Consider the following 57,671-nt stretch of genomic DNA (forward strand, 5'->3'; position numbering starts at 1 on the left):
CGATCAGCGAAGTGTCGTATAAAATTATTTCTATCTACATCCTCAAGGTTGGATGGTGGTTGTGGAATAAAAGCTCCACGTTTTTCTATAACATGGGCAGAAACAATATTTAGTTCTGCAAGTTTATTTACTAAATAAAAATGTCTAGGATGTGAACCCGTCAACAAAAGCACTTTCATTTAAGTAACTCCCTTTCTTCATAGAAAGGACCATCAAGTAATTGATGTTCTTTCAAGGCTTCGATTGATACTTCATAATCTTCAATTTTATAATTTAATGTTTTTGAGAGGTCAGTTAAATTATGTTTGCCGTCCGAATAATTTAATAATGTCAAAATCTGATTCAACTGTTGGCGATTATCTAATTTATTATTTGTTGAGCGCCCTCTCTCAGCGGGTGCATTGATATCTGGATATAAATCATATTTACCCAGTTTTGGTTCCCCAAATGGTTTAAGGTTGATATAAAAGCCATTTAACTCTTGCAGTTTTAGTAACCTTTCAATTTCATTCACACTATCTAACAATGCCTCTATAGACATAACCTCTTTAGTATCTAAGGAATTATGATATCCAGCATATTTTCCATAAACCATCTTAGAAAATTGACCTACTGGTAAATTAAAGCCAGGTGAACAATATTGACGTTCATCCGATCCATATAAAGGAGTAAATGGACGAACTGGCATATTATAGTCCTCGCGTTGATTTAAAAATTGAATTAGTTGATTTAATGGAGAGTTCTCATTTCTCGACATTTTATAGCTTAACTGATGTTCTTTACCACCTAGACAAGTTAAGACTGCACCAGAATATAAGTGCTCTTTTAAGTGTTTACCATATTTATATAGATACGTAATAGAACCTATTGTCTCAGGTACAAATACAAATCGATATGTTAACTCACGATTTGTCCAATTTTTTAAACGGTTATAAAGGAAAGCAGCCACAATAGGTCCACTTAGTTCATTATTTGCCATCGAGGGATGACAAATATATGTACTAATAAGAACCTCCTTTTTGGATTTACCAGGTAGGACAACATGAGCATAATTGAGTTCGCCATCTATTTTTTCACTGTCAATATATACATGATAATTACCTTCTGGCAAAGAATCTAAATGATTTTGACTCATACAGAAGCCCCAACGTTCCTTATAATAGGAAATGACGTAAGGAACAGCTTCTGGCTTTCTTGGAATTGTATGGATATGCTGCTTTAATTCATCTAACGATAGCCACAAATCCACTGGTTCGCTGTAATTGACGACATGCAAATTTAAATCGCTAATATTTATAATTTCATGTCCATATTCATCCTTAATCCATGCTTCACGTATTACCCATTCTTTTGGGATTTCCCAATCAAACACCTCTGTACCTGTTGCTACACCTTCCATATTGATTGGAATATATTCTTGTAAGATACGAATTGTTTCCCGAACACCTTCACCTGTAATGCTCCTCATGATAGGAAAGAGACGATCAAAGAGTGAATCCATTTCTTTTAACTCATTGCTCACAATAATAGCTCCCAACTTAACGGTGTTCCTTTGGTTACATCCTTTTTAATCGCTTTTCCTAATACCAAATCATAGTATTTAGTCGAAAGCCCTAGCCCAGGTCGAACATCCCTTACATTGTCTTTGGTAATTATGTCTCCAGCTTTCATATCATGAGCAATATATAAGGAACGGCGATGTTCCAAAGAAGGGACCTCCACTTCAGTGGGACCATAATTTACCTGACCAATACTTTGCCATGCTCGTTCTGTCTCTTCAACTAACATTTTTAACTCATGTGGCTCCAGAGAAAATGCGGAATCAACGCCACCTTCAGCCCGAGAAGTAGTAAAGTGCTTTTCAATTACAGTTGCCCCCAGAGTAACAGCAGCAACGGATACACCCACACCCATAGTGTGATCTGATAGTCCAACCTCGGTTCCAAATAACACACTCATATGAGGGATTGTAGCAATGTTTGAGTTGGTTGGTGTTGCCGGATAGGTACTTGTACATTTTAATAGGACGATTTGTTCATTGCCTTCTGAACGCGCTGCACGAACCGCTTCATCCAACTCGGCGGCTGTTGCCATACCAGTTGAAATGATAATTGGTTTTCCAGTTTTCGCGACTTTTCGAATTAATGGGATCGATACATTTTCAAAAGAAGCAATTTTATAAGCTGGGACATCTAATGTTTCTAAAAAATCAACAGCTGTTTCATCAAAAGGTGAACTAAAAGCAAGTAAACCATGTTCTTTTGCACGATTGAAGATTGCTTCATGCCATTCCCAAGGGGTATAAGCTTCCTTATATAAATTATAAAGGGATTGCCCTTTCCAAAGATTCTCATCATTTGAAATAAAAAACTCACCCGTATGTACATCCAGGGTAATCGTATCCGGTGTGTATGTTTGTATTTTCAAAGCATCGACACCCGCTTCGGAAGCCAAATCAACTAAAAGTAATGCACGCTCGAGAGACTGGTTATGGTTCCCTGACATTTCAGCAATTATGAAAGGTTTTGTGTGTCGACCAATTTCTTTATGTCCAATTTTTATCATATTAACAACTCCAATATTTCTTCTATCCATGGGTTTGGGGAAACAGTTTTTGTTAAGCTTAGTCCAATTTTACTTAATTGATTCAAGTCAACCTCACCATTTTTCAATTTTAAAAGTAAGTCTACATACATTTCCACTGTAACTTTTTCGTGCCAACCTAAATTTACAACAGCACCTAAATCATCTGCGTGAATCGTCGTGAATGCTTGGTTTTCAGCAACAATGGTACTTGACGAAGGAAGTCCTACATAACATCTTTCCCATGTAGTTGAACCTCCTGCTCCGATTGAGAAGTCGGCCCTTTGCATTAATCTGGCCATATAATTAATTTGACAATGATACTCATATCCTTGCTTCAGACAAATGTGTTTAATTTCTTCTTTATGGATATTTCCATTTCCAACCACAATATCAATATGTTCAAAACTACTTTTAGATTTTGAAAGTGCCTTCAAAATTTTTATTGTTTCTTCGGTTGGATCGCTTCCACCCATAAAAACAAGTATCCTTTCGGCTTGGTTATTTCTCTCTTTCAGGTTTAGCCTTGCTTCAATAAATTCATCACGCATTATCAAGTACTTGGGACCAAGTAGTCGGATACAATGTTGAGGGACCAATCCATCGTAACGAGATTCAAAATTAGGCAAAGAATTTTGATCCAAAATTAAATCACAATCGTGTGGTCGGTTTGCCAAGTCATCGATTACAACAATTTTATTAGTAAATAGTCGATGGGCTTTTTCCCACTCTTCATCAATATTATAATGATCGATTAAATACAAATCTGCCTTTTCGGCACTATTAATCGTTTCAAAACCCTCATGTTCAACAAAATTGATTAAATGTCCTGGTAATTCTTTCATCCAAAATTTCACATTTATATTTTGCTTTTGCAAGTTTTTCGCAATTGTTAGACAGCGCATGACATGGCCACTACCAATATTAGTTGAAGCATCTGTACGTATAATCACTTTTTTCAGTTAAATCACCGGCTTTTGTTCAATATGTGCATTAATTTTTGCGATTTCAGGATGTTCTTTCAAAAAATCGATTACATTAATACTCGAAATTAGTGGGTTATCGAAATGCTCTGCCACTCTTCTGAGCAGTTCATAATCTTCATCTGTATCTAAAGTAATCCGAAGTTCTGGAGCAAGACGGTTTTTAGGAACTACATATGTAGCATTGGTAAATTCACTCAAAAATTCGTATGCATAATAGGTAACATGTTCTCGGTGTCGTGTTTCTTGACCAACTTCATGTATATGGAGTAATGCTTTATATGAAATAAGCTCTACTGCAAGTCCCCTTGGAAGTTCCCCCTCTAATAACAAAATGTCCTTCTTTTCTCTTTGCATTAAAGTAACAATCTCGCCAGCCATCTCAAAGTCAACAAATGGACAATCCGATGTTACACGCATAACGTAATCTGGATTGTACAGCTTTGCACATTGCACAAAACGGTCTAATACATCATCTTCTGAACCTCTGAAATACTTGATTTCATGTTCTTCACACCACTCTGCAATAGCATCGTCCTGAGGCAGCGTGGAAGTAGCTACAATGACTTCACTAACCCCATTAATTTGTTTACATCGCTCCACATCGTATGTGAGTACATCAACATTTCCAAGCGGCTTTAAGATTTTGCCTGGTAACCGGGAGGAACCCATCCGTGCTTGAATGATACAGATTATATTCATATCTCTCTTCCTTTGATTAAATAATTACTACTTCTCTAGTAAATGATTTCAAAAAACTCTGACCGTCCCATACGCCATCAAAATTCAATGCTTGTCCAATCGGAACAATGCGGTCTAGACCCCTGGTGGATATAGAATCTACAAGTACTTGTAACGTTGAGTGTTCAAATCCAAAGTATGCCAATGTTTGATCTTTATCTATAATCACCTTTGATAGATCACTTAAATGCTCAACATCATACTCGAAAAATAAGCCTCCACCACAGTGACGTTCGCGTGCTTCTATCGGTACATCCACAACATGTACTCGAGAGAAATACTTTCCGTTTTCAATGTCTCTAACATCAGTTTCTGTTGACAACCATAGACTTGTTGTATATTTCAAAACTTGTGTAGCAGCCATTAATTCATATCGTTTATTTTTGACCTTATTTTCAAATGCCGACCAGAAACGTACTTTCGCCTTTTCATGTTGCTTTCCACACCAAGCAATAAGTCTTGGTGAAGAGCATGCCATTTGATCAAACCAAAAAACATCATTATAAAACTTATCAAGCAATTCATTTAACTCATTTTCACCGAGGTTTAAAACAGCTTCCGCCGAAATGGCAGCTAATGAAAAGCGGTCGGGAAATGCCAGTTCATTTGCCATAGGATTTAACTGGATTTGACGAATTGTTTGAACTGTATCATTACCACCCCAGATAACACGTGTATGGCAAATTTCACTAATCATTTCACCAAACTTTTCATCATAATTATATGTACATATTATCGTCTGTTTTGCGATTTTTTCAAACTCTGGTTTTGCGAGTTCAGTTAAAATTAAATCTAATAGTACATTCGAGTGCCCTTTGCCGGAAACACGGATAATGTTTCTATTCCCAGCTAGCAATGATAACATCCAAGAATATACAAAGATTGTATCTACATTAGAGGGTGCAATATGGAAAACGGTTCCACGAGGTTTTATGAATCTCTCTTTATTTTGTTCTTCCCATTTAACCTTCATTTCCTGGATATTTGCCTTTCTCAACCAGTAGCCTAACGCAACCACTTCAGGCATTTGACGCATTCTAACAAGCGTTTTTGATAATGCTTGCGTGAATAGAAGAACTTCTTTATCAAAAGGGGTAAAAGTGCTATTCATATTTATCTCTTCAATTGCCTGCTCAAAACCCATTTCGATTGGCCAGAAAAGTTTCATGCCCTTGCACCTCCTTGAAACGTGTCACTGCATCCGCGAAGTTCCGCTTTCGGAATACGCCCGGCAACCGTAAAGTACTTCCCTTTCCATCCACACGGGCAATCATCTTCCCCGATTATCGTTCCAAGATCTTCAGTTAGAAGTGAGTGCCCGGGATAGCTTTTCGGTAGTTCACTAAGTACCTGTATTAACCCTTGCCGCCCATGTGAAAGGGGTTCAAAAGTCAAGGTATCACGAATAATCACATCTGCAAACTGAGGTGTATGTAGATGCCCTTTTGAACACTCGACAAAAATGGAGCCAACCTGTTCCACCATTCCATAGTAGTTATGCACTTCACGAATACCAAGTTGATCATGGAGAAGTTGATTGAATACGGACGAATCAACAGCTTCATCCTTTAATTTTTTCCAGCCACCGCCGTGAATTAAAATACTATCTCCAAAATCAAGCTTAATTCCTTGCTTAATAGACTCTTTAAAAACGTATTGCCAAATCATAAAGGTAAATCCAAACAAAAGAATACGTTCACCTTTATACTCTTCCAAATAGGTTTTCAATCCTTCAACATCTAAACTCATATCATCATTTAGTGCGTAAAAGTGCTTGCGACCGAAATTTGAAAAACCCAAAATCCCCGCTCCCCTTGCACTAAAGGATTTTCTATCTTTCAATATCGATTTTGTATCCAAAATAATCATCGGAAGGCGTTTAGCACCTAGCAGGGGCTTCATAACCTCGACGAGTGTTCTAGTCTGGGCAATCGATGTCTCTTTATCTAAATAAATTTTTGAAACCTGTTGCCCCGTTGTACCACTTGAAGTTAAAACTTTTATGACTTCTTCTTTTGGAACAGAGACTAAATCCAATAATTTGAATAATTGAACAGGTAAAAATGGAACTTCCTCTAAAGAATTGGCAGTGATTTGAAAGCCACCTTTTTCAATCATCGAACGATACTCTGTACTTTGTGACACATGAAACTTGGTTAATACATTTAATTTTTCAAGCAATAAAGGAGTTTTTTCGGCTTTTGTTAAGTGATAAGGATTTGTCATAAACATTGCTCCTTTAATGTAACGTAATCAATCTTCCCGTTAGCAAAACGCGGGATCAAATCAATAACTATAACTTTATACGCAGATTTATGCAGTTTATAGTATTGTTCGACAGAAGTCTGTACATTAGTTATATGTTGATCGTTTTCTATAGCAATCACTAATTTATCATCATTACCGGTACATGCTACAGAAGCTTGAACTTCCGACTCCAATTTTTTCTCAACCTCATCTAAATTAATCCGTAAACCAAATAATTTAATGATTCTTTTCATTCGGCCAGTAATAATAAAATAATTATCCTGATCTATTGTTGCTGTATCACCAGTATGAAGTATTCCGTTCAATTCATCGCCTTTTTCCAAGTCCTCCAAACATCTTGCATACCCCATCATGACGTTTGACCCCTTATAAATTAACTCACCAGTCTCGGGGTCTACAGACAACTCTCCACCAGGTATTGCGATTCCTATAGTACCAGCCTTTTCCAATACTCTATCTGATGGGATATACGATATCCGCGGGGATGCTTCCGTTTGACCATACATAACGAAAAATTTCTTATCTTGTTCTTTAGCATATTGTGCAAAAACTTTCACTAGCTTTTCGTTTAATCGACCACCAGCTTGTGTTAATGTTTTTAAATGCGGCAAATCCATTTTCAAAAAACCTAGTCGGTGCAACATTTGATAAGTAAATGGGACACCAGCCAATGAAGTTGCTTGCTGTTCCTGTACAAATTGCCAAAATGTTTTAGACATGACACTTTCTTCAGTTAAAAGGATACTAGCTTTTGCCTGCAAGTGACTATTTATAATTGAAAGACCGTATGAATAAGACATTGGTAAATTCATAATGGCTCTTTCATTTCCATCAATGTTTAAATATTCTACGATTGCTTCAGCATTCGATTGTATATTTTCATAAGATAATCGTACAAATTTCTGGCTTCCTGTTGTTCCGGAAGTACTAAGCAATATTGCTAAATCTTTATGAATGGCAATATTCGAAGCACTAACTCTTTCTTGAATTAAACCTTCTTGTCGATAACCATCAAATAAATCTGTTCCAATAATCCAATAAGGCTTATATTCATTCACAATCGAGTTAAGGAGCTCTGCATTTGTATCTGCACTCATTAGCATTACCGCATGATGATTATTTAAAGCTGAAAGATAGGCACTTAACGTTTCAATAGTATTCTTACAAAGTAATAACACTAACTTTTTATCATCATTCAAGAAATTGAATTGTAGTCCCATTTCATTTAACTCTCTATATGTATATTGTTTTCCCTCAGTAATAACTGCAGTTTTATCTGATACTGCAATATTATGAAAACTCATCTAATTACACCTCTCAATGGAAAAAGGTATGGTATAAATACCACACCCTTTCATTAAAATTGAACATCATATTTTGCTAAAATTTCTTTCGCTTTAGCAAATGAACTCATCTCTAAAACATCTTCTGTATCCAACATTGTATCAAATTGATCGTCAATCTCGGAAATCAATGCCATATGTGCGATTGAATCCCACTCAGGAATTGAATTATATGTCAAATTTTCTGTTATCTTTGCTTCTTCAATTCCTAGGCTTTCCGCAAAAATTGTACGTAATTTTTGTTCATTCATAAATTATCCCTACCTAACTAGTCTGTTACTATTATTATCGGACGGAAATACAAATTATTCAATGTTTATAAAAGAAACTCTTCTCTATGCTTATGAAATTTCTTGCATTCATTTTCCCATGTCGAAGAGAGCAATTCAAAATATTCTACATTATAGAACTTCCCATTTTTTAAAATATGTTCTTTAAACGTTGCAGCATGTGTAAAACCATAGTGCAAATGCATTTTCATCATACCATCATTGCCTTCCATTACTTCTGCATATAGTTTATTTAATTGAAGGTCTTTAAACACATAATTGTACAAATAGGGTTGAATACGGCCTGCAATGATAGAATAGCTCATATCCCCAATATAATAACCAAATGTAGCTTTACGATGAAGTCGGTCAATTTGATTTAAAGAGATTAACCCAATCGATTTTCCTTTATACTGAATGATCCAATAATATTGGGTATCATCTTTTGATATTTTCTCAAACCATTTTTTCTGACGGTCCGGATTCTTTTCGATATCTGTATACATAAATTGTGTAACATGTTCGCTGGTGCGCCATTCCAATACTTGTTCTAAATGGGATTCATCAAGTTTTTTAAACGTAATCATTTCCTTTTCCCCCTTCAAGTAAGAAAGGCATGGTTTTAGATAACCATGCCTCCATCTACACCTATAACTTGTCCGGTAACATATGACGATAAATCGGAAGCCAAAAACAAAATTGTATTTGCTACTTCTTCTGCTTTACCAATTCGGCCCATTTTAATCTCTGATAAACGTTGAGCAAACTTTTCCTCTGAAAGCTGCTTTGTCATATCTGTTTCAATAAATCCTGGAGCAACCGCATTCACACGAATATTGTAAGGAGCCAGCTCCTTAGCAGCTGAGTACGTTGCACCAATTACTGCTGCTTTACTTGCACCATACACGGTTTGCCCAGCATTGCCTGTTCGTCCGATGATTGAACTGACATTAACTATTGAGCCGAATTTTTGCTTCATCATTAAACGGGAAGCATATTGCATATGATAAATAACTGCTTCTATGTTAATGGCTATCGTATTTGACACTTGTTTTTGATTAATCATTCCGAGCAGAGCATCATCTAATACACCAGCGTTATTTACTAGAACATCGAGGTGTCCTATGTTTTTTTTGATCCATACAAAAGCATTCTTAATTGAATTATTATCTGTAACATCATAAATTAAAGTATGTACATCTACATCGTAAGAAGATACCAATTCTTGCTTTACTTCATTTAATCGTTCTTCTTCTCGTCCATTAATTATTACAGTCCACCCTTGTTTGGCCGCTTGAATAGCAGTTGCATATCCAATACCACGGGTTGCACCGGTGATAAAAATCGACTTATTACTCACTATTCTCACTTACTTTCATAAATTGATTCTATCGTACAGCTATATAAAGGTTCTCTGAAGGAAATGGTGTTATTGGCGAAACTTGTATTTTTTTTAACTACATGCCAATCTCCATATGTGTAATCTAAATAGCCTTTATAATCCTTCGGTACTCTTATTTGAGTTCCTTCAAAAGGTAATTCATCATAGCCTTCAAAAAACTTTGCTGGAGTATCATTTAACTCTTGCTTGACCATATCTTCTATTTTATACATACAATCAAAGTTTACCATAAATAACTTTCGACCATTCTCTATACAATCAATTGTTATTGATGCTGGTTTGCCATTTGAATATATTCGTAAAAATACTTGAAGATCAAATAATTTTTCGAGATTTTGAATCGAATCCAATAGCACTTCCTGTACTTTCTGTATATCAGAACCAAAAATGGCGATATCAATGTCATCATCCCATGGAATTAGTCTACCATCTCTGGCAATTCCTAATAATGTGCCAAAAGTATAGAAATGTGGAATTCTGTTAAGCGACTTCGATATCTCGGTGATTAACTGATTGGTCTTTTCTAGGGTTGCCGGGTTTTCAAATGGCAATTCATCAACCTTCATGGAATTTTTGGAAGCAAATTCTATTCTTTGTTCTGGGATTCCCAATTCAGCTAACTGCTTCGAAATCGAATCTACATACATGCTGGTAACAATGATTTTGTCAAAGTTATAATTATGAATAGAATCAGGACTAATTATTTTTATATTACTCAGTAATTTTCCGTGTTTTTGTTCATCGTTATCTATGATGGCTAAAAATTTATAATCATTTATATGGTTTTTAATAAAATTATGTCCACCTAAACTTGCTCCAAATAATAAAATATTATCCATAATAATCAATCCCAACAATTATTTAAATATAGATATAAAATCTTTTCCCTCTTGTAGACCGGATTTTGAACACAGTTCTCTAATAGCTTTTAACCCTTTGCCTGTAACTGTAATGATTATTCCTTTTTCAACAATTGGCTTTTCTATTTTATAATTCAGAAACTCCTTACCTTGTTTAAAAGTATCGGCATCCATCAATCGGTTGATTGCTATATTGTTTCCCTTCAACCATGAAACAATAATTTGACCGGATAGTCCTGCTCCCCATACACTCAAATCATTTTTATTATGATTTAAGAAATTCTTAATAGCCTCTTCGTCAATAATATGGAACGATTCATCATTATCCCAATGTTTCTTCTCTTGACTCATTGCTAAATGAATTGCCTTTGCTGCTCTTTCATTCGCTAGGCTATCTTGATATGTGTAAAGCTCATTTAGCAATTCTAAATAAGGTATATCCATGTCAAGAGCAGTTATCAACGTAGGAAGCAATTCAGATGGATCCTTTACATGTGGTAAAATATCTCTAATTTGAATATCAAGGCTTATATTTGTTACGTCTACATTGTTATATAACGAAATATTGGCCATTTTATCTAAGTTCACTGAACCTGTATCAAGAATATTCTCATCAATAATATCTAGTAGGACGATTGGTTTCTTAAATAACATAGCATCAAAAATAGCACCACTATAATCACTTAATATGATATCGGCAAATTGCAAAAGATCAAATAAATTAGTAAATTCATCATATAAATAAAGAGTGTCTATATTTTTTAAAGCTTCCCATTTTTCATTATTACCCGATAGTACATTACCATGGTGAAGTTTTACAATAACATTGAATTCTTTTGTTAACGAAACAACATTTTCTACGAAAATATCCAATGAAGATAAATCTGCCCATGTTGGACAATAAACTAGGGTCTTGCGATCTGTTAGTTTTTCTATAGACAACTCATTGCCATTGATATCAATTACTGTTTTTAGATAATTTCCTGTCAATCTTGGATGACCTATATCTGCAACTTCCGCAAAAGCAGTTAATCTTTTAGTAGCATATGGACCATAGCTTAAAACTAAATCAAACCCTTTATTCCATTCTGCATAGTTCCATGAATCTTTAGCATAGCCATATAGCCCCCTGATTTTAATTAAATCCTTATCTAGCAATTGAAAACCAGGCATATAATATGGCGCCAGTAAAGCATCAAATTCCACAGTCTTATCAAATAATTGTTCAAATCCACAGTAAGTTATATTATTTTGTTCAAATACTTCAATTAGGCGTTCTACTCGTTCATTAATATGGTAAGGGGTATAAATAATATATTCAACTTGGTAGCCCATTTTTTCTAGTTCTTTAGCTATGCCAGAAAAATGCACATAGTGAAATACTGTTGTACAAGTAAGCCCTATTCTTTTCTTCATATCTTCAAATCATCCTTAATCATAGTTGTGGAGATATTACGTGTTCTTTCAAGATAAACAACTTCACAATACTCCTTCAAAAAATCAAAATGACCTTCCCAGTCATCGCCCATTACAAAGATATCTATTTCTTCTCTTAGGATATCAGTAATTTTTTGATCCCAAGAAGTCTCAGGGATTACTTTATCGACATACTTAATCGCTTCCAAAATATACTTTCGATGCTCGTAAGAATGGTATGATTCTTTATGCTTTAAATGATTGAATTCATCAGTTGAAAGTACCACTGTAAGATGATCCCCTAGTCCTTTGGCTCTTTCTAAGATCCTAATATGTCCCCAATGCAACAAGTCGAATGTACCATATGTAATAATTTTCTTCATTTTTATCACCCTAGTTGCTTTTAATAATTTCAATATATTTTGAAGCACCTTTATGATTACCATTTGATTCAGTAATACACTCTTTAAAGTAATATTCTGACTCCTTTAAATTCCCTAAAAAAAACTGACTTAATCCCATATAATATAATGCAGATAAGAGATAATTTTTTTTAATTGTTAGTTCATCATTATTTTGATGATTATCTCTTGACTCATATAAATCTAAGTACTCTTTTAAATATTCTATACATCCATTAATATCTTTCAGTTCAAAGAAAGACCTACCTGCGAAAAAAAAGTAATCCATTTTATTTATCGGAAATTTATCCTTAAAGTTCAGTATTAATTCGTATTCCTTTTTATTAAATAGAACATCTAAGACATTAGAAAAATTATAGTGATTAAGTGTTGCTCCTCTTCTTAACAAATTAATAAATTGATTTAAGCTAATTATTCCTTGTTCTGTTGATTCAATTGTTTTGAGTTTTTGATACTCAGTATCAATTAAACTAATAATGTTGTCACTATAAACATCTTTTGTACTATTATTTTTGTATGTTCGTTGGATACTAAGAGAAGAACTAATAATTTTTCTTAAATCATGCTTATCTTCTGCAAAAAATATATATTCATCTGGAATTCCTGAGTTTTTAATTATATTGCCTTTATAGTGAATAAAAATAGTTGGAACTCCAAATTCATATGCTTCAAAAGCTGTTGATGAATAAGGGGTTATATTTACAAAAGTGTTACTAAAAAGTGAAAGTAAACTATTATTATTGGCTTCCTCAAAGGAAATATTATGAATGTTTGCTTCATTAACTTTTTTTATAAAGCTGTTTCTCTCTTCCTCTTCCATAATAGGATGAAATCTTATATAAAATTTATATATGTCTGCTGTTTCTTTAATAAATTCTAGAAACCAGTTAGGAATATTTCCATTCCATTCTGGAGTCGCTCTGATAGGTTGCAAAGTCACTAATATATTTTCTTTATTATTAGTTTTGCTATTTGATAATTCGTATTCTCTATTCTTTTTATAGTTTTCTACCCAAAGATTTCCCGTCATTATAGCTTTATGTTTAACTGTCTTATTTGCCCATTGATTAATACTATTTGTAGTAAATTCATTCCATGTTAAATATATATTTGGGAAGATAGTGAATCCATTATTTCGATTCTTTAGATTCCATCCATACCATAGAGTATCTTTTAATATACCATGTTGCACCTCAATACTTGGGATGCCTACATTATGTGCAGCTAATGTTGCAGCTAAACAAACTTTATGATAATAGATTTCAACAAATATTCTTTTGATTTTTTTTTGAACTAAAATCTTCTCAAAAACTTTTGAAAGAGCATAAATTTCTGAAGCCAATTTATATATTTCATTCATAGATGGGAAATTAAGAATGCCTACATTCTCTTCAAAATATTCTTTTACATCTTCGTATTCCTCTAGTTGAATATAAGGTGCTAAATATAAATATTGAGCTATGTATTTTTTTTCATCTAAAAAGTATGAACTACTATTTCTAATAATCTTATCCGTTGGATATACTGAATATTGAATATTCACATAAGATTCTTTGTTACTATTAATTAAGTTCATATATGGTCCTAATATTCGATTCTCTAAACCGTCTTCACCTTCTATAAGTCTAATTGGATCAAATAGAAAAAGATTATCATACTCATCACTATTAGAAATTAGATTGTCAATTGAGTTAAATTCTTTTGGATTGATTTTTGTGAAATTTCCCCCAACTATTTCCTTTTCTATTTGTTTACGAAATAAAGGCCATAGTTCAATACCAAAATACTTCCATTTTTTTACAACAAATAATTTTTCTATATTATTAAAAACTGATAATAGATTATTCATCGGTTCTCCTTACTAACTTTTAATTAATAAATAATCTTAAAACTAATAACATCAAATCTTATTACCACTACTAAAATATGAATATTTGAAGAACCTTAGCAAGTCTTACCTTTATACCAATTTTTTGATTAACTTAGCTGGCACTCCAGCAACAACAGAAAAGTCCGGAACATCCTTAGTAACAACCGCACCTGCTGCAACAACAGAATTTTTACCAACTGTCACTCCAGGCAATATAATAGCATTTGCTCCTATCCAACTTCCCTCTTTGATTTTAATTGCTTTGGGTTCTTGATGCCCTTGGTAATATATAGGTATACTAGAATCTTTAAACTCGTGATTAGAAACATATAGGTGAACTCCTGATCCTAATAAGACATTATCCTCTATAGATATTTCTACATCGAGATTACCTATTAGTACGGAGTTAGGTCTTATTACTACATTATCCCCAATATTTATATTAGAACAACATACAATTATAGCCCCAGGTCGTATTTCGGAATTTTCCCCCAAACTTTTCAATTTTTTTTTACAATATTGATTATAAAGATTTGGTGCATAAGATAATATTTGACTATAAATTATATCTGGTCCTATACGATCAGTTGATTTAGACCAATTCCACCTTTTAATAATTTCCCTAATAAAACTGATTACCAAGCACTTAGTCCTCCATCAATTAAAATATTTTGTCCTGTTACATAACTTGATGCATCAGATGCTAAGTAGATTAAAGCCCCAACCATCTCTTCAGCTTTTGCCATTCTACCCATAGGAATACGATTACCATATCTCTCTTTGAAAGTGGCATTTTGTCCACTTTCAACTCCACCAGGGGTAATAGTATTTACTCGAATCCCATCTTTCGCCCAATAAGTAGCTAAATATTTTGTTAGAGCTACTACTCCTCCTTTAGAAGCAGAATAAATAGCGGGTGTATTAATTTCCCTATTCAGATAATAAGAGCCTTCGTAAATACGGTTATCAGGTCCCATCACGCCATAAATGGACGCGGTTTGAATAATTGATCCGCCTTTTCCTTGTTCTTTCATAATCTTACCAACATGTTTAGCCATTAAAAACATACTATCAAGATTTGTAGACATTATTTCTTTCCATTGTTCTAAGCTGTATTCCTCAAATGGAGCAAAAAATGCTTCTAAATCACTTGATTTTCCAGCAGCATTATTATGTAGAATATGTAACTCATTAAAAGTACTCTTTACTTGGTCAATCATCTCTATTACGGAATGCTCAGAGGTTAAATCGCAATAAAATGCTTTACTTAGCACTCCATATTCATTATGAATATCTAAAGCAGTTTGTCTCGCTTGATCTATATTTATATCAACAATAGCAACATTAGCACCTGCATTTGCTAGACCTTTTGCAAAGTGGCTTCCTAATATTCCTGCACCACCAGTAATTATGGCATTTTTACCAATAAGTGAGAATTTTTCAAAGTAATTCATCCTAGTGTACCTCTCTTCTCTGCGAGTAATTTCACAATCTCAAAATCTAACTCTGAATCAATATCTTGTGATCTTTCCTCGGGCATTTCATACAATAACGTTTTATTTGTGAAGACACTCTCACAATTAAAAAATTCATTTCTTCTCCATGCATATATAGAGGCATTCATATCATATGTTTTTGGAGCATCTTGACGTCTTATTATGGACTTGGTTGTTAATGATTTAGACAATTCAACATAACCATTTTCAAGTTTTTCCACCATATTAAAATATGGACTTCTTCTTGCTGGAGCTGCTGTTATTATATTAGTTGCCTCATGATGCAATTCTAGTAATTCGATACAGTTCTTAATATCACTAATATCTCTTAAAGGCGATGTTGCATCCAAATCTGTGATGATGTCAAATTTCAAACCAGATAGTTTTTCAACTTCACTTACACAATGTTGCATTACTGGTATTTTAGCAGCTGTATCCGTTGCAAGCTCATTAGGCCGCTTTATCACGTAGTCTACTCCATAAAATTTAGCAATTTTTAAAATTTCTTCACTATCGCTACTAACAGCTATAACATCGAATAAATTGCTGTTCTTAGCTTGTATAATACTATGAGCAATTAATGGTATACCAAGTAACTCTCGAATATTTTTATTTTTCACGCCTTTTGAACCACCACGGGCACAGATCGTACAAATTCTATTCATTAGTAACCCACTCTTTTCTCTCCGCTGATAACTCAATAGCATCAATCATTTTTACAACTTCCAATCCTTCTTCGAAAGTACAAGCTTGCCCTTCATTATTTAATATCGACTTATGTTGTTCAATATAGGTATAATTCCTATGGATCTTTGGTAATATTATTATCTCGTTATTTATTTTAATTTCATTTGCTATAAAGTCAGCTCTAATTGTTTTAGTATTTGTTTGTATTATTAAATACCTCTGAGTTATACGATCCAAATAATTCAATTCTAATGATATTGGAATATTTAACTTAGATTTAAAAATAATTTGACAATAATCCTCAGATTCTATTTTCAAGTCACTTCTCTTACCCTTTTGAGCACACAATTCTACCCAATTTCCAAATAAATATATTAAATAATCTAATTCATGACTTAAATCTCTTATTACTCCACCACCTTCACTTACACTAGCAGAGTATGACTTGGAATAATCAGTTTCAGGTCTCCAAGTAGGTAAATATTGTCCTACATAACTATTTACATTAATTACTTGTTCATCTTTTATTAAAAGTTTTAATTCCTGAATCATTGGGTGAAATCTTAGATTATATCCAACATATGTAATTACTTTGTTATTGATTGTCTCAAAATTTGAAACCAGAGGCTTTTCAGACATAACAATACCGTTATAATTCATTTCATTCAGTTTATCTATAATATTTTTATGTAACTTTGTTTCATTGGCAATAATAATATAATCAAACTTTTCACACGATAGAGCAATTTCTAATGATATAAAACTATTTGGTAATTTTATATGCCTAGATACAATAAACACTTTATACCCAAGATCCTGTAACACTTCAACATGTCTTTTACCTATAGAGCCGTATCCTATTACTAATACTTTCATATTTAATAACCTCTAAAAATATTCTCATATTCTACATCAGCCTTCTCAAAATCATCTAGCTGTCCTATATCTAACCAATATTCTCTAATAGGAAAAACTGTTGCAGTTTTCTGCTCTTTGATTAACCGTTCAAATAGGGAAGGCATATCATAAAATTCGTCTTTTGGAATACAACTTAATGTTTCTGGATCTAGAACATAGATTCCAGCATTTACATAACTTTTATTTACAGGTTTTTCTTGAATTTCTAAAAGATCTGAACCGATTGTTTTGATAACACCATAAGGAATTTGATATTGATATTCTCTTACACACATAGTGCCAAAAGATTGGTGTTCTTCGTGAAATTGCATTAATTGCTCAAAGTTTACTTGAGTTAGCAAATCACCATTCATTACAAATATAGGCTTTGTGGGTTTTTCCGGAAGCAATGATAGTGCACCCGCTGTTCCCATTCTTTTGGTTTCTTCTACATATGTAATAGATACACCAAAAGCCTCCCCATTTTGGAAATAATTCTGTATTACTTCTTTTTTATAATTGACTGAAAAGATAAAATTCGTATAACCATATTGCTTAAATCCATCAACTATTGTTTCAAGAATTGGTTTTCCACCTACTCTTAACATGGGTTTAGGAATTTGGTCTGTCAAAGGACGCAATCGAGTGCCAAGACCCCCAACCATTAATATTACTAGATTTTCTTTTTCCTCTTTATAATCTTTAAATAGTATATCTTGTAAAATAAACTGTTCGTCTACAATTGGTAATTGTTTCAGTCCTTTTTTACGCATAAAGTTATAAAAGGAATTACATGAATGATTTAGCTTTGCAACAATTGGATTACTGTTCATAACCTCTTTAATTGCTATTTGTAGTTCTTTTCCTTTTAATAAAGCACGTCTAATATCCCCGTCAGTTACTGTACCTAATAATTTCCCAGCCTCATTTGTAACCACAGCAAATTGCAATGAAGACTTATCAATAATTTCCATCACTTCAATTAGAGTCTTATTCGGAGGAACTACAATGCTTCTCCAAGATTTCATTATTTCACTTCCTTTGCAGGTACACCGTAAGCCTTTTGATAGTCATTTAAACTTCCTAGTACAACTGATCCCGCTCCAACTAAACAATAATCACCAATTTTAATCCCTTGTATGACAGTAGTTCCGGTACCAATATGTGAACCCTTACCAACATAAACACTTCCTGATAACATACATCCTGGAGCAATATGAACATGTTCACATATATAACAATCATGATCTACTAGTGCACTAGTATTAACAATCGTGTTGTCAGCAATGGAGACATTACTCTGTAGGACAGTGCCCGCCATAATTTGAACACCCTCTCCTAGTTTTACAGACGGTGCAATTATAGTAGAAGGATGTACAACATTCGTAAATTTATATCCCTTGTTTTTAAAGAACGAAAAAATATTTGCCCGAATGTTACTAACATTAACAGTCCCTATCCCTAAAACTAGTTCAGTACTATTTGGTTCGAAATTTAATATACACTGATCTAAACCTAAATACTTCAGTCCAAATTGATTTTCTTCTTCACTAAGAGCTGTAAATCCTAAAATCTCACGATTAGTTGCAATTAATATTTCTGTTAAAACAGAGGCATGTCCACCATTGCCAATTATTATTACTGGATTATTCGTCAATCAAATCATCCTCTGCATAATTCTTTTCTGCTTTTTTGCCAAGATATGTCCAATAATTCTCTGGTGAAATACCACTTCCCGGACGTTTAATTGTTAGATTAGCAGTTGTAAATTCATCTCCTTTTTTTATAACCATTCCAGCCACTAAACTTTTTCTTGCTGGAATACGGTTTTGAATTTCAACATTTGTAGGTTTCTTAATGCCCGTACCCAAAGAAATTTCTACTTGACGAATCTGCTGAACCATCCCCTTTAGTTCAATGGGGTCAAGGGAAGCAATATGATCTGGACCTTCTAACGACTTATCTAAAGTAAAGTGCTTTTCAATTAATACAGCTCCAAGTGCAACAGCTGCTGTCGGAACTGAGATACCTTGAGAATGATCAGACAATCCAACGTTCAAGCAAAATTCTTCTTTCAATTGTTGTATTACATTTAGATTTACCGATTCATATGGTGCTGGATATTCCGTTGTACAGTGAAGAATTGTTACATATTTTTGTAATAAATTTTTGGCCTTTTTTGTATGATAAAAAGAATTTACATCTTCAATAGTTATGTCAACATTTTCTGCTAATCCATACGCTATAAATGAGAGCGCTTTATGAATTTCTTCAATTGTTGCCATTCCTGTAGAAAGAATAATATGTTTTTTCTTTTTCGCAATATAATAAATAAATGGTGCATTTGTTAATTCACCTGAAGAAATTTTTACTCTATCCATTTGTAATGTATCAAGTAAAAAATCGACACTTACATAATCAAAAGGTGTCGATAAGAATTCTATTTTTTGTTCTTCACAATATTTTTTTATTTCAACGAACTCTTCAAAAGATAATTCTAGATTTTTCAGCATTTCATATTGAGTAGTAACTTTTCCTAAGTTATCAACCTGATATGCCGCTTGAATCGCCGATTTAGTTACCAAATTTTCAGCTTTAAATGTTTGAAATTTTATTGCATCCGCTCCTGCATTTTTTGCTACTAATACAAGTTCTTTAGCCATTTCAAGTGATCCGTTATGATTCACACCTGCTTCTGCAATTATATATGAACTCATAAATCATAAAACCTCTTTTCTACTTTATAGCTAGTGATATTCTTCAAAATTTCTATTATTTTATTTGAAGTATTTCCATCACCAAAAATTCGATTGAATTCACCCTTGTAATTTATAGCATTAAGAATCGCTTCAGAAATTTTATTTTCTTCAATATCAACATCTAAAACACAACTTGGTCTTTCTCTACCTGCTTGACGGTATCCGATGTTAACAGATGGCGTTTTTAAGTATGGCACTTCAATCAAAGCACTTGATGAATTTCCAACTACTGCTTTAGCATATTTGACAGCACTTAAATAGCGAACTTGTCCTAAAGAATTAAAAAGATAAGCATTATCATTTTGATCAACATATTTCTGTATTAGTTCATTTATATAGCGGCCACCATTATCAGCATTTGCTTTAGTAAAAACTAAATTATAATCGGTATATTTTCTTAGTGCATTTAAAACCTCATTAACACGTGTAGTTTTACTATTTGTTTCAGGATGATATGTGATTAAAAGCAATTGATACTTAGGATTTAAGCCAAGTTGTTTATATAATTCAGTTTGATTTAATAATGGTATTTTCAAAGTATTTTCAATACCAATGGCTCCTACATTCCAAACTCTATTTGGGTCTTCACCCATTTGTATAACACGTTTTTTATGTGTTTCAGTACTAGTAAAATGCCATGTCGCCATTTTAGTTATAGCGTGTCTAATAGAATCATCATATGCACCATACGTATTCTCTCCGCCATGAATATGAGCAATTGGAATCTGCATAATAAGGGCAACTTGAGCAACTGCTAACATTTCAAAACGGTCTCCCAATATTATGATTAAATCTGGCTGTAATCGATTTAACACTTCAGTAAACCCAATTGTTGTCATTCCCATTGATTTAGTAACACCACTTGTAGTATCTGATGAAAGTAAGGATTCTACTTTATCGTTTATTACGAAACCATCTTCTTCAATTTTTAAATATGTAGACCCAAACTCTGGAGCAAGGTGCGTACCTGTAACAATGATTTGTAATTCAAAGTCAGCTTCAACATTTATTTTTTTCATTAAAGGATTAAGCAATCCATATTCAGCTCTTGTAGCTGTTACTACACATATTTTTCTCATTATTTCACCTCAACAGGTGTACTTGGTATGTTAATAATTCTCATATTTAAACTTTCTGTTATTATCAATTCCATTCTTGGACATTCTTTATACATCTCTAACATATGCATTGGTTTCCATATTGGGCGACTAATTATTCCGTTATGGTTAAGAAATGTAAGTATTTCATCTCGATTTAACGCTTCGTCCAAGACTAAAGTTTGTAACCAATAATTACTTTTACTATTACTAGGTTCAGTAAACAGCCGTACATTACTTAAATTATTTACTAAATTAGTATAAACATTAGTAAGTTGTCGTTTTTGATAAATAAAATTACTCATTTTATCTAACTGTGCACAACCTAAAGCCGCATTTATATTTGGCATTCTATAGTTATATCCTATTTCATCATGTATATATTCCCATTTATGTGGTACCTTAGAAGTAGTTGTTAGATGCTTTGCATAACTTGCCAACTCTAAATCATTAGTTAAAATTGCACCACCACCACCAGTTGTTACAATTTTATTTCCATTAAAGCTTATAGCGCTAACCTTCCCGTAACTGCCTGTATGTTTCCCCTTATAATAACTACCTAAAGATTCAGCTGCATCTTCTACGAGTGTTAAATTAAACTTTTCACATATCCTCATAATCTCTTCCAACTCACATGGATGACCGAATGTATGCATTGGGAGAATTGCTTTAATTCTTCGATTTGTTTCTTTATTAAAAATCTCCCCATTACGAAATTCAGTAATAGCTTCTAAATAATTTTCAAGTCGTAGTGGATCAATCCCTAAAGTTTCTTCATTTACATCAATAAAATGAGGGACTGCGTTTAGATAGCTAACTGCGTTAGCTGTTGCAATAAAAGTTAGTGATGGCATTAATACCTCATCGTTAGCTTCAACCCCTACTATCTTTAATGCAATATGTAAAGCTGCGGTTCCATTTACAACTGCGATAGCATAATTGACTCCAACAAACTTGGCTAAGCTTTCTTCAAACTGTGTAACATAACTACCTACAGATGAAACCCAGCCAGTTTTAATACAATCCGTAACGTATTCAATTTCTTTTTCATTAAAAGTTGGTTCATGTAGAGGGACTACTTCTTTCCCATAAAGTGACTTAATTCTGTCTTTGAATTCTATCCATTCTTTATTCATATATTATATACATCTGCCTTGTATTGTGATAAATTATTTGGGTTAGTAAACCACTCGATTGTTTCCTTAAGACCCTTGCGGAAACCTTCTTTACCACCGTACTGTGGACACCAACCTAACAAATCTTTTGCCTTTTTATTCTCTGCCCACAGACGCTCAACTTCGCTCTTTTTTGGTCGTAATCGTTGTTCATCAGTCACAATCTGAAGTTTAACCCCCATTATATCTGCAATCATTTCTGCTGTTTCACCAATAGACACTTCATAATTTGAGCCAATATTAATCACTTCGCCTATTGATTTTTCTGACTCCATTACTGATATAAAGCCATTTACAGTATCTTTTATAAAATTAAAATCTCTTGTTGGACTTATAGCTCCGAGCTTAATAGATTGATTACCACTAGCAAGTTGACTAATTATCGTTGGTATAACTGCACGTGCTGATTGTCGAGGACCGTATGTATTAAATGGTCGTATGACAGAAACAGGTGTTGCAAATGAACGATGGAAAGAAAGCGCCATTTGATCAGCTGCAATTTTTGATGCAGAATACGGTGATTGTCCCTGTAATGGGTGATTTTCATCTATCGGTACATATAAAGCTGTCCCGTAAACTTCGCTAGTGGAAGTATGTACTACTTTCTCTACTTCTAGTTCATTTGCAGCTTGTACTATGTTTAGTGTTCCATTTATATTAGTATCTACATAAGTAGCTGGAGAGTGATAAGAATAGGGAATAGCAATTAAGGAAGCTAAATGTAGTACATGCGTACATCCTTTCATCGCTTTCTTTACACCATAAGGGTCACGAATATCGCCTGAAAAGATCTCTAACGATGACTTAATTTCTTTGTCAGAATGGTCAAGCCAACCGTATGAATTAAACGAATTATAATAAACAAAAGCCCGAACATCATATCCTTGTCTTACAAGTTCTTCTGTTAAATGGGAGCCAATGAAACCATCTGCCCCAGTTATTAATATTTTTTTACTCAAATTTTCCACCTCGATAACTGTCAAAAAACTTCTTAGGGTCCCCCAATAAATCTAATCTTTCTTTAATAGTTTCATTATCCCAATCCCACCATTTAACTTTCAATAAGATTTCTATTTCTTCATCCCTAAATCTTTTTCTTAAAGGTCTCGCAGGAACCCCGACAACTACAGTGTATGGGGCAACATTTTTAGTAACAATAGCTCCAGCACCAATCACTGCTCCATCCCCAATCTTTACATTGGGAAGAATAACAGCATTTGCTCCTATCCACACATCATTTCCAATTATTACTGAACCATTATTCTCGGATGGTGTTTCCATCAACCGATTATTAGAAATTCCTGATATATTTTCGACACCAACCATGTCGTTGGTAGCCATATAGAGAATTGGATGAGTTGTTATTAGATCTAAAGGATGATTTCCGTCTCCAATTCTTGCCGAACCATTAATAGAACAAAAAGAACCTATTGATTTCAAAACATTACTTCTATGACAATGTGATTCATACCCATACGTAAATTTTCCGATTTCTTTACCATTAACGATACTTTTTTTTGTATAGTCTCTTACTGGTTCATTAAATTTCAAAGTATCAATAAAATCTACATTCGGTTTATATCCCATAAGTTGTAACTGTACAGAAATTTCATCATAAGAATCACTCGCTACCAAGATAAAAGGCTTGACTTGGCAATCATCTAAATAGGTAGGTTTATAAACCGGCAACTTATAGAAGGTATCCTTTTTGGGATAATTATCAAGGAAACAAATTACTTTGTGAAAAAAGTTCCCTAAAATATTGACCGTTCTATGTGCTCCATTTCCAGTGCCAAATACAATAAACTGTCTATCGATATTTTCTTCTATATAATTGTATATTTTCTCTATTAACCGGTTGCTATTTTTCATTTTTTTCTCCATTGTAGATAAGTTAAAAATTAATAAACTAGAGATTTGAGTTGATCAATACTTAACCATTCTGTATTATTTTCGCTAGTATACGCAAATCCTTTTGGTAGTTTACTTCCACCTTCAGCAAACTTTGGTGACCAGAATGGGAATTCAGGTTGTATAATATAGTGATTTTCAAATTCTATTGTATGACGTGCATCATCTTCCATAATCATTGCCTCGTGAAGTTTTTCCCCTGGTCGTATCCCAATAATTTCAATTTTGCACTCTGGACCGATTGCTTTTGCTAAATCGACAACTCTCATGCTCGGTATTTTTGGAACAAAAATCTCTCCACCATGCATACGTTCTAAGTTATCTATAACAAATTGCACTCCGTGATCTAAAGTAATCCAAAAACGTGTCATACGCTCATCTGTTACAGGTAGTACACCTGTATGACGTACTTTTTTGAAAAATGGAACAACACTACCGCGACTACCCACAACATTTCCGTAACGTACGACTGCAAAGCGGGTTGGTTTTTCTCCTACGTAAGAGTTTGCAGCAACAAATAATTTATCTGAAGCCAGCTTCGTTGCACCGTATAAGTTCACTGGTGCACATGCTTTATCAGTAGATAGGGCTATTACTTTTTCTACTCCGCAATCGATTGCGGCTTCAATAATATTCTGCGCTCCATGGATATTCGTTTTAACCGCTTCAAATGGGTTATACTCACATGCATCCACATGCTTCATTGCTGCTGCATGGATGACATAATCCACTCCATCAAAAGCTCTTTGCAAACGTTCTTTATCACGCACATCCCCTATAAAGAAACGTAGTCTTTTGTCATCAAATTCCTGCTTCATTTCATATTGCTTTAACTCGTCGCGACTAAAGATAATAATTTTTTTTACGTTAGAATCTAATGCCTTTTTGACAAACTTCTTTCCGAAAGATCCTGTTCCACCTGTAACTAGCACTGTTTTATTTTCTAAGATATTCACTCAAAGTATCTCCAATCTATTTCATTACCATTATTATATCTAATTTATATGTTTATTATCGGCACGTTTCGACAAAAATAAATAAAAACCTATGCAATCATAGGCTTTTATTTAGATAATAATTTATGGAATTGTTGTTCATTTATGTATGGAGTTCTGTTTATTTTTGCTCCATATAACGCGGTATTGTAAACTTTCATTTTCGTTTGTTCCATTCTCTGATTAAACCATCTTAGGTAAGTCATTAAATTTGTTGATGACTTGACAGGAATCTTGCTATTGGAGATTACTGTTTTGTAGTTGTCCTTTGATTTAATGGTTCTACCAGAAGTGGATTGTTGGGCATGTGTAGCATTATCCTTGAAGGCTAGATCTTGACCAAACAATATTAGATTTTCATAGCCCAAATATTCTATCAAGCTGAATGCAATTGTGGCTACAGATCCACCTGTTTCAAGATGCGGGAAGTTTATATTGTCCGCAAAAGTTTCTGCTTCTTTATAACCTTTTTGAAATAGTATATGTCGCTTCCCCTTATGAAGAGTGACTGTATCATGATTGGCCGTACTTAAATAGAATAATGTTCCATTATAATCCACATTTTCTAATTGCCTTTTTATATTGTGCTTCGGATCTGATATGATTACAGCATACGGATTTATATTGTGTTCAAGTACCATCTTCAATGCCGACCCAACTACAAAAATATCTATATCTTCTCTTGCCTCTTTTATCAAATGGATTGTCTCATTAAGAGAAGGACCAGAAGATACTAAGAATGCTGTTTTGTTAGGAGATTTTGGATAAGGATTAGAATCTCCTAATTTCACATTTTCCAATAAATTATATTCCATCATTTCTTTTGATCTTTTATAGGAAACTTGATTGATTTTTATATCCTCTAAAAATGGGTATAGTGGATTCTCTTCCCCAATTGCCTTGATCCAAACATTAGGTATCATTACTTGTGTATTTTCACTAAAATTAACATCTTCCAAACTGGATACAATTCTGACTTTGTCATAATTACAGTGCATAAACTGTTTTTCAATTTCTTCAAAATAATAGACATATATATCTTTACCGTGTGCCAAGTCTACTAATTTCTCGAGGTGATATCCTAAACCAAGTCCAATTAAAAGATAGTTTTCCGCACTGGAATCTATTTCACTTTCAATCCATCTCCAGGCTTCCTCTCTAGGTCGATACTTGCTATATATTGATATCCCATTTAAGGTTAAGGACTTTTCTCCATTGCGAGCCGTTACAATTTCCCAATTCACTAATTTTCAATACCTTCTACTTTGGTTACTTGCTCAAAAAAAGGAGCAATTTCATATTCAAACATATCTGCCACAATCACATAGTCCATTACTTCCAGTCCATTATTGATTTCTTGTAAAAATTCATTGATTGCTTGGACTTCTAAAATTACATTTACATTATTTTCATTTAGCAATTCACTTGCATGAATAAGCCATCCCATACCTTCAGAAAACTGAAGAATCATCCTCATTGACTCATCAATCTCATCTTTTCGTAGGTGCTCTGCAATTTGTAAGCATCCTGGAGAAATTTTCTCAATATAATTATTGTAACTTTCGATTACTTCCATTATAGTGTTGTTCATAATTGCTCCTCACTTTGTTTATGGTTTAATAAAATCTCTTCTGTACAGTTTTTAGTAAATTGAACTGCTTCCATAAGTTTTTTATATAATGTTTTCGTTTGTTCTTTTACACGTTGATAGGATTCTTCCGGTGTTTCATTTACTTTCGGAAGAAACTCATTCATGACCTTAAGTGTAACTGGAGCAGTAACTGATTCAATTGGCAAGATTTTAAATAGATCATTTGTTTTCTGATCAACTAATTCGAGTTTTTTTAGGACATTTTGTTCAAAATTACTATTCGAACGATTTTTCAGTAAAATACTTAGGCCATTCGTTAAATTATAAATCAGCTTATTATACAAATCGATATCCCGTTTTAAAAGTTTATCGACATCAAATTGCAATGTACAGTTATCATTGTGATTTATAATCGTAACTTTCTCTCCTTTTACATACTTGTCACAAAAGTCAACAAATGCTAAATCCTCAAACCCCTCTAATTTAATTCCACCTTCCGTGCAATTATAAAATGGTGTTTTTGGCGGTTTCATCTTTATCAATTGTTCGAAATCTAATTTCATTGAATAGAAAGGAGGACTTGTATATACTAAGTTGTTATTGTAGCCCTCAGTTTGGAAAGCCTCATGTTTCTTTATAAATTCTTCATCAATTTGTCGGGCATTTTTATTATTTGCGGCATGTGTTAAATTATCTGTATAAGCTAAATCTTGCCCAATCATTGCAATTGGGCCGGATGAGATATACTGCGCGATTGAAAATGAAATATGCGCTACGGTTCCTCCCCCCTCTAATAGGGGAAGTTCTACTTTCACTTGTTCTTTAAGATATCTAGAAAAACTAAATAATCCGTTTATATCTACACAGTACCCTTTTTGTAAAAATGCTTCTCTCACACCTGGGTGATTTTGCATTGTGTAAATGATTTTCGAGTTTTCTAATTTTAGATCTTTGAAATGTTTATAGTTTGGTTCCCCACCATCGATTGAAACAACATAATCAGGTTCAATGCCAAAGGCTAATAAAGAGTTGACCGTCGATCCGGCAGCGATTAATAAGATATTGTCCCGTATTTTTTTTAATTGCGGCAGTTGTTTACTTAAAGATGGCCCGCCAGAAGCAATTACTACAGGGCAACTATAGGCATTTTCTAATTCCCCTAAGCTAAAGTCCTTAGATAAATGATACAAATTTTCCACAAAGTTCACTTGCCATTTATTTGCATAACGCAATAATGTATAGTCATTCGTTCGATTTTGGTATTGTATGCCTTTTATTTTCAATAATAATTCCCTATACATTTCAGGGAATAACTTATCATAATTGGACGAACAAATAATATTAAAAGTAGTTCTAGTATCGGCAGCTAAATGCCTAACGATAAACTCCAAATTTTCAATTACATTTTCATTAAAAATATTGAGTTGTTTATGTTCTTCTCTAATAGTTAATTCAGACAATGGATCAATGATAAGTAGTACTTCATTGAAATGCATTTGATCTTTCAATGCATCTATTAAATATCCATAGCCATAACCGAAAACAATATGGGTATGATGAGGAATATACTGCTTTTCTGCAATTTGTTTTGCCTCACGTCTTGGATCATACTTACTATGTACAAAATAATTATTAATTTTTAATGTTAAATCTCCGCTTTTTGCTTCTAGATATTGAATATCAAAATTATTCATAACTACACCTCTATAATATATATCGGTGTTATCAAGAAAATTTCAATCGATAAACAAAAAGAAACTCTAGCCAAATGTTGGCTAGAGTTAAAGGTTATTTACGAATTATCCTAGTAATTGTAGTACACCTTGTGGTTGTTGGTTAGCTTGAGCTAACATAGATTGAGCAGCTTGCATTAAGATGTTGTTCTTAGTGAAGCCCATCATCTCTTTCGCCATATCTGTATCGCGGATACGAGATTCAGCAGCTGTTAAGTTCTCAGAAGTTGTACCTAAGTTATTGATAGTGTGCTCTAAACGGTTTTGCATAGCACCAAGTGATGCACGAGTTTCAGATACACGGTTGATTGCAGCATCAATAACTTTGATTGCATTGTTAGCACCAGATTGAGTGCTGATGTTGATTCCTGTTGTACCGATTTCAGATCCATCTGCTAATGCTGCAGTTGCACCAGTACTTACACTTACACCAAGAGCTGAAGCACCCATATTACCGATACTTAAGTTAATTGATTGTGAAGAGTTTGCACCGATGTGGAATACTTTACCACCTTTAGCAGTAGCATCTGCAATATCAAAGGCTGAACCTTGTTGAACTTTACCACCAAATGAACCATTTAGTAATTTTTGAGTGTTGAACTCAGTGTCAGTAGAAATACGAGTGATTTCATCTGATAAAGATTTGATTTCTAATTGTAAAGCATCACGGTCAGCTGATACGTTTGTATCGTTTGAAGATTGTACCGCTAATTCACGCATACGTTGTAGGATAGCGTGAGTTTCGTTAAGTGCACCTTCAGCTGTTTGGATTAAAGAAATTGAATCTTGAGCATTTTTTGTAGCCATGTCAAGACCACGGATTTGTCCGCGCATTTTTTCAGAGATTGCTAAACCAGCAGCGTCATCTCCAGCACGGTTGATTTTGTAACCTGAAGATAATTTCTCAAGGTTTTTAGAAGCTTGAGCGTTGTTAGCTGCTAAGTTACGGTGAGTGTTTAAAGCAGCAATATTGTGTTGAATTCTCATTTGGAATTCCTCCTTGAATTTTTGTTTTTATGACCCACATCCTTGTGGGAAAGCTCGGCTTAGGATGATTTCCTCTGCCTTACACTAATAATATCGACTCTATCAAAATTAGTTTAATAGCTTTTTTAAAAAAAATAAAAAATTTCTTAATTAACCTAATAACTGCACAACACCTTGTGGCTGTTGGTTTGCTTGCGCCAACATGGACTGTGCCGCTTGCATGAGGATGTTTTGTTTTGTGAAATTCATCATCTCGGATGCCATATCTGTATCACGGATACGAGATTCCGAGGCTTTCAAATTTTCGGATGTCGCACCAAGGCTATTAATAGTATGTTCCAAACGGTTTTGATAAGCACCTAGATTTGCGCGTTGTTTAGAGACCGTATCTATCGCTCGATCGTAGGTACTAATATTTCCACTTCCGCCTTCAGAGACATTTACCGAACCTACTCCTAAAGCTCCTGAAGAGATATAGGGCAAATCTATCTCCATATTTTGTTCTTCATTCGCTCCAATATGGATTTTCAAGGAACCTGCGCTGCTTTGGTCAAATTTGTAATCGAACTTTAAATTTGTAGAAGTACTGATCTCTTCACTGCCAGGGAAATAACTCTCAAAGTCATTCAATAAACTAGTTGTAACACCTGATAAGTTTGATAAAAAGTTGGCACCATTCGTTTTGAAATCTGTTTCAAAAGCTGTTCGATTTATTCCAAGATTATCTGTGAGTGCTTGGTCAAATGAATTCGTTTCTAAATCATCGAGAAAGGCTTGCATTGTACTACCGTTATCTTCCAATTTACTATTTAGATACATTGTCGCTGCATAACTTGAAGCATAGTAAGCTTGAGAAAGGTCATTACCACCTGCCATACTCGCATTGACAACATTATTCACACCAAATTGAGCAATACTCGAATTAAGTCGGTCCATTGAACCTGGTACAAATTCCGCTATCCCTTCTGCAAACCAGCCTGGAGATTTTATTACAGTACCGTTGTTAAACATGGCAGCATGGACCATTTCATGAACCATTGTTTGTTTTTGGTAGGATTCGGAAGATGTCGCGAAATCATTATCATCGATCGTCAATGTCAACGGGCTGGATGTATCGGATGTACCACTCACTTTTGCCATATAGCCTACACCTTGTCCATCGCTCATGAAAACAACCTTTACTTCTTGAACCCCACTAGAGTCAAATACAGATGGAAGTCCATCCATTACTGCCTTCTCTGCTGCTTCCAGCCAGCCGGTCTTCAACTTTTCAAGAAACTCGTCGCGATCAAAACCTTCAGCTACAACTCCGACACCTTGCAATATTTTTCTCGTATTAAATTCAGTATCTGAACCGATCCGATCTATTTCTGCATTGATTGCCTCTATTTCTAGTTGAATCGCGTTGCGTTCTTCCTCAACATTCGTATCATTTGCAGCTTGTACCGCTAATTCCCGACCTCGCTGCAGAAGTGAATGCACCTCATTCATGGCGCCTTCAGCTGTTTGAATAAGTGAAATCCCATCTTGAGCATTTTTGCTTGCCATGTCCAGACCTCGAATTTGCCCCCGCATCTTTTCGGAAATCGCTAAGCCCGCTGCATCATCTCCAGCACGATTAATTTTATAACCGGATGATAATTTCTCGAGCGCTTTCGATGCCTTTGAATTGTTGGAGGATAAATTCCGGTGTGTATTTAAGGCGGAAATATTATGTTAAATTCTCATAGTAAGTCTCCTTCCGTGGGATTGATTTTGCTGATTACATCCATGTAATTTAATGAGGAAACTCTATTCCTCTAAAATAGTATCGTATTTTTCCATTATTTTTTTAGGTCTGATTTCCTGGTATCCTAAATATCTTGCTATAAAACTAGAAAATCCACTCAGCCTAAAGCCAAGCGGATGATTTTATTTCTTTTTCAACTGATTTAACAAATTGGTATTCATGTTTAACGCTTCTTTGTTTTGCTCTTGAATTGCTTCAAAAACTTCCGAACGGTGTACTTTTACAGTTTTCGGGGCGACAATCCCTAATTTTACTTGATCGCCCTCGACTGATAAGATTTTCACTTCGATATGATCGCCAATCATGATGGATTCGTTCTTTTTTCTTGAAAGGACAAGCATTATTTCGCACTTCCTTCCAAGGAGCCGATTGGAAATCTGAGCGGGTAGGCAGCGTTATCTTGGAGAACAACCTGTTTTCCTAGTTTTTTGTTTTTATTAATTAGGACAGGTGCCAGCAAGTTTAACGTTGACTCAGGGAAAGTTTCTTTCAAAGTCACGATTGAGTACGCGATAACATCTTCTTCACTCTCTATTTTCAAATCTTCTTTGTCTTCATCACTAATATCGAAAACATAATCCTTTTTAAATAGAAATGGGTAAGCTACGACAAAACCGACTTGTGCTTCGTCGATTGATTGGAGGACCGCTAGTGGAAGATCCGCATCCAACGAAAGCAAGACAAACTTTTTTAATTCCGGAAACCCTGGAAGTCCATATTCAAAGGTAAGCATTTCATCTTCTTTTATCTCGACTTGTCCTAAAAATTTCGTTTCAATATTCATCTATAGAACTCCTTTATTCAATAAAATCAATCTCGATGGAAGGGCGCTGCACAACTTCATGTGTAACTTTTCCTTGTTGGTAATCATGAATTGGACGGTTTACTTGCACATCTATTTCAGGCTTTCTTGGTGTATAGTTTACGTCCACTTTGGCAGGCGTATAATCAATTTTGACTGAGCCTACTGAAGGGATGAACTTAATGTTCATCGGTACCCGGTGCGGACCATGGTTTTGTTTTGCCATACTTGCAACAATCGAGCCGCGCTGCCCATTGCCGCTATTCAACATCAATTGCCGACCCTCTTGTACGGTTTTTGATATTCCTTTTAAAACCGCCTGACGTCCATCAGCAACATATTTTTGAACGGACTCTTTCGGTGTTAATAAACCTAAATCCCGCCATGCTTGGGATTGATCAATCGAAAGCTTGCCTTCAGCCACATTAATATCCAGCTTTCCTGCTGGTTGCTCGATAGTTTGTTTTGCTTTTGGCTGACTTATTTTTTGAATTGGGTCATGAATCTGCATATTCAGTTGAGTATCTGTTTTTGTGATTTGGAGCTTTGGGAAGTTCATATTTTTCACCTTCTTTTAATAAAAGCGTTTGAACAAGTATGTCCAAACGCCATGTTAAAAATTATAAGAAATCCACTAAAGTTCTTTGGATGATTTTCGCACCAACCGATAGCGAAGCTTGATGGATGGATTCGTGTGTAACCATTTCCGTAATCGCTTCAGCATAATCGACATCTTCATTTTCCGACATTTGCTTCGTTACGTTGATTTCTTGCGAAGAAAGTCGATTGGACATCATTTCCACACGGTTTTGACGAGCCCCGACATCCGCCCGGGCTTCCAGCACTGTATTTTGAATTTCTGATAGAGTATCATTTGTCCCATCAGCAAGTCCACCCAGCAGATTCCCAATTTCTTCTCCATTGGAATTATCCAATGCATCCGAAATATTACCCATTAGTTCATCCACACTTTTAAAAATATTGGCAGCATCAGAAGTATTCACCTGTAGTTGAATACCATCGAACACTTCCATTTTCACTTCCCCTGATGTTGCTGGAATGAAGGTAGGTGGAGTATATAAATTATTATTTAATTCGCCATCCACGAATAACGGTGATTGTGTTTTAGTTCCACTAAATATAAACTTATCGGCTATTTTTGTATTGGCTACATCTTGAATCTGACCTCGTATTTGTTCGATTTCCAGCTTGATCTTCTGGCGATCGTCCGCAGTATTCGTGTCACTTGCAGCTTGAACAACTAGTTCCTTCACTCGTGTCAAGGCATCTCCAACTTGGCCAAGTGCGTCATCGGAAGAATCTAGCCAAGAATTGACTTGGTTCATATTCCGCTCATATTGTTCCACTTTATTCAGATCAGTTCGATAACTCATCCCCTTAATCGCCGTAACAGGGTCATCCGAGGGACGGTTAACTTTTTTGCCTGTATTGATTTGATTTTGTAAGTCCGCCATTTTGGAATAGCTGGAGCTTAAGTTTCGCAGCATGTTATTCGATAACATGGATTGTGTTACGCGCATATACTTACTACCTCCTCATGGATTGGATTGTTTCTAACGGAGAAATCAATCCTATAATCCTACACGGCCGAGGCCATTGATAATTTTATCCAATGTTTCATCTATTACCGTAATCATACGTGCATTCGCATTGTATGCTTGTTGGAAAGTGATCATATTGGTCATTTCTTCATCCAGAGATACCGAGCTAATGGATGCTTTATTGTTTTGGACAGTTAAACGGATTGTTTCGGCATTGTACTGCAAACGCTTCGCCTCTTGTCCGTCTACTCCCAGCTTTCCGACCAGTCCTTCATAAAATGATTGATATGTTGCCCCGTCCAAAGATGGAGCACCTGGGAAGGCAATTGTATTTCCGTCAATTTTTATATTAAAGCCACCGTTTGATAGAGCAACTGATTGTAATTTGGCAAGTTCTGCCGCCCATTTACCGTTACCTTCTTCATCTTCCTTGCTTGATGCTGCAATTAGTGACGAATTATTTTTGATAGCATCAGTTACTTTAATATTTGCAGCAGTGATTGGAGTACCGCCATCAAAGAAAGTCACGCCGGTTTTGGTTGTTTGATCAATGGTATATCCGGCTTCATGCACTTGATTGAAAACAGTAGCAAACACATTTGCTAAATGATCAAGATTAGCCAACATATCTGGATAATAGCCTTCAACAGATCCCCCTGTATTTTGATATCCGTAAGAATTGATCAATGACAACAGTTTACCTTTTGATACTTCGAAGTCTTTTTGTTCAAAGGAGCCTTGTTCTGTTCCACTGACTGGCGGATTGCCTAGAATAGAAACAGAAATCTTTGATAATGAATTGAAAGCGCCAGTAGTAGGATCATCAACATTTCCATCCACTTTTTTGCTCGGTGTTCCTGTATCAAGTGCCGTGATTTCGGCATACTCATTTCCTTTTACCAATTCCACACCATTAAAAGTAATCGTATAGCTGCCCTCTGCAATTTCTAATGCGTTACCTCCCGATTTAACACTAGTTACTGAGACGGGTATGTATTGATTTAACTGATCTACTAAGTTATCACGTGCATCATATAAATCATTTGGCATATAGCCATTTGGCTCTACCGATTGAACTTGTTTGTTGATTTCCGCAATTTGTTTCAAGATGGAATTGATTTGGGTAGTTGACACATCGATTTCGTTTCCGAGATTGCCTTGAATTTGCTTCAATTGTGTATCAAGGTAGTTGAATGTATCTGCTAAATGCTCCGCACGTTGAACGGCAACCTTGCGCGAAGCTGCGTCTTCCGGGTTTGTACTCACATCTTGCAATGAGCTCCAGAATTGATTGAATGCTTCGTTCAGCCCATATTCAGATGGCTCCGACATAACATCTTCCATTTGCGAAATCGCACTTGAACGAGATTCATAATAGCCTAATTTATTTGTTTCTTGTCTATACTGACGATCGATAAATTGGTCGCGGATACGTTGTACAGATTCGGCTTCTACACCCGTACCGATGAACCCTGCCGTCATTGGGGCATTTAAGCCAATGCCAGGGTAGCCCAGGGTTGGCGTCATATTCACACGTTGGCGCGAGTAGCCTACCGTGTTGGCATTTGAAATATTATGACCTGTTGTGTATAGAGCGCTTTGTTGTGTATATAGACCGCGCTTGCTTGTTTCAAGTCCCATAAATGTGGAGCGCATAGAGTCTCCTCCTTCAGTGATATAATGAAATATTACATTTCGTTTGATTAAGCTTGCGAATCGAACATTGATTTTTTTGGAGCTGCCGTTTCGCCACGGGTTGATTTGCCCGAATAATTGATTTCTTCCGGACGAGGGCGCAGCATATCCAGCGACATATTGACAAATTGCAATGATTGAAATACAAGCTTTTGGTTCAAATCATTCTGTTTCCGTAAATCGTCGATTACAGTCGATAGCTGATTTCTAATATCCTCTAATTGATTGCGTTCTTCTTCTGTTTCAGCTGCTTCGATTACTTGAGCTACAGTTGGTGTGCCAGAAAGAGCAATTCCTTTTGCTCGAAGGTAATCCGTTACCATTTGCTGACGCTGTTTCTCAAGTACTTCGATTGCTGCTACATGAGATTGCTCGTTTTTAATGATGGAGTCGAGCCCATCCATGTCGCCCTTTTTGACAAGCTCGGTTTTTTCATTCGCAAGTTGAAGCAGACTACTATGCATTTTTTCAAGCTTCCCCAAAATGGTGATGATTGGTTGGACAGACATTGTTTTGAGCTCCTTTTAAAAAGTTCTTTTATTAGCGTTACTTACGATAGTAATTCAGCATATCCTCGGCCACTTTTTTAGCATCTACTTGGTAAGTGCCTGATTGAATTTCTTCTTTGAGCTTCTGGATTTTTTGTGCGCGTTCGGCATTGTATGTTGATGAAGCCGACATTTCCTTTGCAGCAGATGAAATTTCGATTTTATCGGCTGTAACGGCACTTTTGCTTTCAGTTGCTTTTTGTGCTTTTTGTTGCTTATTGTATGGGTTAACCGAATTCACACCAAAAGATGTAATTTTCATCGTAATCCCTCCTTGCAGTGTTGTGTATATTGTTAATTTCGGTTAAATGTTTATATTTTTAACCTTTTAAATGAAAAAACTCACATTTAATGCTTTCATACTATGAATTGTTTTTAATATCATAACAATTTTATAGTATGAAAGCACCTAAGTGAGTTCTAAGCTAGTTCTATTTCTTTTCAGATAAATAAGTTCCTCTTTCACTGTTGGCAACCGTTTCCCTGAATTCTTTTGCTGCTTCAAATGTACGCAGCTCAGATTTAAGTTCATCCTGGCACGATTCACAAATCTTCCCTTTGTTTGTAATCCGGCCACAATTATCGCAAGGATACCCTAAATTCGGGAACATTGCCGGGTGCAAGCGGTTTTTGCGAACCCATTTATAAAGCAGCTCTTGCTCCACACCAGTCGCTTCAACAATTCGTTCTACTGTAGCGGCACGGTTTTCTCGCTTTCTTAAAAAGCTATACACAATTTGGTACTTCTCATCTTCTTTTTGTACACATTTATGGCAAACATCTCTAACTCCGGTAAAGTTAAAAAATTCCCCACAGCTTGGACAATTTCGTAATTCTGCCATGCTGATTCCCTCCGTTTATTATTCACTTTATCAATTTATTCTTTACTATTGGAATCATCGGCTGATTTTACAATTTCTTAAGTATTCGAAAAAAGTAATATTTACCTTCTGATCAATGTAAAAGCGGTAACCGATTTCGCTTTCGCATCCAACAGGATTTTCTTTGCTTGATTGATTGTTGTACCCGTTGTGTAGATATCATCCACCAAAATAAATTCCTTACCTGCCGGGTTTTGGTTTTCTTTTAGCGCAAATATTTGCCGGGCGTTTATTCTTTGTTCCCGTGTTTTCCCACCTTGAGTTTCGGTCGTAATTTTTATGAGGTAGTGTTCGTAAATGATGTTCGCTTGCTTTAATAATTCATCAACGTGGGCAAAGGTACGCTCTTTCAGTTTTTCGGGGTGCATTGGAATCGGGACGATGGTCGCCTCCTTCTTTGCTAGGTGTTGGTGTATCTGATGTCGGAAAACTTTTGCCAAAAGGACATCATGCATGAATTTGTAGCGGTGTAAGTAGTCTTTCATTTGCTCATTATATTTGTAGAGTGAGATGACGGTTTTATCGATGGGTTCTGCAGGATAAGGCTCAAACTTGTCTTCACAATGCGAGCAAATCGTTCGGGGAAATTGATTGGATAATAGTGTTATCCAAGTCACCGATTCATCGATTGGATTATTGCACAATAGACATTTTGATACTTCATGGCGTTTCATTTTTTCCAAACCCTTCTTTATTGAGCCGGAATATTTCATTGCGTGCTTCATCCATTTCAGCCGTGATGCCATGATGGAAAAATACAATGTCCCCTTTCGGGAATGCTGCATTTCTTCCAACCCGCCCACTGATTTGGATCAGGGCACTGGATGTAAAGATTTTGGATTCCGCCCCGACTACCGCCACCTGGACGTTTTTGATGGTGATGCCTCTTTCCAGAATCGTCGTTGTGAGGAGACCTAGTATTTGTTCATTGCGAAGTTTCATGACCTTCTCTTTCCGGTCTGTATCTTCAGCGTGAACACTAAGGATTCTTTCGTCCAGTTGTTGAAAGAGCGGAATGGCTTGCTCCATTAACTGGATGGTTGGGAAGAAAATGAGGAAAGGTTCTTGATTTGAAAGTTTTTCATTGGTCCATTCTCGCAATTTCCTTGGGATTCTCCCCTTTTGAATCGCTTTATCATACGACCATAAGGACTCATACCGAGGAATTGGCAATGGATGCCCATGATACCTTTTGGGAATGAAAGAATAGCCCCATTTTTCTTTTTTCTGTTTGGCTAGAATTTGTGGCGAAGGTGTAGCGGTAACCAAAGCGACGGGGGCATCTTGCTTTTTCACTTTGTGCACCGCTTTTTGCAATGCCTGGTCGTAGGTGTACGGAAACGCATCGGCCTCATCGACAATGATGACATCGAAGGCATTTTCGAACCGAAAAAGTTGGTGGGTTGTGGAAATGACTAGTTGCGCAAAGCCGGTTTGTTTAGGGGCTTTGCCGTATAAGGCGTGGATATTGGTTTTCGGAAATACTTTTTGAAAACGTGGAAATAGCTCGAGAACGACATCCGTCCTTGGGGTGGCGATACAAACCCGCAACCCCCTGTTTAATGCATAGTGAACGGCCGGAAATAAAATCTCGGTCTTCCCTGCCCCGCACACTGCATGATTAAGATGGTTACGCTTCTGTTTTATACTACTTACAAGCTGGGTGGCTGCCTCTTTTTGAGCTTCCGTAAATGTCCCGTTCCAATCTAGCAGGTGTTTTTTGTGCGTCAGCGGCTTCGCTCCAATCCAACTAATCAAATCGGTGCAGCTCGTCACCCTCCCCATGTTGAGGCAATGTCTGCAGTAGACACACTCTTTTTCGCATTTCGCGCATGTGTATTGGACGAATTCTTGTTGGATTTTATTTTGGCATCGATTGCAAGTGAAATGCGTGCGTTGGAAGATGAGGACCTTCGTTCTGATGGTGATACCTTTTTTTGTCGTAAAGTAGTTTCGGAGAATATAAGTATCAACCTTAGATTGGGGAAAAGGTGTATTATAACGCGTCCAAATTCGGCCGGCAAAAAAATCACGGATTTGTGGCTCGATGATGATACCTTTATAAGATAGTTTGTGAGGTTTTCTTGTTTTTGACAGCTTGAAATTCATTTTTTCGCTCCTTTACTGATGGATGTTATATACCTTTCCTCTAATTAAACATTGAATCCTAAGAATAAAGTCTTTTATCACTAATGAATTTTCCTTATTTTACCTAATAACTCTTTATTTGTAACATCATTTATGTTAACTTTTATATTAAAATACGTTAACAAAGGGGTGTTTGTTATGTTTAAATCAATAAAGAGTAGATTTATTCTTTCATGCGTAACTTCATTGCTTTTTATTAGTTTAATTTTTATTCTCTTTAATTCGCCAGTACAAATAAGTAATACACAGGTGAATATTTATATTTTCGTGACATTGGCATCGGTATTCAACACTGGTATACAAGCACAGAAATATCTCCAGTCCAAAGGGATCACCATAAAATAAACGTGAAGAATCCGGTTTGTATTTAATTATAAACTGGATTTTTCATGTTAAAATCTCCAACTATAATTTCCATTCAATCAACACCCCCTAAATGGTACTTTCCACTAACAAAAAACAGCCCCCACGATTTCCGTAGAGACTGTTCACTGCTGCTCGATTCATGAGCAAGTTAAATTTTCTTCACCCAACCAAGACCTAATGAGCCTTCGCCAAGATGCGTTCCGATGACCGGACCGAAGTAGCTTAGGTTAAATTCCACATTTGGATAAGTTTCAGCCAGTTGGTTCATCCATTCTCGGCCCTCTTCTTCGCAGTTGGCATGGATGACTGTGGCGATGAACTTGTCACCTTTCATGGCATCCTCGGCCAATAAATCTTCGACGCGGCGCAATGCTTTCTTCTTCGTACGAATTTTTTCGAATGGCACGATTACTTTTTCATCAAAGCAAAGGATCGGCTTTACTTGCAACAATCCGCCTACAAGGGCAGCCGCTGCTGAAAGTCGTCCTCCGCGTTGCAAGTGTGCCAAATCATCGACAACGAAATAAGCGTGCATTAACCGTTTCATTTCTTCTAAAGTAGCAAGGATTTGATCGCTCGTTGCACCTTGCTCGGCCATTTCCCCGGCCTTCAAGGCAAAGTAGCCTTGAGGGGCACAAGAAATTTCGCTATCAAACGTATATACTTTGATGCCATCCACCATTTGACCGGCTTGGGCTGCACCTTGATATGTACCGCTGATGCCGCTCGATAGATGGATGGAAATGACTTCATCATACTCATTTGAAAGTTCTTCGAATAACTCAACAAATTTCCCAACGGCTGGTTGTGTTGTTTTAGGGAATGACTTCGACGTGCGCACTTTATCATAAAACTCGGAGGACGTGATTTCTACTTCCTCCTCGTAGCTTCCATCTTCCAAATTCACACTAAGGGGAATCATCCGAATGTTGTAGCGTTCTCTTTCCTCTTCGCTTAAATATGCTGTACTGTCTGTAACGACTGCAATACCCATGAATACTCCACTCTCCTATTGTCCATATTTTACCGTATTTCATGCTGCTTTGTGAATCACCTATCAATCAAAAGCCCGAAATTAACTATTTCAACACTTTCATAAACTAAAAATAAAAAAGTGCTTCGTATACGTTAAACACAATTGTACACGAAACACTTCATCTTTTTGGAAACTTTCGTAAGACAAAATCCTACATTTCCACATTTCTATTTTACAAGAATCACTTATTGACCTGAATTATTGCCAATATAGTAAACGCTCGTTACTTTCCACGCCTCGTCCTCTTTGACAAAGACGGTGACTTGTCGCCCACTGCTTGCCAACTCCGCGTTTGTTTCGATTTCGGTCATTTGGATATCCAGATTCGCAAAGACCTGCGCTTCTTCTTCACTATATTTTACAATCGTTGTATCTTTTGCTGTTCTCTCGATATTATATTGTGCAAACGCTTGTTTTGCAGCATTAACATCCTCTTCATATTCAAAGCCCTTAGGATTGTTTGAAAGGGTTTGCGTATAGCGATCGATGTCTTTTGCATTAAACGCTGCAATATATTCATCAAAGGCTGCCAATATCGCTGCTTGTTCCTCTTCCGGAACATTGATAGCTTGTTCAATTTCATCGCCTAATACTTCAAAACCAATTTCATTTTCTGTTTCTTCCGTACTTGCTGCAAGGTCTTCAGTGTTATTAACTTCTGTGTTACTTTCTTCATTTTTACTATCTTCTGTATTGTTACAAGCAGTCAGCACAAAGAGAGCCAACGCCAGCATTAACCATTTTTTCATAAACTTAATACCTCCTGCGTAACTATTGTAGCATGATTGTCAAACTGTGGCTATTTTAGTAATATCCTCTCGAAAAAGTAATAAAAATTTATCATTTGTCATGTTACTTTGTGTTACCGATTGTTTTGACGTTTTCGGGACTCAATTTGTTTCCAAAATTCTATTTGGAAATTATTTCATCCTCGACAGTCATTACAACCATTGGCAAAATAAAAAAATTCCAATCAACGAAAGATTCGTCAATTGGAATGGGAGACTGTCGACAAGCGGACAGTCAAAGTACTATTTATTATCGAACTTCGACCCAGCCATTTTTAATGGCAGTGACTACCGCTTGCGTACGGTCATTTACGTTCATTTTTTGCAAAATGCTTGAAACATGGTTTTTCACGGTTTTTTCAGAGATGAATAAAGTTTCACCGATTGTACGGTTCGATTGTCCATCTGTTAATAATTGAAGAACTTCGCACTCACGTTTAGTTAGTAAGTGGAATGGACGGCGAATTTCCGTTTGGTGGAAGTTTCCTTTGTTTTCATGCTCGCTTAAACGACGGAATTCCGCCACCAAGTTTTTAGTTACTTTAGGATGTAAATAAGAGCCACCGTTTGCAACGACCTTAATTGCTTCCACGATTTCATCGGCATCCATTTCCTTAAGCATGTAACCGAGAGCACCAGATCGCAGCGCATGAGTAACGTAAGATTCGTCATCATGAATCGAAAGCATAATCACTTTTGCATCCGGAAATTCCGCCACCAGCTCGGAAGTTGCTTCCACACCATTTTTTCCTGGCATATTGATATCCATCAGTACAACATCCGGCATGTTGTTTTGGTATAAGTTAACTACATCAGCACCATCATCGCCTTCAGCAACTACTTCAAATGTATCTTCAAAATCTAGAATTCGTTTTACTCCTTCGCGGAATAATTGGTGGTCATCAATAATAATAATTTTCGTCATAAAACTTTTTCCCCCTACAGTGGCATCTATTTAAATTTCGATTTTTAGTATATTTTCAGGCATGGGAATCTTAAATAAAATACTTGTCCCATTCCCTGGACTACTTTGAATTTCCATTGTTCCTTTTAGCAAATCGATCCTTTCCTTCATACCGATAATGCCGAAGGATTGATCTCTTGCAGCTTTTTTATCGAAGCCAGTTCCGTTGTCCTTGACCAGAATGCTGACTTGCTCGCTAAGCCATTCTATCTTAACCCATATATCTGGAGATTTGCCATGCTTGATGGCATTATTGACACTTTCCTGGACTAAACGGAAAATCGACACCTCGTAATCGGAAGGAAGTCTCTTTTCATCGCTATATGTTTGGAAGTGAATGTGGACACCTGGGTTATATTCCATTATTGTAGACAAATATTTTTTCAGCGTCGGAACGATTCCTAGGTCATCCAGTGCCATCGGACGCAGATCGTAAATAATACGGCGAACTTCCGATAGGGCATTTCGAACTGTCTTTTTCAACTCCGCAATCTCTTTAATGGCAGGTTCCATCCCTTTTTCTCTGTACGTTCTTTCAATCAAGTCCGAGCGCATGAGGACATTGGCCATCATTTGGGCAGGACCATCGTGAATTTCACGGGATAGACGTTTTCTTTCTTTTTCCTGTGCCGCAATAATTTTAATTCCAAAGTCTTGTTTAATTTTAGCATTTTCCAATGCGAGGCTGACATTTTTTAAATCGGTCGTTAAATAATTCAAGACAACATTTACTTGATCGACAATGTGTTCTGCGCGTTCAATTGTATCGTATAATGTCTTTAACCGACGTTCTAGATCATCCCGCTTTTCACGCAATCGTTTTTCTTCAGAACGTGTAAGAGATAGGCGAATTTGAAGATCATTTGCATTTTCGTAAGCTTCACGCACTTGTTCCTCAGTGTATTGGTTGAAATACTTACTCACTTCTACTAGACGTAATTTAGCGAGTTTAGTTCGTTGCTCTAAATCATCACTTTCATCTATGATCAGTTTGATTTTCTGCTTAATGAATTCCAATTCTTCTTTTAACTCTTCAAAGCTGTTTCGGCTTTGCTCACTAATTATGAATATATCATTTTTTGAGCTTGTTATGGTCTCAATCATCCGATTAAAGATCACATCAAGCGAGCCAATATCAACTTTCTCGTTTGAAAACATACCTTTACCCCAATCTAATTGGTGTTAATATATAGTATAACAATAATAAATAGGTCTTGAAATGAAAAACCAGTAACTGTAATTGTTATTTAATATTATAACATTTTAGTTATAAAATTTAAGTAAATATCTTACTATAGAATCTTTCATTTTTTGTAACAAAAAGGAGATAACATAATGCGAAATGACTATAAAACAGTAAAAGGCTTTGGGGAGAGAGAAATAGTGCTGTCAAAATCTCGTTTCATTGCTTATGTAAATCGGGCCGAAACGGAAGAAGAAGCAATCGAATTTATCGAAAGCATAAAAAAGAAGCATTCCAGTGCAACCCACAATTGTTCTTGCTACATGGTCGGCGAGCACGACCAGATCCAAAAAGCCAACGACGATGGGGAACCTAGCGGAACAGCCGGCGTCCCTATGCTAGAGGTGTTAAAAAAACAAGGGCTAAAAGACACGGTGGTTGTTGTGACTCGATATTTCGGAGGCATCAAGCTGGGCGGCGGCGGTTTGATCCGTGCATATGGAAAAGCCACAACGGAAGGAATCGATGCAGCACAAGTAGTAGAGCGAAAGTTGCATCACGTCATGAAGGTCTCCATTGATTATACTTGGCTGGGTAAAGTTGAAAATGAGGTTCGCAACTCAAGCTACACTTTGAATGAGATTCAATATGCGGAAAATGTGGAAGTGCTCGTCGATGTGGCAAAAGATGATGTGGAAAAGTTTACAGACTGGATGACCGAGCTTACTAACGGCCAGTCCGTCATCACATGTGTCGATAAAAAGTTTGTAGAATTTGTGATCTAGATAAAAATTTAATGGTTAGTTTGCGCATTAAAATTCTGTTGAAATCTTATAATTTTGTAACCACCGAAACGCATGATTCGGTGGATTTCATACATATTTTATACTACTAATCTCATAATCTGCTTAAATTTTACTATTTAAAAACGAAAATCTATTTTACTGTAATTCGACATCATAGTATAATAAGTCGTATTGGTTTAGTTGTCGACACCTTTCTGCTTACGCAAGTTTTACCACAGATAATCAGAACGTTCTTCGACATACTAAAAAGAAAAGAAAAAACAACTTGTTACTACTATAAATGAATGCAATTCCTACATTAGAGGAGAGTTTAGATGAAACGATCAGATTTGAAAATGAAAGAGAAAAAGCCGAAAAAGAAATTTTCGATTGTGTTGAAAGTACTATTATTATTAGCGGCTTCTTTATTATTATGTGTCACGACATATGGTGTGTACATAACGAAAAAAGCCGAAAAGGCAGTAGATAATTCCTACGAAGAAGTCGATCGCGACATATCGGATAAGCGAGAAGCAAAGGTTGAGCCGGTACAAGATAATGTTTCCATCCTTTTCATCGGTGTCGATGATAGTGAAGAAAGAGGTCAAGGTGCAGATCATTCTCGTTCCGACGCTTTAGTGCTTGCAACATTGAACAATAAAGCAAAAACGGTTAAGCTCGTAAGTATTCCGCGTGATTCTTACGTATATATTCCTTATATCGACAATGAAGACAAAATTACGCATGCCCATGCATTTGGTGGAACACTTGCCTCCATTGAAACAGTAGAGGAATTATTTGATATCCCTGTAGATTATTATGTGCGGATGAACTTCAATGCATTCATCGATGTTGTCGATGCACTTGGTGGAATTGAAGTCGATGTCAATATTCCATATGCATTCTATGAAATGGATGAACATGATAATAAATCCATCTATTTAGAGCCTGGCTTACAAGAACTAAACGGCAGTGAAGCACTTTCTTTAGCGAGAACGCGTAAACACGATAGCGACATAATGCGTGGCCAGCGCCAGCAAGACATCATTAAAGCAATCGCCCAAAAAGCATCTTCGGTTACATCGATCTCAAAATATGATGATATCCTTGAAGCCATTGGGGACAACATGAAAACCGATATGACATTCGATGAAATGAAATCCTTCTTTAGTTACTTTACGCAAGGAATTCCTCAAATCGATGCATTAACTTTGAATGGATATGATGACACATCGACTGGTACATATTATTACCAATTGGATGAAGAATCACTCGAAGAGACACAACACATCCTACAAAGTCACCTAGAACTAATCCCGGATTCATCAAGCATCTCCGGAGCCAGTACAACAGAAAACGCATCCGACTCAATCGAAGATGACACATCGAGATAATTAAAGTACAAACCCGTGAAGAAAAAATCTCTTCACGGGTTTTTATATGTGAACTTTTGTTCGTGAATTGAATTGTGTGTGTGCCTGGCACCCGCACTTTTCTGAATTGTATCGGAATTGTGTAAGTGCCTGGCACCCGTACTTTTCTGAATTGTATCGGAATTGTGTGTGTGCCAGGCACTCACACAGCAGCACCTACACAATAAAAAAAGCCACTCGCTCAGATCGTTTTGTAACGGTTTGAGCGAGTGACTTCTGTTTTAATTTATTTTTATTTATTGAATATCCTCACCAGGTTGATGAGTGGGCGATAGTTTTTGCCGGCTAGTCCGATGACTTCGACGAATAGTTCGATCGCAACTAAAAGGACGGTTACCAACAAAATTGCTCCCCAGATTTTAGCCATCGAGAAGATAATTGCGGCAATGCCGAACAATGCGGCAATCCCATAAATAATTAATACCGTATTTCGATGGGAGAAGCCCATATCAATTAAACGGTGATGCAAGTGTGATTTATCTGGATCCGACCATTTTTGCCCATTGCGCAATCGGCGGACAATCGCAAAGAATGTATCCGAAATCGGCACTCCCAGCATAATGACAGGGATAATGAATGAAACGATTGTGAATCCTTTAAATCCAAGCAGTGACAGCACTGCAATCATAAACCCTAAAAATAAAGCCCCGGTGTCACCCATAAAAATTTTCGCCGGGTGGAAGTTATAGAATAAAAATCCTAATGTACTGCAAGCTAAAATAGCAGCTGTTGCCAAGACAAAGACATTACCCATGATTAAAGCCATGCAAGCCAACGTAATCAGAGCGATTGTTGAAACACCTGCTGCAAGACCATCTAAACCATCAATTAAATTAATGGCATTCGTGATTCCAACAATCCACAAGATTGTGAACGGAATACTCAAGAACCCGAAATCCAATGAACCACCGAATGGCAGGTTAATCTCCTCGATTTGAATACCGCCAACAAAAACAATAATACATCCAGCAACTAACTGGCCAAGCATTTTAGCCTTAGCCGAAATTTCACGCATGTCATCTATAATACCAGTAATGACAATTACTGTAGCTCCCAACACAATCGCCAGTGGTATCATGAATGGATTTTCTCCTGTTGGAACAACCGGAACCGGTCTTAGTATAGCTAGTCCAATGATAAATGCGATAAATATTGCTAAACCACCAAGACGAGGCATAATCCGCGAATGTACTTTTCGATAATTTGGCGCATCCACTGCACCAATACGGAATGCTAATCGTTTTACTAATGGAGTAATTAAAATGGCTGCAATCAGAGCCACGATTAAAGACACATAAAGCATGTCTCTCCTCCTCAAAAATAATATATAGGTACCATAAATCTAAATCATTATAGCATGTTGTTTTACGAAAATATACCTTTTCTCGTTTACAAAAAAGGAACAATTGAGACAAAATTATTAACGCTCAGTAACATTCCATCCTTTAAGGAAATACTTATTGAACCAAACTTTATCCCGTTATTCTGATTTCGTTCAGTTTTCCCTCCCCCTGAAGTAGTCATACATCCTAAAATTTGATAGAATAACTAAGTGTCTAGATGTATAACTGGACGATTCTTAAAGGAGCGTAAAATAATGTTCTCAATTTTTAATCGAAACAAAGAAAAAACGAGTTCTCGAGAATTAAAAAGATACTATAAAATTGTAGATCAAATTAATCAACTTGAAACAACATACTCTCAGATGACAGATGATGAGTTAAAAAACATGACGTTTTCATTTAAAGAAAGGTTACACAATGGCGAAGAAATCAACAAGATTGTTCCAGATGCGTTTGCGGTGGTCCGTGAAGCAGCAAAACGTGTCCTCAATATGCGCCATTTTGATGTGCAGTTAATAGGTGGACTTGTTCTGACTGAAGGGAATATTTCCGAAATGCCTACAGGTGAAGGGAAAACTTTGGTTGCTTCCCTGCCTTCTTATGTACGTGCATTGGAAGGAAAAGGCGTCCATGTCATCACGGTCAACGACTATTTGGCAAAACGCGATTTTGAGTTGATTGGACAAATTCATCGATTCCTTGGTTTAACGGTCGGTTTAAACATCCCGATGATGGAACCGCAGCAAAAAAAGGACGCGTACAATGCAGACATTACTTATGGTGTCGGCACCGAGTTCGGGTTTGATTACTTGCGTGACAATATGGCGCATACAATTGCCGATAAAGTGCAGCGTCCATATCACTTTGCCATCATCGACGAAGTTGACTCCGTGTTGATTGACGAAGCGAAAACGCCGCTCATCATTGCCGGGAAAATGTCTTCCAATGAAGAGTTGCACCACATCGCAGCAAGATTGGCGAAACGCTTCAAAAAAGATGAAGATTATGATTTTGACGATGAAACAAAAGCCACTTCCCTCACGGACAAGGGGATTGAAAAAGTTGAAGCTGCTTTTGGAGTAGAGAATTTATACGATTTGGAGCACCAAACACTCTACCACTATGTCATTCAAGCAGTTCGCGCTCACGTTATGTTTGAACGTGATGTAGATTACATAGTTAAAGACGACAAGATTGAATTGGTCGATATGTTTACTGGGCGTATTTTGGAGGGCCGTTCACTGTCAGATGGCCTGCACCAAGCAATAGAAGCCAAAGAAGGCGTATCCATCACGGAAGAAAATAAAGCACAAGCACAAATTACCATTCAAAACTACTTCCGTATGTATCCAAAATTAGCTGGTATGACGGGTACCGGTAAAACACAGGAACAAGAATTCAGGGAAGTTTATGGGATGAGCGTTATTCAAATTCCAACAAACCGTCCCCGAATCCGTTTGGACCAGCCGGATATCGTTTACGAACTATCCGAACAAAAGTATGAACGTGTCGCACAAGAAGCGATTTCAAGACACGAAAAAGGACAACCCATCCTGATTGGGACAACTTCGATTCTTCAATCGGAAAAGGTTGCAAGCTATCTGGATAAAATGGGCTTATCCTACCAGTTATTGAATGCGAAAACGGTGGAACAAGAAGTAGAGCTGATTTCCCAAGCCGGTCAAAAAGGCCGCATTACAGTTGCAACAAATATGGCTGGTCGGGGTACCGATATCGTCCTGGGTGAAGGAGTTCCGGAACTAGGCGGACTCTATGTAATCGGGACGGAAAAACATGAAAGCCGTCGTGTCGACAACCAATTGCGCGGACGCTCCGGGCGTCAAGGTGATCCAGGGGAAAGCCAATTCATCATCTCCTTGGAGGATGATATGTTCCGCCGCTATGCAAAAGAAGAAATTGAAAAGTTCCAGAAAAAACTCGTGGCTGATGGTACTGGCCGCGTGACAAACAAAGAAGTTTTGGAGTTGGTTGATCGTACTCAGCGTATCGTTGAAGGTTCGCACTTCTCCATGCGTGAATATAACTTGAAGTTGGATGATGTCATTAATGACCAACGTCGGGTAGTTTATAACCTGCGCGACAATGTGTTAAAACAAGAGGATTTAATTGGCCAGTTAAAAACAATGCTGGATGAAACGATAGATTTTGCAGTTCGTGATAACGCACCGGAAGAACTGGATCCAATCGAATGGGATTTCGATAAAATGGAAGAGACTGTGAACTCCCTATTCTTAACCCCTGTTTCCATCAACCGTGAAGAAACAAAAGTAAAACGGATACTGCAATCGATTCAACCGTCAGTGGATGAGCTACAGCAAACAATCGAAAGCTTTGAGGAAAATGAAGCGGTGATGCAAATCGTCCCTCGTGTGATGCTTGGTTTTATCGACTCAATGTGGGTTCGCCACTTGGAGCAAATGACGCATCTTAAAGAAGGAATCGGGCTTCGTCGCTACCAACAAGAAGACCCAATGCGTATTTACCAAAATGAAGGACTGGAACTATTCGGTAAAAACTACCAAGAGCTCCGCCGTTCGATCGTAGTAGAATTAGTTACATTTATGAAGAAGTTTAGCGATTCAGAGGAGGAATAACAGTGGGTTTATTTTCATTTTTCAAAAAGACGGACAAAGTCGGGACAGATAGTGCGATCGATTCGAAGGAATTAGGGCAATCCGCAGACCAAGCCGGAAACTCAAATAGTGTGGAAACAAAACTTTCGTTCCACCCGGATTGGCATGTTCCGCAAGAGCAAAAGTATATTTTTAATTTCTTGGCAAATGAATTGCAGCCATTAAAAATCAATCAATTATCACTAGCAGCAATCAATATTGAAGTCGATCCGAAAACAAATGCCTGGAACGTCAAGGCTTTTGTACGTTCTTCATTAAACCAGGCGATTCAACTGGGGGAAATCGAACTGCTCCTTCTTGATAAAGAGGATCAACAAATCGCTTCCAAAAGTTTCAACTTTGCCGAACTAGGGCAAATCCCTGCCAGAAGTGCGAGACCATGGGTGTTTACTTTTGAGAAAAGTACGTTGGCAACAGAGGAAGTTCCCGAAGAAGGATGGAAAATCGCCTTCAACCTTATTTCGTTGAGAGGCCACCAACTGGACCTGGACGAAACATGGAAAAAGCAGCTTCCGGAAGACCAACAAGAAGCGTTGAAAAATATTGTGAAAGATTTACCGAAGTTGGGCAAGAACGAAGTGAACTTTACTGGCTTACAAGCAAAAGTTCATGACGATAAAAGTCTTGTGACTTCCATCTTTATTCGTAACGGCAACAATAAAGCCATCAACATCGAACAGCTTCCATTGGAAATCGTGGATGCGAATGGCCTGTTAGTGGCAAAAGGTTCATTCAAATTAGATCCGGTTCTTAGCGTTCAACCGAATTCGACTAAACCTTGGACATTCATCTTCCCAGAAGAGCTTGTGACAGAAGAAGAATTCGATTTATCCCGCTGGAGTGCTAGAGTCACGCAACAGGCCTAAGAACATAAAGACCCAAAAGGTATCACAACTTTTGGGTCTCTTTCTGTTTTATGCTGGAAGAAACGTTATCCACGAAATTTATTCACCCTTCCCCGAATCATAGCGTAGCCGTAACCGCTCCATCCCCAACAAAAAAAACGCAGTAATGCTTAAACCACATTCTCGCGTTCATTTTAATAAACTACATACACACCATTACTTCACCTGATTAAATCGCTTGAAGGCTACGAATTTCGATGCCCAGTAGTCAAAGGAGAGTTTGGAAACTTGGACTCCGTTGCTGCCGGCATGAATAAATTGATCATCTCCTATGTAAATGCCCATATGTGAAATGCCCTCAATATATGTATTTTTGAAGAACACGATGTCACCAGGTATCGGGTTTTCGACAATCGTTGTATCAATCATAAAGTAGTCGTTGCTGCTTTTTCTAACCAAATTTATCCCTGCATTTGAATAGACATATTGCACAAAACCACTGCAATCAAAACCAGCCGGGCTGTTTCCGGCAAATAGATAAGGCGTTCCCGTCAAGGAATTGGCAAGTTCCATCACCTTTGAATATACTGCTTGTCCAGCTGCTGACACATTATTTTTAACAGCCGTTTCCTGGGACAATTTCCCGTCAATTTTTTGGTCGGTTGCCACGATTTCCTTTGGATTGAATACCGCTTCAGGGTCACCTGGGCTTGTGGTACTGTTTATTTTCAGTACTTGTCCGACATATATTAAATCTGTGTTCAATTGATTCCAGTTTTTGATATCTGTCACACCTACATTGAACTTCGCGGCGATTTTCGATAGAGAATCCCCCTTCATCACCTGATATGTCTGCATGTTTGTTGCCGATACATCTTTGCTAGTATTGGCTTGGACGCTTGGCTTCGTTGATACTTGCGGAGTTGAAGCAATCTTCTTGCCTTCCCCTATTTTAAGCTTCTGTCCTACAAAAATTGCATCACTGCTCAACCCATTCCATTTTTTGATATCGGCGACGGTCGTGTTTACAGCTTTGGCAATTTTCGATAAGTTATCCCCTTTCACCACTGTATATGTAGAGGTTGCATTCGTCGCTGCGGTTGTTTTGGATGTGCTTTGCGTTTTCGCGTTCACGGGTTGCTTGCCCGTTGCACCGGCTTTATTTGAATCAATTGATTGTTTTCCTGCATTGACAGTCAAGATTTGTCCAACATAAAGGAAATCATTTTTCAAATTGTTCCATTGCTTCAGCTGGCCTACTGTCGTCTTATTGGCGTTGGCAATTTTCGATAATGTATCACCTTTACCGACAGTGTAGCTTGAAGCTTCTGCAACCGGCGCCACCATGGCAGCTGTCGCAATCGCAGCGCTGCTGATCAAGAGCAATCTATTTTTTTGGATCATTCCCATTCCACCCTTTCTAGAAAACTATCTCTCTACTACCATGATAACTAGTTTAATGACAATTTTCTATTAGGTTTTACAAAAAGTTCTATTATTCTTTCATAGCTATAGCAATCAAATCGGCGAAATGTGCTGGAGTTTCCGACTACTTCCATTTCCTCCAAGCTAGCTATAATGAACAAACATGAACAATTTTTCATTTAATCATTCATGCCTCTTTAGTTCTATCTTTTTCCTATTTGATCATTTTTTAGAAAACAATTAATATTTCAATAAATTATATTGAAAATATAAAAAATGCTATTTTAATCGCAAGTTGGATATGCTATAATACGTTCTTGTGATGTCGAATCACGCGATAAATTTTTTGAAAGTTTTTGCTTTTCAAACAGAAAGGGAATGTTTTATGAAGTTCATGAAAGAAAATCTTGCAGTCGGATTTATGTTATTTGCGTTATTTCTGGGTGCAGGCAATATTATTTTCCCACCGGAATTGGGACAAAATGCCGGAACAGCCTTTATTCCATCGATTATTGGCTTCCTTATTACGGGGGTGGGTTTACCGTTAATAGGGATTATTGCTGTAGCGAAAAATGGTGGTGATTTGCAAGTTGTAGCGAATCGCATTCATCCTGTATTCAGTATTATTTTTACAGCTGTCGTTTATTTATCTATCGGACCACTATTTGCGATTCCTCGTACTGGTGCCGTGACATATGAAATCGGGATTGCTCCTTTCTTGTCGGAGTCAGCAAAATCCAGCGGTTTACTCATAACGTCTTTAATTTTCTTTGCGATCGTTCTCTACTTATCATTGAATCCAACAAAATTAGTGGACCGAATCGGCAAGGTTTTAACACCTGCTCTATTGATTGTCATCGCCCTGCTTGCCATTAAAGCTTTTGTTACTCCTATGGGGGAATTTGGCGAGCCGCATGGTGTATACACAACAAATGCATTCTCTGAGAGCTTTATCCAAGGTTATTTAACAATGGATGTACTTGCTTCTCTAGTGTTTGGGATTGTCATTGTCCAATCACTGCAAGCAAAAGGCATCAAAGACCGTGCGAAACAAGTAAAAACAACCATCTTTGCTGGGATAATCGCTGCATTGGGATTGGCTTTTGTTTATATTTCACTTGAATATATCGGGGCAACAAGTATTGACGCTATTGGCTATATCGGGGATGGCGGCACGATTATCGCCCAATCTGCCAAAGTACTGTATGGAAGTTTCGGGAATATCATTTTATCTACCGTAATCATTCTTGCTTGCATCACAACGGCGGTTGGTTTGGTATCGGCAAATGCCACTTTCTTCAATAAATTGTTCCCAAAGCTTTCCTATAAAGCGTTAGCGATTATCTTTACGTTATTTAGTTTCTTCATTTCAAACTTCGGGTTATCAAAACTGCTTTCCATTACGTTGCCAGTATTGATGTTCATCTACCCGATTGCGATTGTTTTAATGTTCTTAGTATTATTCGATCAACTTTTCAATCGTGCACCAATCGTGTACAGCCTGGCTTTAATCGCCACTGCGCTTGTTAGTGTGTACGATGGCATCAAAACAGCAGGCTTCAGTATTGACTGGTATGAAAAAATATTAAATCTATTGCCACTTTACGATCAAAGCATCGGTTGGCTTGTACCAGCGATCGTCGGTTTGGTGATTGGTTGGATAATCCACTTACTGACAAAAAAATAAATTCGAAAGTCCTAGAAGCTACTTTTTGCTACTTCTAGGACTTTTTTATTACTATTATTCTATCTTTTTTAAAAGGTTCCTCTATTCTGTTAATTAATGTGTATAATGATAGTATTCTTATGATATGAGGAGTTTTGTTCATGAAACGATATGCACCTATGCTATTAGCAATACTATTAACTGTGGCACTGCCTTTTCATGCATCTGCAGCTACTCTGGATGATGTAAAAGAAATTGTCAAAAGTGAATATGTCGGGGAAATTAATGGAGATTTAAATAGTGCCACTTCAATTGATGAGGTCATAGACATGCTCGATCCTTACTCGGACTATTTTTCCAAAGAAGAATACGAAGCCTTTACGAATTCAATTGAAATGGAAACGGTTGGAATAGGTATTGTCATTGAAAAACATGAGAAAGGCATCTTGATTGTGGATGTTATTGAAAATGGTAGTGCCTATTCTTCAGGTTTCGAAGCAGGGGATATCATTACAAAAATAAATGGTCAATCAACCTTCGATATGAGTGTTGAGCAGGCCCAGTCCCTCATAGTGGGCGAGGAAAATTCAATCGTCGACATTGAAATATTGAAGACAAATGGAAAGACTGTCAAGGAAATCATTAAGCGTCGTCCTTTCTCCCTGCCTAATGTAAATGCGGAACTCCTTTACGGAAATGTGGGGTATATCTCGATCAATTCGTTTTCTGAAAACGCGGCAGAAGAAGTCGCCAAAGTGTATTCGAATCTCCTGAAACAAGGAGCAAGTTCCTTCATTGTCGACTTGCAAAACAATGGTGGGGGCTATGTGGTCACTGCCGAAAAGTTAATCGGCATGTTCCCCGGTGCAACCTATGCCTATAAAATCAAGCTCGCAACAGAGTCCGGACTGGTCCGTGCCAGCCAGCAGGGAGTCGAGTTCCCTACGAAAACCCGTCTATTAGTCAATCGATATAGTGCCAGCGCTTCGGAAATGACCGCCGCTGCATTGCTTGACCAACATTCTGCCATTCTTTATGGAGAATCGACTTACGGAAAAGGAACGATGCAGACATTTTATGAGCTAGCTGATGAAAGCATCTTGAAGCTAACTGTCGGTGAATTTTTCGGGCCGAGTGGAACGGTCGTTAAAAATGTCGGCGTTTCACCGAATATTGCCACAACAAGCAATCCGTTATACCAGGCACATTTTGATAGTATTGTTGAAAATCTAAAAAACTACAAAGAAATTAAAAGTTTGTTGAATGTGCCAACAACCAAAACATTTCATGTCAATTTCAATAAAGAAATCAGTGAATCATTCGATTCTTCCTCCATCAAATTAGTTGAGTTGGGCGGTTCGGAATTGGACGTTTCCTTGCAGGTTTCCGGAAAGCAAATCTTGGTCACGCCAACATCCCCTCTTTTAAAAGGAAAAGAGTACATTCTAATAGTTGAACCATCCATAAAGGATCTCAACGGAAGACTGATGAACAACGGCTCTTATTTGAAAGTCACTGTGCAATAACACGAAAAAGACACAACTCCATTCCGAATATGGGGTTGTGTTTTTCTATGTATCTTCTATATGAAAGCGCTTAAAAACCCCCCACCAAAGAGAGCTTCTCTTTAGTGGGGATTTTTATATGATCATTTAGCTGACTACTAGTGAATTCTCTTCGTTAACAAAGTAGATGGAGAATAGGTCTTCCGCAATTTCCTTTGCTGATTTACTATTCGTCAGCAAGAAAATTTTCGTTAAGCGCTCTATAGAGCCCATTAAACTTTGGGAAACAATATGTATATCATTTCGTTGCAAGTTATGATGATTGTCGGCTTGACCCTCTAAAATGTGTTCAAACTTCTCTACCAGCTTTTCTTTCACGATATGTGAATTATCGGATTGATATAACCCGATTTTTGTAAGCAACGGATTTGAAGCAAAATACTGCAGCAACTGTTCGATTACTATTTGAAACTGGACATTCTGTTGTTGAAGTTGTTCTTCCAGTATATGAAAAAGATCTTGTTGGAATTGTTGGTTTAAATCAAGGAACAATGAATCTTTACTTTCAAAATATAAGTAAAATGTAGGCTGAGTCACCTTTGCCGCTTTTACAATATCACTGATTTTAGTCTGATAGTAGCCGTTAGTCGAGAATAATTCGATTGCTTTTTCACGTAGTAATTGTTTGCTTTTTTCACCGTTTGAGTTAACTTTCCTTCCACGTGCCATAATACTTTTCCACCTTATCCTTGTTATTACTAACTTAACTTATTACTACTCCTATATTATAAATATTATAATATACTTTAGCTATATAATAAAGACTTTAGTCTCACGAAAATTGACCCTAAATATTGCGGCAGTAACTCCATGAAACATATATACAGCATCAAGAATAGGTCTTTTTACCCTCAATATAAAAAGCATCTTTATCGATGCTTTTTTATTCTTTATTGCAGGATATTTTTATGAAATAATCATCTTATTTTTTCGAGAAAAGTTGCACCCAGTAGATATCCCCATCTTTACTCTTCACACAGGCAACACCGGTATTGGTATAATTTTTATTCATCATATTGTTTTTATGAGAGGTGGACTTCAGCCACGCCTGCACTACGGCTTCCGGCGAAGTCGAATTTCTTGCCAAATTTTCCCCGATGATTGTAAACGAATAATCGAAAATACCGGCCATATCCCAAGCGTATCCGTAAAATGGTGAGTAATGCTCGAAATATTTCCGTTTCAGCATATCATTCCCTTTAACAACTGCAAGCTGAGCCAGCTTACTATCATACTGCAATTTGGATAAGCCTTGTTTTTCACGTTCTTCATTTACTAGCTGGACCACTTTGGCTGACCATTTTGGATGATGATCGATTGTATGGATGTATTCCTTTTGCAAAAAATCGTAAATCACCTCATTCGACGCAAGTTCATTTTGGAATGTCATCAATCGATCCAAAAATATTGCGATTTGCGCCCGCGTCACTTTTTCGTTTGGCGAAAAAGTGGTTTTAGTAGTTCCTTTTATGATTCCGATATCCGCCAATGAGCCTATATAGTTTTTTGCCCAATGTGATGAAGGAACATCCCTGAAATTTGTATGATTTTTTTGATCTATTACGATGTCAAATGCAAGACTGAGTATCTTGCAAAGTTGCGCACGAGTCAAAAAATCGTTTGGATGAAACTTACTCGTATTCTCTATTACCCCTAAATTCGTTAAAGTAAACAAAGCATGTTTATAGGTTGCATTTTGGGGTACATCTTTAAATAGAAAGCCGGTTTCAGTTGTCGGTTCCAACTTCAGCGCATTGAAAATGAACTGTACGGCATCGGCCCTTGTTACGAATCCATTAGGAAGGAACTTTCCTTCGTTGGATTCAGTCATTATATTCAAATCCTTCATTGCGGAAATCGATTCATAAGCCCAATGGTTGGAAGATACATCGCTGTAAAGGTTTTCGGTAGATGCACGTACTTCTGTGGAATGGACAATTATAAAGGTAAAAAGAAAAGTTATTATGGCCATTTTTAATCGTTGATGTTTCATATATCTAAACTCCTCACTGATTTAAAGATGATGGATAAACTAATAATTAATTACACTTTGATTTATCGTAATTTAGCATGATAGCTACTTTATACTAAATTATATACAAATTTAGAAAATATTACTATCAATCTCTACAATTATTCTATTTCTCAATGGTATATCCAGCAAGAAGAGCTCATAACATAAAAAAAGAGAGGCTAAAATCAGCCTCTCCGGAAGTTACCTACTTTATTAAACTATCGACTTCGTCATTTAGTTCATTGCACGTTCAATGAATAGACCCAATTGAGTCAAAGTTACGTTATCTTTTGCACCAAATGCTCCGTTGCCTAAACCAATCGTTACTTTGTTTGATGCCAAGTTATTAACATATTCATATGCCCAATTATCTTTTTTCACATCAGTAAATTGAAGTGTGTTGTCTTGCAATTGTAAATCGAAAGCTAGTACTAAAACTTTTGACATTTCAGCGCGCGTAATTGGTGAATTTGGGTTGAATTTCTTGTTTTCATCACCTTGGAAAATGCCTTCGTTCTGAAGCGAAGTGATTGCACCAGCATATTTATCCGATGATTTCACATCCGAAAATGTCGAAGTTGTATTGGAAGTGTCCAAGTTTAATGCTTTTGCAAGTTGGTTAGCTACTTCCGCACGAGAAGCATAGACCGAAAAGTCGATCGCTACCGATTTAACTTCTTCCACTTTCTTTGTC

General features: G+C 36.6%; 57 protein-coding genes and 1 pseudogene (2 of these 58 cut by a window edge). 6 read left to right on the top strand and 52 right to left on the bottom strand.

Going from position 1 to position 57,671, the window contains the following annotated elements:
* The 47 genes and pseudogenes from CD33_RS05995 to CD33_RS06225 form a co-directional block, all read right to left on the bottom strand.
* Nucleotides 1-179, bottom strand: the 5' end (the start) of a protein-coding gene (locus tag CD33_RS05995; RefSeq protein ID WP_036199043.1) for a formyltransferase family protein. Its footprint begins 628 nt before the window's first position; 179 of the gene's 807 nt are visible here — the first part of the coding sequence; it begins with the start codon at nucleotides 177-179; its stop codon lies beyond the left edge, outside the window.
* Nucleotides 176-1,522 carry a DUF4910 domain-containing protein gene (locus CD33_RS06000; protein WP_084591270.1) on the bottom strand — a complete coding sequence of 449 codons (1,347 nt, stop codon included), beginning with the start codon at nucleotides 1,520-1,522 and terminating at the stop codon, nucleotides 176-178. The genes CD33_RS05995 and CD33_RS06000 overlap by 4 nt, the downstream gene beginning before the upstream one ends.
* On the bottom strand, nucleotides 1,519-2,565 hold the full coding sequence (pseI, locus tag CD33_RS06005; RefSeq protein WP_036199045.1) for a pseudaminic acid synthase: 1,047 nt from the start codon (nucleotides 2,563-2,565) through the stop codon (nucleotides 1,519-1,521). Before pseI ends, CD33_RS06000 begins: the two co-directional genes overlap by 4 nt.
* The gene (pseG, locus tag CD33_RS06010; protein WP_036199047.1) at nucleotides 2,562-3,536 is read right to left on the bottom strand and encodes a UDP-2,4-diacetamido-2,4,6-trideoxy-beta-L-altropyranose hydrolase; all 975 of its coding nucleotides are present in this window, start codon (nucleotides 3,534-3,536) and stop codon (nucleotides 2,562-2,564) included. The genes pseI and pseG overlap by 4 nt, the downstream gene beginning before the upstream one ends.
* Before the next feature lie 9 nt (nucleotides 3,537-3,545).
* Nucleotides 3,546-4,268 (bottom strand): cytidylyltransferase domain-containing protein, encoded by a 723-nt coding sequence (locus CD33_RS06015; RefSeq protein WP_036199050.1) that lies wholly within the window; start codon nucleotides 4,266-4,268, stop codon nucleotides 3,546-3,548.
* 16 nt (nucleotides 4,269-4,284) lie between these two features.
* Entirely contained in the window at nucleotides 4,285-5,475 is a 1,191-nt protein-coding gene (locus CD33_RS06020) for an acyl-CoA reductase (protein ID WP_036199053.1), read from the bottom strand.
* Entirely contained in the window at nucleotides 5,472-6,533 is a 1,062-nt protein-coding gene (locus tag CD33_RS06025) for a LuxE/PaaK family acyltransferase (RefSeq protein WP_036199055.1), read from the bottom strand. Before CD33_RS06025 ends, CD33_RS06020 begins: the two co-directional genes overlap by 4 nt.
* Nucleotides 6,530-7,879 carry an AMP-binding protein gene (locus tag CD33_RS06030; RefSeq protein ID WP_036199058.1) on the bottom strand — a complete coding sequence of 450 codons (1,350 nt, stop codon included), beginning with the start codon at nucleotides 7,877-7,879 and terminating at the stop codon, nucleotides 6,530-6,532. Before CD33_RS06030 ends, CD33_RS06025 begins: the two co-directional genes overlap by 4 nt.
* A gap of 53 nt (nucleotides 7,880-7,932) precedes the next feature.
* Nucleotides 7,933-8,169 (bottom strand): acyl carrier protein, encoded by a 237-nt coding sequence (locus CD33_RS06035; RefSeq protein WP_036199059.1) that lies wholly within the window; start codon nucleotides 8,167-8,169, stop codon nucleotides 7,933-7,935.
* 65 nt (nucleotides 8,170-8,234) lie between these two features.
* Nucleotides 8,235-8,774: a UDP-4-amino-4,6-dideoxy-N-acetyl-beta-L-altrosamine N-acetyltransferase gene (gene pseH, locus CD33_RS06040; protein WP_036199062.1), complete on the bottom strand. Its 540-nt coding sequence runs from the start codon at nucleotides 8,772-8,774 to the stop codon at nucleotides 8,235-8,237.
* A gap of 35 nt (nucleotides 8,775-8,809) precedes the next feature.
* A complete protein-coding gene (locus CD33_RS06045; protein WP_235863369.1) occupies nucleotides 8,810-9,547 on the bottom strand; it encodes an SDR family NAD(P)-dependent oxidoreductase in 738 nt (245 codons plus the stop codon).
* Nucleotides 9,548-9,552: 5 nt separating this feature from the next.
* Nucleotides 9,553-10,428 (bottom strand): LicD family protein, encoded by an 876-nt coding sequence (locus CD33_RS06050; RefSeq protein WP_156967299.1) that lies wholly within the window; start codon nucleotides 10,426-10,428, stop codon nucleotides 9,553-9,555.
* Between the two features lie 18 nt (nucleotides 10,429-10,446).
* Nucleotides 10,447-11,865: a CDP-glycerol glycerophosphotransferase family protein gene (locus CD33_RS06055; protein WP_036199068.1), complete on the bottom strand. Its 1,419-nt coding sequence runs from the start codon at nucleotides 11,863-11,865 to the stop codon at nucleotides 10,447-10,449.
* Nucleotides 11,862-12,248: a glycerol-3-phosphate cytidylyltransferase gene (gene tagD, locus CD33_RS06060; protein WP_036199200.1), complete on the bottom strand. Its 387-nt coding sequence runs from the start codon at nucleotides 12,246-12,248 to the stop codon at nucleotides 11,862-11,864. Before tagD ends, CD33_RS06055 begins: the two co-directional genes overlap by 4 nt.
* Before the next feature lie 10 nt (nucleotides 12,249-12,258).
* The gene (locus CD33_RS06065; protein WP_036199069.1) at nucleotides 12,259-14,136 is read right to left on the bottom strand and encodes a tetratricopeptide repeat protein; all 1,878 of its coding nucleotides are present in this window, start codon (nucleotides 14,134-14,136) and stop codon (nucleotides 12,259-12,261) included.
* Nucleotides 14,137-14,247: 111 nt separating this feature from the next.
* Nucleotides 14,248-14,799 (bottom strand): acyltransferase, encoded by a 552-nt coding sequence (locus CD33_RS06070; protein WP_198135533.1) that lies wholly within the window; start codon nucleotides 14,797-14,799, stop codon nucleotides 14,248-14,250.
* Nucleotides 14,793-15,611, bottom strand: a complete 819-nt coding sequence (locus CD33_RS06075; RefSeq protein ID WP_036199072.1) for an SDR family oxidoreductase — start codon at nucleotides 15,609-15,611, stop codon at nucleotides 14,793-14,795. The genes CD33_RS06070 and CD33_RS06075 overlap by 7 nt, the downstream gene beginning before the upstream one ends.
* On the bottom strand, nucleotides 15,608-16,318 hold the full coding sequence (locus CD33_RS06080; RefSeq protein WP_036199074.1) for an acylneuraminate cytidylyltransferase family protein: 711 nt from the start codon (nucleotides 16,316-16,318) through the stop codon (nucleotides 15,608-15,610). Before CD33_RS06080 ends, CD33_RS06075 begins: the two co-directional genes overlap by 4 nt.
* A complete protein-coding gene (locus CD33_RS06085; RefSeq protein WP_036199076.1) occupies nucleotides 16,311-17,216 on the bottom strand; it encodes a Gfo/Idh/MocA family protein in 906 nt (301 codons plus the stop codon). The genes CD33_RS06080 and CD33_RS06085 overlap by 8 nt, the downstream gene beginning before the upstream one ends.
* A 2-nt stretch (nucleotides 17,217-17,218) precedes the next feature.
* The gene (locus CD33_RS06090) at nucleotides 17,219-18,265 is read right to left on the bottom strand and encodes a nucleotidyltransferase family protein (protein WP_036199078.1); all 1,047 of its coding nucleotides are present in this window, start codon (nucleotides 18,263-18,265) and stop codon (nucleotides 17,219-17,221) included.
* Nucleotides 18,265-18,894 carry an acetyltransferase gene (locus CD33_RS06095; protein WP_036199079.1) on the bottom strand — a complete coding sequence of 210 codons (630 nt, stop codon included), beginning with the start codon at nucleotides 18,892-18,894 and terminating at the stop codon, nucleotides 18,265-18,267. The genes CD33_RS06090 and CD33_RS06095 overlap by 1 nt, the downstream gene beginning before the upstream one ends.
* Complete coding sequence (neuB, locus tag CD33_RS06100; protein WP_036199081.1) at nucleotides 18,884-19,954, bottom strand: N-acetylneuraminate synthase; 1,071 nt, start codon at nucleotides 19,952-19,954, stop codon at nucleotides 18,884-18,886. The genes CD33_RS06095 and neuB overlap by 11 nt, the downstream gene beginning before the upstream one ends.
* Nucleotides 19,951-21,075, bottom strand: coding sequence for a UDP-N-acetylglucosamine 2-epimerase (gene neuC, locus CD33_RS06105; RefSeq protein WP_036199083.1), 1,125 nt, complete (start codon nucleotides 21,073-21,075; stop codon nucleotides 19,951-19,953). The genes neuB and neuC overlap by 4 nt, the downstream gene beginning before the upstream one ends.
* A complete protein-coding gene (locus CD33_RS06110) occupies nucleotides 21,075-22,229 on the bottom strand; it encodes a LegC family aminotransferase (RefSeq protein WP_036199086.1) in 1,155 nt (384 codons plus the stop codon). Before CD33_RS06110 ends, neuC begins: the two co-directional genes overlap by 1 nt.
* Nucleotides 22,226-23,236, bottom strand: a complete 1,011-nt coding sequence (locus CD33_RS06115; RefSeq protein WP_088291769.1) for an NAD-dependent 4,6-dehydratase LegB — start codon at nucleotides 23,234-23,236, stop codon at nucleotides 22,226-22,228. Before CD33_RS06115 ends, CD33_RS06110 begins: the two co-directional genes overlap by 4 nt.
* Nucleotides 23,220-24,140, bottom strand: a complete 921-nt coding sequence (locus tag CD33_RS19400) for a CatB-related O-acetyltransferase (RefSeq protein ID WP_052130043.1) — start codon at nucleotides 24,138-24,140, stop codon at nucleotides 23,220-23,222. Before CD33_RS19400 ends, CD33_RS06115 begins: the two co-directional genes overlap by 17 nt.
* A 29-nt stretch (nucleotides 24,141-24,169) precedes the next feature.
* Entirely contained in the window at nucleotides 24,170-25,129 is a 960-nt protein-coding gene (gene pseB, locus CD33_RS06125; RefSeq protein ID WP_036199206.1) for a UDP-N-acetylglucosamine 4,6-dehydratase (inverting), read from the bottom strand.
* A 113-nt stretch (nucleotides 25,130-25,242) separates the two neighbouring features.
* Nucleotides 25,243-26,418, bottom strand: coding sequence for a motility associated factor glycosyltransferase family protein (locus tag CD33_RS06130; protein WP_036199090.1), 1,176 nt, complete (start codon nucleotides 26,416-26,418; stop codon nucleotides 25,243-25,245).
* A complete protein-coding gene (locus CD33_RS06135; RefSeq protein WP_036199092.1) occupies nucleotides 26,418-26,765 on the bottom strand; it encodes a DUF8042 domain-containing protein in 348 nt (115 codons plus the stop codon). The genes CD33_RS06130 and CD33_RS06135 overlap by 1 nt, the downstream gene beginning before the upstream one ends.
* Nucleotides 26,762-28,459 (bottom strand): motility associated factor glycosyltransferase family protein, encoded by a 1,698-nt coding sequence (locus CD33_RS06140; protein ID WP_052130044.1) that lies wholly within the window; start codon nucleotides 28,457-28,459, stop codon nucleotides 26,762-26,764. The genes CD33_RS06135 and CD33_RS06140 overlap by 4 nt, the downstream gene beginning before the upstream one ends.
* Before the next feature lie 105 nt (nucleotides 28,460-28,564).
* Nucleotides 28,565-29,485, bottom strand: a complete 921-nt coding sequence (hag, locus tag CD33_RS06145; protein ID WP_036199094.1) for a flagellin Hag — start codon at nucleotides 29,483-29,485, stop codon at nucleotides 28,565-28,567.
* A 150-nt stretch (nucleotides 29,486-29,635) separates the two neighbouring features.
* The gene (locus CD33_RS20680) at nucleotides 29,636-31,195 is read right to left on the bottom strand and encodes a flagellinolysin (protein ID WP_156967300.1); all 1,560 of its coding nucleotides are present in this window, start codon (nucleotides 31,193-31,195) and stop codon (nucleotides 29,636-29,638) included.
* 201 nt (nucleotides 31,196-31,396) lie between these two features.
* Nucleotides 31,397-31,615, bottom strand: coding sequence for a carbon storage regulator CsrA (gene csrA / locus CD33_RS06155; protein ID WP_036199100.1), 219 nt, complete (start codon nucleotides 31,613-31,615; stop codon nucleotides 31,397-31,399).
* Complete coding sequence (gene fliW, locus CD33_RS06160) at nucleotides 31,615-32,058, bottom strand: flagellar assembly protein FliW (protein ID WP_036199103.1); 444 nt, start codon at nucleotides 32,056-32,058, stop codon at nucleotides 31,615-31,617. The genes csrA and fliW overlap by 1 nt, the downstream gene beginning before the upstream one ends.
* Before the next feature lie 13 nt (nucleotides 32,059-32,071).
* Entirely contained in the window at nucleotides 32,072-32,635 is a 564-nt protein-coding gene (locus tag CD33_RS06165) for a DUF6470 family protein (RefSeq protein ID WP_036199106.1), read from the bottom strand.
* 61 nt (nucleotides 32,636-32,696) lie between these two features.
* Nucleotides 32,697-33,617, bottom strand: coding sequence for a flagellar hook-associated protein FlgL (gene flgL, locus CD33_RS06170; RefSeq protein WP_036199109.1), 921 nt, complete (start codon nucleotides 33,615-33,617; stop codon nucleotides 32,697-32,699).
* Nucleotides 33,618-33,668: 51 nt separating this feature from the next.
* Nucleotides 33,669-35,294 (bottom strand): flagellar hook-associated protein FlgK, encoded by a 1,626-nt coding sequence (flgK, locus tag CD33_RS06175; protein WP_036199112.1) that lies wholly within the window; start codon nucleotides 35,292-35,294, stop codon nucleotides 33,669-33,671.
* A 47-nt stretch (nucleotides 35,295-35,341) separates the two neighbouring features.
* Nucleotides 35,342-35,842 carry a flagellar protein FlgN gene (locus CD33_RS06180; protein WP_036199115.1) on the bottom strand — a complete coding sequence of 167 codons (501 nt, stop codon included), beginning with the start codon at nucleotides 35,840-35,842 and terminating at the stop codon, nucleotides 35,342-35,344.
* A 37-nt stretch (nucleotides 35,843-35,879) separates the two neighbouring features.
* The gene (gene flgM / locus CD33_RS06185) at nucleotides 35,880-36,143 is read right to left on the bottom strand and encodes a flagellar biosynthesis anti-sigma factor FlgM (RefSeq protein ID WP_036199118.1); all 264 of its coding nucleotides are present in this window, start codon (nucleotides 36,141-36,143) and stop codon (nucleotides 35,880-35,882) included.
* A gap of 169 nt (nucleotides 36,144-36,312) precedes the next feature.
* Nucleotides 36,313-36,723: a TIGR03826 family flagellar region protein gene (locus CD33_RS06190; RefSeq protein WP_036199119.1), complete on the bottom strand. Its 411-nt coding sequence runs from the start codon at nucleotides 36,721-36,723 to the stop codon at nucleotides 36,313-36,315.
* A gap of 101 nt (nucleotides 36,724-36,824) precedes the next feature.
* Complete coding sequence (locus CD33_RS06195; protein ID WP_036199121.1) at nucleotides 36,825-37,436, bottom strand: ComF family protein; 612 nt, start codon at nucleotides 37,434-37,436, stop codon at nucleotides 36,825-36,827.
* Nucleotides 37,423-38,520 (bottom strand): ATP-dependent helicase ComFA, encoded by a 1,098-nt coding sequence (locus CD33_RS06200; RefSeq protein ID WP_309299190.1) that lies wholly within the window; start codon nucleotides 38,518-38,520, stop codon nucleotides 37,423-37,425. The genes CD33_RS06195 and CD33_RS06200 overlap by 14 nt, the downstream gene beginning before the upstream one ends.
* Nucleotides 38,521-38,574: 54 nt before the next feature.
* Nucleotides 38,575-38,871, bottom strand: a pseudogene (locus CD33_RS20980) (DNA/RNA helicase); the annotation flags it as partial.
* Between the two features lie 553 nt (nucleotides 38,872-39,424).
* On the bottom strand, nucleotides 39,425-40,270 hold the full coding sequence (gene fakB / locus CD33_RS06210; protein ID WP_036199124.1) for a DegV family protein: 846 nt from the start codon (nucleotides 40,268-40,270) through the stop codon (nucleotides 39,425-39,427).
* Between the two features lie 227 nt (nucleotides 40,271-40,497).
* The gene (locus tag CD33_RS06215) at nucleotides 40,498-41,061 is read right to left on the bottom strand and encodes a nuclear transport factor 2 family protein (protein WP_036199126.1); all 564 of its coding nucleotides are present in this window, start codon (nucleotides 41,059-41,061) and stop codon (nucleotides 40,498-40,500) included.
* A 289-nt stretch (nucleotides 41,062-41,350) separates the two neighbouring features.
* The gene (locus tag CD33_RS06220) at nucleotides 41,351-42,025 is read right to left on the bottom strand and encodes a response regulator transcription factor (protein WP_036199127.1); all 675 of its coding nucleotides are present in this window, start codon (nucleotides 42,023-42,025) and stop codon (nucleotides 41,351-41,353) included.
* A gap of 30 nt (nucleotides 42,026-42,055) precedes the next feature.
* A complete protein-coding gene (locus CD33_RS06225; RefSeq protein ID WP_036199129.1) occupies nucleotides 42,056-43,222 on the bottom strand; it encodes a sensor histidine kinase in 1,167 nt (388 codons plus the stop codon).
* 177 nt (nucleotides 43,223-43,399) lie between these two features.
* Between CD33_RS06225 and CD33_RS06230 the strand changes: the two genes are divergently transcribed.
* Nucleotides 43,400-44,032 carry a YigZ family protein gene (locus CD33_RS06230; protein ID WP_036199131.1) on the top strand — a complete coding sequence of 211 codons (633 nt, stop codon included), beginning with the start codon at nucleotides 43,400-43,402 and terminating at the stop codon, nucleotides 44,030-44,032.
* 335 nt (nucleotides 44,033-44,367) lie between these two features.
* The gene (locus CD33_RS06235) at nucleotides 44,368-45,426 is read left to right on the top strand and encodes an LCP family protein (protein WP_036199134.1); all 1,059 of its coding nucleotides are present in this window, start codon (nucleotides 44,368-44,370) and stop codon (nucleotides 45,424-45,426) included.
* Nucleotides 45,427-45,697: 271 nt separating this feature from the next.
* Here CD33_RS06235 and CD33_RS06240 read toward each other — a convergent pair whose 3' ends face one another.
* The gene (locus tag CD33_RS06240; RefSeq protein WP_036199135.1) at nucleotides 45,698-46,768 is read right to left on the bottom strand and encodes a glycosyltransferase family 4 protein; all 1,071 of its coding nucleotides are present in this window, start codon (nucleotides 46,766-46,768) and stop codon (nucleotides 45,698-45,700) included.
* 294 nt (nucleotides 46,769-47,062) lie between these two features.
* Here CD33_RS06240 and secA2 point away from each other — a divergent pair, with 294 nt between their 5' ends.
* Both secA2 and CD33_RS06250 read left to right on the top strand, forming a co-directional pair.
* The gene (secA2, locus tag CD33_RS06245; RefSeq protein ID WP_036199136.1) at nucleotides 47,063-49,423 is read left to right on the top strand and encodes an accessory Sec system translocase SecA2; all 2,361 of its coding nucleotides are present in this window, start codon (nucleotides 47,063-47,065) and stop codon (nucleotides 49,421-49,423) included.
* A gap of 2 nt (nucleotides 49,424-49,425) precedes the next feature.
* Nucleotides 49,426-50,328, top strand: coding sequence for an accessory Sec system S-layer assembly protein (locus CD33_RS06250; RefSeq protein WP_036199137.1), 903 nt, complete (start codon nucleotides 49,426-49,428; stop codon nucleotides 50,326-50,328).
* Between the two features lie 195 nt (nucleotides 50,329-50,523).
* Here CD33_RS06250 and CD33_RS06255 read toward each other — a convergent pair whose 3' ends face one another.
* Complete coding sequence (locus tag CD33_RS06255; protein WP_052130046.1) at nucleotides 50,524-51,711, bottom strand: C40 family peptidase; 1,188 nt, start codon at nucleotides 51,709-51,711, stop codon at nucleotides 50,524-50,526.
* 406 nt (nucleotides 51,712-52,117) lie between these two features.
* Here CD33_RS06255 and brnQ point away from each other — a divergent pair, with 406 nt between their 5' ends.
* On the top strand, nucleotides 52,118-53,419 hold the full coding sequence (brnQ, locus tag CD33_RS06260; RefSeq protein ID WP_036199140.1) for a branched-chain amino acid transport system II carrier protein: 1,302 nt from the start codon (nucleotides 52,118-52,120) through the stop codon (nucleotides 53,417-53,419).
* Nucleotides 53,420-53,559: 140 nt separating this feature from the next.
* Nucleotides 53,560-54,924 (top strand): S41 family peptidase, encoded by a 1,365-nt coding sequence (locus CD33_RS06265; RefSeq protein ID WP_036199142.1) that lies wholly within the window; start codon nucleotides 53,560-53,562, stop codon nucleotides 54,922-54,924.
* A gap of 126 nt (nucleotides 54,925-55,050) precedes the next feature.
* Here CD33_RS06265 and CD33_RS06270 read toward each other — a convergent pair whose 3' ends face one another.
* The 3 genes from CD33_RS06270 to CD33_RS06280 all read right to left on the bottom strand — a co-directional run.
* Complete coding sequence (locus tag CD33_RS06270; protein WP_036199144.1) at nucleotides 55,051-55,632, bottom strand: TetR/AcrR family transcriptional regulator; 582 nt, start codon at nucleotides 55,630-55,632, stop codon at nucleotides 55,051-55,053.
* A gap of 253 nt (nucleotides 55,633-55,885) precedes the next feature.
* Entirely contained in the window at nucleotides 55,886-56,956 is a 1,071-nt protein-coding gene (locus CD33_RS06275) for a CAP and S-layer homology domain-containing protein (protein ID WP_052130048.1), read from the bottom strand.
* A 255-nt stretch (nucleotides 56,957-57,211) separates the two neighbouring features.
* Nucleotides 57,212-57,671, bottom strand: the 3' end of a protein-coding gene (locus CD33_RS06280; RefSeq protein WP_036199146.1) for a C40 family peptidase. It continues 461 nt past the right edge of the window; 460 of the gene's 921 nt are visible here — the last part of the coding sequence; its start codon lies off the right edge, out of view; it ends in the stop codon at nucleotides 57,212-57,214.

The sequence above is a fragment of the Ureibacillus sinduriensis BLB-1 = JCM 15800 genome (assembly GCF_000772955.1).
GTDB lineage: Bacteria > Bacillota > Bacilli > Bacillales_A > Planococcaceae > Ureibacillus > Ureibacillus sinduriensis.

Bases quoted from the DNA above. Each gene is read 5' to 3' on its own strand.
- pseI (WP_036199045.1), bottom strand. From the start codon at position 2,565: ATGATAAAAATTGGACATAAAGAAATTGGTCGACACACAAAACCTTTC.
- CD33_RS06015 (WP_036199050.1), bottom strand. From the start codon at position 4,268: ATGAATATAATCTGTATCATTCAAGCACGGATGGGTTCCTCCCGGTTA.
- CD33_RS06020 (WP_036199053.1), bottom strand. From the start codon at position 5,475: ATGAAACTTTTCTGGCCAATCGAAATGGGTTTTGAGCAGGCAATTGAA.
- CD33_RS06025 (WP_036199055.1), bottom strand. From the start codon at position 6,533: ATGACAAATCCTTATCACTTAACAAAAGCCGAAAAAACTCCTTTATTG.
- CD33_RS06030 (WP_036199058.1), bottom strand. From the start codon at position 7,879: ATGAGTTTTCATAATATTGCAGTATCAGATAAAACTGCAGTTATTACT.
- CD33_RS06035 (WP_036199059.1), bottom strand. From the start codon at position 8,169: ATGAATGAACAAAAATTACGTACAATTTTTGCGGAAAGCCTAGGAATT.
- pseH (WP_036199062.1), bottom strand. From the start codon at position 8,774: ATGATTACGTTTAAAAAACTTGATGAATCCCATTTAGAACAAGTATTG.
- CD33_RS06050 (WP_156967299.1), bottom strand. From the start codon at position 10,428: ATGGATAATATTTTATTATTTGGAGCAAGTTTAGGTGGACATAATTTT.
- CD33_RS06055 (WP_036199068.1), bottom strand. From the start codon at position 11,865: ATGAAGAAAAGAATAGGGCTTACTTGTACAACAGTATTTCACTATGTG.
- tagD (WP_036199200.1), bottom strand. From the start codon at position 12,248: ATGAAGAAAATTATTACATATGGTACATTCGACTTGTTGCATTGGGGA.
- CD33_RS06065 (WP_036199069.1), bottom strand. From the start codon at position 14,136: ATGAATAATCTATTATCAGTTTTTAATAATATAGAAAAATTATTTGTT.
- CD33_RS06075 (WP_036199072.1), bottom strand. From the start codon at position 15,611: ATGAATTACTTTGAAAAATTCTCACTTATTGGTAAAAATGCCATAATT.
- CD33_RS06080 (WP_036199074.1), bottom strand. From the start codon at position 16,318: ATGAATAGAATTTGTACGATCTGTGCCCGTGGTGGTTCAAAAGGCGTG.
- CD33_RS06085 (WP_036199076.1), bottom strand. From the start codon at position 17,216: ATGAAAGTATTAGTAATAGGATACGGCTCTATAGGTAAAAGACATGTT.
- CD33_RS06090 (WP_036199078.1), bottom strand. From the start codon at position 18,265: ATGAAATCTTGGAGAAGCATTGTAGTTCCTCCGAATAAGACTCTAATT.
- neuB (WP_036199081.1), bottom strand. From the start codon at position 19,954: ATGAGTTCATATATAATTGCAGAAGCAGGTGTGAATCATAACGGATCA.
- neuC (WP_036199083.1), bottom strand. From the start codon at position 21,075: ATGAGAAAAATATGTGTAGTAACAGCTACAAGAGCTGAATATGGATTG.
- CD33_RS06110 (WP_036199086.1), bottom strand. From the start codon at position 22,229: ATGAATAAAGAATGGATAGAATTCAAAGACAGAATTAAGTCACTTTAT.
- CD33_RS19400 (WP_052130043.1), bottom strand. From the start codon at position 24,140: ATGAAAAATAGCAACCGGTTAATAGAGAAAATATACAATTATATAGAA.
- CD33_RS06135 (WP_036199092.1), bottom strand. From the start codon at position 26,765: ATGAACAACACTATAATGGAAGTAATCGAAAGTTACAATAATTATATT.
- CD33_RS06140 (WP_052130044.1), bottom strand. From the start codon at position 28,459: ATGAATAATTTTGATATTCAATATCTAGAAGCAAAAAGCGGAGATTTA.
- hag (WP_036199094.1), bottom strand. From the start codon at position 29,485: ATGAGAATTCAACACAATATTGCTGCTTTAAACACTCACCGTAACTTA.
- csrA (WP_036199100.1), bottom strand. From the start codon at position 31,615: ATGCTTGTCCTTTCAAGAAAAAAGAACGAATCCATCATGATTGGCGAT.
- fliW (WP_036199103.1), bottom strand. From the start codon at position 32,058: ATGAATATTGAAACGAAATTTTTAGGACAAGTCGAGATAAAAGAAGAT.
- CD33_RS06165 (WP_036199106.1), bottom strand. From the start codon at position 32,635: ATGAACTTCCCAAAGCTCCAAATCACAAAAACAGATACTCAACTGAAT.
- flgL (WP_036199109.1), bottom strand. From the start codon at position 33,617: ATGCGCGTAACACAATCCATGTTATCGAATAACATGCTGCGAAACTTA.
- flgK (WP_036199112.1), bottom strand. From the start codon at position 35,294: ATGCGCTCCACATTTATGGGACTTGAAACAAGCAAGCGCGGTCTATAT.
- CD33_RS06180 (WP_036199115.1), bottom strand. From the start codon at position 35,842: ATGTCTGTCCAACCAATCATCACCATTTTGGGGAAGCTTGAAAAAATG.
- flgM (WP_036199118.1), bottom strand. From the start codon at position 36,143: ATGAAAATTACATCTTTTGGTGTGAATTCGGTTAACCCATACAATAAG.
- CD33_RS06190 (WP_036199119.1), bottom strand. From the start codon at position 36,723: ATGGCAGAATTACGAAATTGTCCAAGCTGTGGGGAATTTTTTAACTTT.
- CD33_RS06195 (WP_036199121.1), bottom strand. From the start codon at position 37,436: ATGAAACGCCATGAAGTATCAAAATGTCTATTGTGCAATAATCCAATC.
- fakB (WP_036199124.1), bottom strand. From the start codon at position 40,270: ATGGGTATTGCAGTCGTTACAGACAGTACAGCATATTTAAGCGAAGAG.
- CD33_RS06215 (WP_036199126.1), bottom strand. From the start codon at position 41,061: ATGAAAAAATGGTTAATGCTGGCGTTGGCTCTCTTTGTGCTGACTGCT.
- CD33_RS06220 (WP_036199127.1), bottom strand. From the start codon at position 42,025: ATGACGAAAATTATTATTATTGATGACCACCAATTATTCCGCGAAGGA.
- CD33_RS06225 (WP_036199129.1), bottom strand. From the start codon at position 43,222: ATGTTTTCAAACGAGAAAGTTGATATTGGCTCGCTTGATGTGATCTTT.
- CD33_RS06230 (WP_036199131.1), top strand. From the start codon at position 43,400: ATGCGAAATGACTATAAAACAGTAAAAGGCTTTGGGGAGAGAGAAATA.
- CD33_RS06235 (WP_036199134.1), top strand. From the start codon at position 44,368: ATGAAACGATCAGATTTGAAAATGAAAGAGAAAAAGCCGAAAAAGAAA.
- CD33_RS06240 (WP_036199135.1), bottom strand. From the start codon at position 46,768: ATGCTTTATGTGTCTTTAATCGTGGCTCTGATTGCAGCCATTTTAATT.
- secA2 (WP_036199136.1), top strand. From the start codon at position 47,063: ATGTTCTCAATTTTTAATCGAAACAAAGAAAAAACGAGTTCTCGAGAA.
- CD33_RS06255 (WP_052130046.1), bottom strand. From the start codon at position 51,711: ATGATCCAAAAAAATAGATTGCTCTTGATCAGCAGCGCTGCGATTGCG.
- brnQ (WP_036199140.1), top strand. From the start codon at position 52,118: ATGAAGTTCATGAAAGAAAATCTTGCAGTCGGATTTATGTTATTTGCG.
- CD33_RS06265 (WP_036199142.1), top strand. From the start codon at position 53,560: ATGAAACGATATGCACCTATGCTATTAGCAATACTATTAACTGTGGCA.
- CD33_RS06270 (WP_036199144.1), bottom strand. From the start codon at position 55,632: ATGGCACGTGGAAGGAAAGTTAACTCAAACGGTGAAAAAAGCAAACAA.
- CD33_RS06275 (WP_052130048.1), bottom strand. From the start codon at position 56,956: ATGAAACATCAACGATTAAAAATGGCCATAATAACTTTTCTTTTTACC.